Source organism: Vagococcus sp. CY53-2, from assembly GCF_022604695.1.
Taxonomy (GTDB): domain Bacteria; phylum Bacillota; class Bacilli; order Lactobacillales; family Vagococcaceae; genus Vagococcus.
This window is the reverse complement of record NZ_JALAHP010000001.1, coordinates 230,687-288,357: the sequence shown is the minus strand read 5'-3', so window position 1 is coordinate 288,357 and position 57,671 is coordinate 230,687. Positions and strand designations below refer to the sequence as shown.

Annotated in this window: 58 protein-coding genes and 5 pseudogenes (2 of these 63 running past the window's edge); 11 read left to right on the top strand and 52 right to left on the bottom strand. The window is 33.5% G+C overall.

Going from position 1 to position 57,671, the window contains the following annotated elements:
- From MN581_RS01450 to MN581_RS01440, 3 genes are all read right to left on the bottom strand, one after another.
- A protein-coding gene (locus tag MN581_RS01450) for a hypothetical protein (protein WP_241699019.1) crosses the window boundary here: on the bottom strand, window positions 1-55 show its 5' end (the start). The gene continues 1,148 nt to the left of window position 1, outside the view; only the first 55 of its 1,203 coding nucleotides appear in the window; it begins with the start codon at window positions 53-55; its stop codon lies beyond the left edge, outside the window.
- Between the two features lie 7 nt (window positions 56-62).
- Window positions 63-1,763: an NFACT RNA binding domain-containing protein gene (locus tag MN581_RS01445; RefSeq protein ID WP_241699018.1), complete on the bottom strand. Its 1,701-nt coding sequence runs from the start codon at window positions 1,761-1,763 to the stop codon at window positions 63-65.
- Window positions 1,764-1,831: 68 nt separating this feature from the next.
- The gene (locus MN581_RS01440; RefSeq protein WP_241699017.1) at window positions 1,832-3,382 is read right to left on the bottom strand and encodes a cell division site-positioning protein MapZ family protein; all 1,551 of its coding nucleotides are present in this window, start codon (window positions 3,380-3,382) and stop codon (window positions 1,832-1,834) included.
- 174 nt (window positions 3,383-3,556) lie between these two features.
- Between MN581_RS01440 and MN581_RS01435 the strand changes: the two genes are divergently transcribed.
- The 5 genes and pseudogenes from MN581_RS01435 to MN581_RS01415 form a co-directional block, all read left to right on the top strand.
- Window positions 3,557-4,222 carry a hypothetical protein gene (locus tag MN581_RS01435; protein ID WP_117972347.1) on the top strand — a complete coding sequence of 222 codons (666 nt, stop codon included), beginning with the start codon at window positions 3,557-3,559 and terminating at the stop codon, window positions 4,220-4,222.
- Window positions 4,223-4,545: 323 nt separating this feature from the next.
- Window positions 4,546-5,535, top strand: a complete 990-nt coding sequence (gene trpX / locus MN581_RS01430) for a tryptophan ABC transporter substrate-binding protein (RefSeq protein WP_117972346.1) — start codon at window positions 4,546-4,548, stop codon at window positions 5,533-5,535.
- Window positions 5,532-6,413: an ABC transporter permease gene (locus MN581_RS01425; RefSeq protein WP_241699016.1), complete on the top strand. Its 882-nt coding sequence runs from the start codon at window positions 5,532-5,534 to the stop codon at window positions 6,411-6,413. The genes trpX and MN581_RS01425 overlap by 4 nt, the downstream gene beginning before the upstream one ends.
- Entirely contained in the window at window positions 6,406-7,155 is a 750-nt protein-coding gene (locus MN581_RS01420) for an ATP-binding cassette domain-containing protein (protein WP_241699015.1), read from the top strand. The genes MN581_RS01425 and MN581_RS01420 overlap by 8 nt, the downstream gene beginning before the upstream one ends.
- A 58-nt stretch (window positions 7,156-7,213) precedes the next feature.
- A pseudogene (locus MN581_RS01415) lies at window positions 7,214-7,475 on the top strand (exonuclease domain-containing protein); the annotation flags it as partial.
- Window positions 7,476-7,500: 25 nt separating this feature from the next.
- Here the strand turns inward: MN581_RS01415 and MN581_RS01410 are convergent.
- Entirely contained in the window at window positions 7,501-7,938 is a 438-nt protein-coding gene (locus MN581_RS01410) for a hypothetical protein (protein ID WP_117972343.1), read from the bottom strand.
- 196 nt (window positions 7,939-8,134) lie between these two features.
- Here MN581_RS01410 and MN581_RS01405 point away from each other — a divergent pair, with 196 nt between their 5' ends.
- Both MN581_RS01405 and MN581_RS01400 read left to right on the top strand, forming a co-directional pair.
- Window positions 8,135-9,649, top strand: coding sequence for a UDP-N-acetylmuramoyl-L-alanyl-D-glutamate--L-lysine ligase (locus MN581_RS01405; RefSeq protein WP_241699014.1), 1,515 nt, complete (start codon window positions 8,135-8,137; stop codon window positions 9,647-9,649).
- A gap of 203 nt (window positions 9,650-9,852) precedes the next feature.
- The gene (locus MN581_RS01400) at window positions 9,853-11,442 is read left to right on the top strand and encodes a bifunctional aspartate transaminase/aspartate 4-decarboxylase (protein ID WP_241699013.1); all 1,590 of its coding nucleotides are present in this window, start codon (window positions 9,853-9,855) and stop codon (window positions 11,440-11,442) included.
- Between the two features lie 32 nt (window positions 11,443-11,474).
- Here the strand turns inward: MN581_RS01400 and MN581_RS01395 are convergent, their stop codons facing one another.
- The 17 genes and pseudogenes from MN581_RS01395 to MN581_RS01315 all read right to left on the bottom strand — a co-directional run bounded on the left by MN581_RS01395 (window position 11,475) and on the right by MN581_RS01315 (window position 26,906).
- On the bottom strand, window positions 11,475-12,650 hold the full coding sequence (locus MN581_RS01395) for a DUF998 domain-containing protein (RefSeq protein ID WP_117972340.1): 1,176 nt from the start codon (window positions 12,648-12,650) through the stop codon (window positions 11,475-11,477).
- Window positions 12,651-12,769: 119 nt separating this feature from the next.
- Window positions 12,770-13,849, bottom strand: a complete 1,080-nt coding sequence (xerS, locus tag MN581_RS01390; protein WP_117972339.1) for a tyrosine recombinase XerS — start codon at window positions 13,847-13,849, stop codon at window positions 12,770-12,772.
- Between the two features lie 885 nt (window positions 13,850-14,734).
- Window positions 14,735-15,094: an NAD(P)H-dependent oxidoreductase gene (locus MN581_RS01385; protein WP_241699012.1), complete on the bottom strand. Its 360-nt coding sequence runs from the start codon at window positions 15,092-15,094 to the stop codon at window positions 14,735-14,737.
- A 525-nt stretch (window positions 15,095-15,619) separates the two neighbouring features.
- On the bottom strand, window positions 15,620-15,865 hold the full coding sequence (locus MN581_RS01380) for a GlsB/YeaQ/YmgE family stress response membrane protein (protein WP_071456869.1): 246 nt from the start codon (window positions 15,863-15,865) through the stop codon (window positions 15,620-15,622).
- Between the two features lie 28 nt (window positions 15,866-15,893).
- Window positions 15,894-16,424, bottom strand: coding sequence for an Asp23/Gls24 family envelope stress response protein (locus MN581_RS01375; RefSeq protein WP_117972337.1), 531 nt, complete (start codon window positions 16,422-16,424; stop codon window positions 15,894-15,896).
- A 34-nt stretch (window positions 16,425-16,458) separates the two neighbouring features.
- Window positions 16,459-16,635: a DUF2273 domain-containing protein gene (locus MN581_RS01370; RefSeq protein ID WP_071456867.1), complete on the bottom strand. Its 177-nt coding sequence runs from the start codon at window positions 16,633-16,635 to the stop codon at window positions 16,459-16,461.
- A 13-nt stretch (window positions 16,636-16,648) separates the two neighbouring features.
- Window positions 16,649-17,209 (bottom strand): alkaline shock response membrane anchor protein AmaP, encoded by a 561-nt coding sequence (gene amaP, locus MN581_RS01365; protein ID WP_241699011.1) that lies wholly within the window; start codon window positions 17,207-17,209, stop codon window positions 16,649-16,651.
- A 280-nt stretch (window positions 17,210-17,489) separates the two neighbouring features.
- Window positions 17,490-18,084 (bottom strand): annotated as a pseudogene (locus MN581_RS01360) (ATP-binding cassette domain-containing protein).
- Window positions 18,085-18,089: 5 nt separating this feature from the next.
- On the bottom strand, window positions 18,090-18,917 hold the full coding sequence (pheA, locus tag MN581_RS01355; protein WP_241699010.1) for a prephenate dehydratase: 828 nt from the start codon (window positions 18,915-18,917) through the stop codon (window positions 18,090-18,092).
- Entirely contained in the window at window positions 18,918-19,421 is a 504-nt protein-coding gene (locus MN581_RS01350) for a shikimate kinase (protein WP_241699009.1), read from the bottom strand. It lies immediately after the preceding gene.
- Between the two features lies 1 nt (window position 19,422).
- A complete protein-coding gene (gene aroA, locus MN581_RS01345; protein WP_241699008.1) occupies window positions 19,423-20,706 on the bottom strand; it encodes a 3-phosphoshikimate 1-carboxyvinyltransferase in 1,284 nt (427 codons plus the stop codon).
- Between the two features lie 14 nt (window positions 20,707-20,720).
- Window positions 20,721-21,811: pseudogene (locus tag MN581_RS01340) on the bottom strand (prephenate dehydrogenase).
- Window positions 21,812-21,828: 17 nt separating this feature from the next.
- The gene (gene aroC / locus MN581_RS01335; RefSeq protein ID WP_117972331.1) at window positions 21,829-22,995 is read right to left on the bottom strand and encodes a chorismate synthase; all 1,167 of its coding nucleotides are present in this window, start codon (window positions 22,993-22,995) and stop codon (window positions 21,829-21,831) included.
- On the bottom strand, window positions 22,995-24,062 hold the full coding sequence (gene aroB, locus MN581_RS01330; protein ID WP_117972330.1) for a 3-dehydroquinate synthase: 1,068 nt from the start codon (window positions 24,060-24,062) through the stop codon (window positions 22,995-22,997). Before aroB ends, aroC begins: the two co-directional genes overlap by 1 nt.
- An 18-nt stretch (window positions 24,063-24,080) precedes the next feature.
- Window positions 24,081-25,100 carry a 3-deoxy-7-phosphoheptulonate synthase gene (aroF, locus tag MN581_RS01325; protein WP_117972329.1) on the bottom strand — a complete coding sequence of 340 codons (1,020 nt, stop codon included), beginning with the start codon at window positions 25,098-25,100 and terminating at the stop codon, window positions 24,081-24,083.
- Between the two features lie 17 nt (window positions 25,101-25,117).
- Window positions 25,118-25,984: a shikimate dehydrogenase gene (locus tag MN581_RS01320; RefSeq protein ID WP_241699007.1), complete on the bottom strand. Its 867-nt coding sequence runs from the start codon at window positions 25,982-25,984 to the stop codon at window positions 25,118-25,120.
- Window positions 25,985-26,381: 397 nt separating this feature from the next.
- Window positions 26,382-26,906: a GNAT family N-acetyltransferase gene (locus tag MN581_RS01315; RefSeq protein ID WP_158559356.1), complete on the bottom strand. Its 525-nt coding sequence runs from the start codon at window positions 26,904-26,906 to the stop codon at window positions 26,382-26,384.
- Window positions 26,907-27,168: 262 nt separating this feature from the next.
- Between MN581_RS01315 and MN581_RS01310 the strand changes: the two genes are divergently transcribed.
- Window positions 27,169-27,723, top strand: coding sequence for a tyrosine-type recombinase/integrase (locus MN581_RS01310; RefSeq protein ID WP_117972326.1), 555 nt, complete (start codon window positions 27,169-27,171; stop codon window positions 27,721-27,723).
- 58 nt (window positions 27,724-27,781) lie between these two features.
- Here MN581_RS01310 and MN581_RS01305 read toward each other — a convergent pair.
- The 5 genes and pseudogenes from MN581_RS01305 to MN581_RS01285 form a co-directional block, all read right to left on the bottom strand.
- A pseudogene (locus tag MN581_RS01305) lies at window positions 27,782-28,072 on the bottom strand (VOC family protein).
- Window positions 28,073-28,149: 77 nt separating this feature from the next.
- The gene (locus MN581_RS01300) at window positions 28,150-29,136 is read right to left on the bottom strand and encodes a choloylglycine hydrolase family protein (RefSeq protein WP_071456854.1); all 987 of its coding nucleotides are present in this window, start codon (window positions 29,134-29,136) and stop codon (window positions 28,150-28,152) included.
- Window positions 29,137-29,559: 423 nt separating this feature from the next.
- Window positions 29,560-29,712 (bottom strand): hypothetical protein, encoded by a 153-nt coding sequence (locus MN581_RS01295; RefSeq protein ID WP_157093635.1) that lies wholly within the window; start codon window positions 29,710-29,712, stop codon window positions 29,560-29,562.
- 164 nt (window positions 29,713-29,876) lie between these two features.
- On the bottom strand, window positions 29,877-31,910 hold the full coding sequence (locus MN581_RS01290; protein WP_241699218.1) for a heavy metal translocating P-type ATPase: 2,034 nt from the start codon (window positions 31,908-31,910) through the stop codon (window positions 29,877-29,879).
- Between the two features lie 373 nt (window positions 31,911-32,283).
- Window positions 32,284-32,703 carry a hypothetical protein gene (locus MN581_RS01285; RefSeq protein WP_241699006.1) on the bottom strand — a complete coding sequence of 140 codons (420 nt, stop codon included), beginning with the start codon at window positions 32,701-32,703 and terminating at the stop codon, window positions 32,284-32,286.
- Between the two features lie 649 nt (window positions 32,704-33,352).
- Between MN581_RS01285 and MN581_RS01280 the strand changes: the two genes are divergently transcribed.
- Window positions 33,353-33,874, top strand: a complete 522-nt coding sequence (locus MN581_RS01280) for a hypothetical protein (RefSeq protein WP_241699005.1) — start codon at window positions 33,353-33,355, stop codon at window positions 33,872-33,874.
- A gap of 57 nt (window positions 33,875-33,931) precedes the next feature.
- On the opposite strand, the gene MN581_RS01275 is transcribed toward MN581_RS01280, so the two are convergent.
- From MN581_RS01275 to lepA, 3 genes are all read right to left on the bottom strand, one after another.
- Window positions 33,932-34,135: a helix-turn-helix transcriptional regulator gene (locus tag MN581_RS01275; protein WP_071456850.1), complete on the bottom strand. Its 204-nt coding sequence runs from the start codon at window positions 34,133-34,135 to the stop codon at window positions 33,932-33,934.
- Between the two features lie 2 nt (window positions 34,136-34,137).
- Window positions 34,138-34,503 (bottom strand): DUF3796 domain-containing protein, encoded by a 366-nt coding sequence (locus MN581_RS01270; protein ID WP_241699004.1) that lies wholly within the window; start codon window positions 34,501-34,503, stop codon window positions 34,138-34,140.
- Between the two features lie 137 nt (window positions 34,504-34,640).
- On the bottom strand, window positions 34,641-36,479 hold the full coding sequence (gene lepA, locus MN581_RS01265; RefSeq protein WP_241699003.1) for a translation elongation factor 4: 1,839 nt from the start codon (window positions 36,477-36,479) through the stop codon (window positions 34,641-34,643).
- 121 nt (window positions 36,480-36,600) lie between these two features.
- On the opposite strand from lepA, the gene MN581_RS01260 reads away from it, so the two are divergent.
- On the top strand, window positions 36,601-37,824 hold the full coding sequence (locus MN581_RS01260) for a GNAT family N-acetyltransferase (RefSeq protein WP_241699002.1): 1,224 nt from the start codon (window positions 36,601-36,603) through the stop codon (window positions 37,822-37,824).
- Window positions 37,825-37,887: 63 nt separating this feature from the next.
- Here the strand turns inward: MN581_RS01260 and MN581_RS01255 are convergent, their stop codons facing one another.
- The 19 genes and pseudogenes from MN581_RS01255 to MN581_RS01175 form a co-directional block, all read right to left on the bottom strand.
- Window positions 37,888-38,283: a DUF805 domain-containing protein gene (locus MN581_RS01255; RefSeq protein WP_117972318.1), complete on the bottom strand. Its 396-nt coding sequence runs from the start codon at window positions 38,281-38,283 to the stop codon at window positions 37,888-37,890.
- 57 nt (window positions 38,284-38,340) lie between these two features.
- Entirely contained in the window at window positions 38,341-39,465 is a 1,125-nt protein-coding gene (locus tag MN581_RS01250) for a GTPase (RefSeq protein ID WP_241699001.1), read from the bottom strand.
- A 59-nt stretch (window positions 39,466-39,524) separates the two neighbouring features.
- A complete protein-coding gene (locus MN581_RS01245) occupies window positions 39,525-42,512 on the bottom strand; it encodes a type I restriction endonuclease subunit R (RefSeq protein WP_241699000.1) in 2,988 nt (995 codons plus the stop codon).
- A gap of 20 nt (window positions 42,513-42,532) precedes the next feature.
- The gene (locus MN581_RS01240; RefSeq protein ID WP_241698999.1) at window positions 42,533-43,804 is read right to left on the bottom strand and encodes a restriction endonuclease subunit S; all 1,272 of its coding nucleotides are present in this window, start codon (window positions 43,802-43,804) and stop codon (window positions 42,533-42,535) included.
- A complete protein-coding gene (locus tag MN581_RS01235) occupies window positions 43,794-45,431 on the bottom strand; it encodes a type I restriction-modification system subunit M (RefSeq protein ID WP_241698998.1) in 1,638 nt (545 codons plus the stop codon). Before MN581_RS01235 ends, MN581_RS01240 begins: the two co-directional genes overlap by 11 nt.
- Window positions 45,432-45,647: 216 nt before the next feature.
- Window positions 45,648-45,824 carry an LPXTG cell wall anchor domain-containing protein gene (locus tag MN581_RS10065; RefSeq protein WP_277756525.1) on the bottom strand — a complete coding sequence of 59 codons (177 nt, stop codon included), beginning with the start codon at window positions 45,822-45,824 and terminating at the stop codon, window positions 45,648-45,650.
- 3 nt (window positions 45,825-45,827) lie between these two features.
- A pseudogene (locus MN581_RS10060) lies at window positions 45,828-46,049 on the bottom strand (Cna B-type domain-containing protein); the annotation flags it as partial.
- Between the two features lie 12 nt (window positions 46,050-46,061).
- Window positions 46,062-46,541 (bottom strand): Cna B-type domain-containing protein, encoded by a 480-nt coding sequence (locus MN581_RS01225; RefSeq protein WP_241698997.1) that lies wholly within the window; start codon window positions 46,539-46,541, stop codon window positions 46,062-46,064.
- Entirely contained in the window at window positions 46,519-47,103 is a 585-nt protein-coding gene (locus tag MN581_RS01220) for a hypothetical protein (protein ID WP_241698996.1), read from the bottom strand. Before MN581_RS01220 ends, MN581_RS01225 begins: the two co-directional genes overlap by 23 nt.
- 176 nt (window positions 47,104-47,279) lie before the next feature.
- A complete protein-coding gene (locus MN581_RS10055) occupies window positions 47,280-47,405 on the bottom strand; it encodes a hypothetical protein (RefSeq protein WP_277756519.1) in 126 nt (41 codons plus the stop codon).
- A gap of 90 nt (window positions 47,406-47,495) precedes the next feature.
- The gene (locus MN581_RS01215; protein ID WP_347247397.1) at window positions 47,496-47,729 is read right to left on the bottom strand and encodes a hypothetical protein; all 234 of its coding nucleotides are present in this window, start codon (window positions 47,727-47,729) and stop codon (window positions 47,496-47,498) included.
- Window positions 47,730-48,510: 781 nt separating this feature from the next.
- Window positions 48,511-48,837 (bottom strand): type II toxin-antitoxin system PemK/MazF family toxin, encoded by a 327-nt coding sequence (locus tag MN581_RS01210; RefSeq protein ID WP_241698994.1) that lies wholly within the window; start codon window positions 48,835-48,837, stop codon window positions 48,511-48,513.
- Window positions 48,838-49,071 (bottom strand): antitoxin MazE, encoded by a 234-nt coding sequence (locus tag MN581_RS01205; protein WP_241698993.1) that lies wholly within the window; start codon window positions 49,069-49,071, stop codon window positions 48,838-48,840.
- 149 nt (window positions 49,072-49,220) lie between these two features.
- The gene (locus MN581_RS01200) at window positions 49,221-50,765 is read right to left on the bottom strand and encodes a bifunctional UDP-sugar hydrolase/5'-nucleotidase (RefSeq protein ID WP_241698992.1); all 1,545 of its coding nucleotides are present in this window, start codon (window positions 50,763-50,765) and stop codon (window positions 49,221-49,223) included.
- On the bottom strand, window positions 50,758-51,567 hold the full coding sequence (phnE, locus tag MN581_RS01195; RefSeq protein ID WP_118249641.1) for a phosphonate ABC transporter, permease protein PhnE: 810 nt from the start codon (window positions 51,565-51,567) through the stop codon (window positions 50,758-50,760). The genes MN581_RS01200 and phnE (MN581_RS01195) overlap by 8 nt, the downstream gene beginning before the upstream one ends.
- Window positions 51,568-51,582: 15 nt before the next feature.
- Entirely contained in the window at window positions 51,583-52,383 is an 801-nt protein-coding gene (gene phnE / locus MN581_RS01190; protein WP_117972309.1) for a phosphonate ABC transporter, permease protein PhnE, read from the bottom strand.
- Between the two features lie 2 nt (window positions 52,384-52,385).
- Entirely contained in the window at window positions 52,386-53,135 is a 750-nt protein-coding gene (gene phnC / locus MN581_RS01185; RefSeq protein ID WP_117972308.1) for a phosphonate ABC transporter ATP-binding protein, read from the bottom strand.
- Window positions 53,136-53,211: 76 nt separating this feature from the next.
- Entirely contained in the window at window positions 53,212-54,267 is a 1,056-nt protein-coding gene (locus MN581_RS01180) for a PhnD/SsuA/transferrin family substrate-binding protein (protein ID WP_118249643.1), read from the bottom strand.
- A 186-nt stretch (window positions 54,268-54,453) separates the two neighbouring features.
- Window positions 54,454-54,870 carry a CoA-binding protein gene (locus MN581_RS01175; protein WP_117972306.1) on the bottom strand — a complete coding sequence of 139 codons (417 nt, stop codon included), beginning with the start codon at window positions 54,868-54,870 and terminating at the stop codon, window positions 54,454-54,456.
- Window positions 54,871-55,001: 131 nt separating this feature from the next.
- On the opposite strand from MN581_RS01175, the gene plsY reads away from it, so the two are divergent.
- Window positions 55,002-55,634: a glycerol-3-phosphate 1-O-acyltransferase PlsY gene (plsY, locus tag MN581_RS01170; protein WP_117972305.1), complete on the top strand. Its 633-nt coding sequence runs from the start codon at window positions 55,002-55,004 to the stop codon at window positions 55,632-55,634.
- Window positions 55,635-55,680: 46 nt separating this feature from the next.
- Here the strand turns inward: plsY and rpmF are convergent, their stop codons facing one another.
- The 4 genes from rpmF to MN581_RS01150 all read right to left on the bottom strand — a co-directional run.
- Window positions 55,681-55,860 (bottom strand): 50S ribosomal protein L32, encoded by a 180-nt coding sequence (rpmF, locus tag MN581_RS01165; protein WP_071456833.1) that lies wholly within the window; start codon window positions 55,858-55,860, stop codon window positions 55,681-55,683.
- 58 nt (window positions 55,861-55,918) lie between these two features.
- Window positions 55,919-56,476, bottom strand: coding sequence for a YceD family protein (locus MN581_RS01160; RefSeq protein WP_241698991.1), 558 nt, complete (start codon window positions 56,474-56,476; stop codon window positions 55,919-55,921).
- 86 nt (window positions 56,477-56,562) lie between these two features.
- Complete coding sequence (dnaI, locus tag MN581_RS01155) at window positions 56,563-57,495, bottom strand: primosomal protein DnaI (protein WP_117972303.1); 933 nt, start codon at window positions 57,493-57,495, stop codon at window positions 56,563-56,565.
- On the bottom strand, window positions 57,492-57,671 hold the 3' end of the coding sequence (locus MN581_RS01150; protein WP_117972302.1) for a DnaD domain protein. It continues 1,227 nt past the right edge of the window; 180 of the gene's 1,407 nt are visible here — the last part of the coding sequence; the start codon falls outside the window, past its right edge; its stop codon occupies window positions 57,492-57,494. Before MN581_RS01150 ends, dnaI begins: the two co-directional genes overlap by 4 nt.

Here is a 57,671-nt window from a genome sequence, read left to right as displayed (position 1 = left end):
ATACAGCTAAACCTATTCCAACAACACCTAATAGAACTGTTCTAAAACGTAACATAAAATCATTAACACTCCTTTATTTTTTTAATTTCATTAATTTCTGGGGTAACAAATAATGTTTTTTGATTGTCATAAATAACAAAGCCAGGTTTAGCACCATTTGGTTTTTTCACATGTTTCACGGCAACATAATCAACAGGAACGGAAGCCGAAAGACGATATTTAGAATAGTAAGCTGCAAGCAAGGCAGCTTCTAAAAGCGTTTGATCACTAGGATTACTATTTTTAATAATGACATGAGAACCAGGAATATCTTTAGTATGTAACCAAATATCATTTTTATTAGCCGTTTTTAAAGTGAGTTGGTCATTTTGGATATTATTTTTTCCAACAAAAATGGTGTCCCCATCACTAGAAACAAATTGAAGAGGTTTCGGTGGTTTGTTTTTTTGTTTTTTCTTATCTTTTGTTTTATTTTTAATGTATTTTTCAGCAATCAACTCATCTCTGATTAATTGTACATCACTAGGTGAGGCAATATCTAATTGTGCTAAAACTGACTCTAAGTAGAGTAATTCATATTTTGTAATATTTAGCTGTTCTTTTACCACCGCCACACCATTTTTAAGCTTTTGATAACGTTGGAAGTACTTTTGTGCATTTTGGTTTGGTGTAAGAGCTTCATTTAAACTAATTTTAATTGGTTCATCATTATCATAATAATTTGGTAGCTCAACACTGGTAGCGCCACGTTTTACTTCATGTAAGAATGTCGTGAGAAGCTCTCCTTTGACACGGTAAATCTCTGCATTATCAGCATCCACAAGTTGTTTTTCTAGAATTTTGGTTTTCTTTTTTAATTTATTAATATCGTTTGTCACTTTTTTGATTAGCTCACCAGCTTGTTGTTTTACCCGGTCTTTCTCGACTTTGCCTTCATAAAAAGCATCTAGCATGTCACTAAGTGTATCAAACTGTGATAAATTTTCATCAAAAGTTTGATAGGGGATAGGGGCAAAACGTTCTTTTTGATTCACTAACCCAATTGTTGGATTTAAATGATTGGTCATTTCATTAAAAAAGTTTTTCCAAGTTGTCACTTTATCAGTGTCACTTTTTATTAAGCGATAAACTAGCTCATTGGCAGTATCTTTAGAGAATCCTTCAAATTGTTGCTGAATGGCTTGTGGCGTTAAATCAGCCATACTATTTAACTCTTTGAACAACTCTTCATTATTTACTGTCCAAGGATTTTGTGTGTTTTTTAGTGGTGGATTAATGTAGTCAGCTCCTGGTAAAAGTAAACGATAACTATTTTGACTTATTCCGACATGTTTGATCGTATCAATAATTTTTTGTGTATCTTTATTTAATAAGATAATGTTACTGTGTCTACCCATTAATTCTACAATTAAGACAATACTCTCCAAATCACCTAAATCATTCCGACTTTCAAAAGAAAAGGAAATAATTCGATCATTATTTGTTTGTTTAATTTCTTGTAAAATACTTCCCTCAAGATACTTTCTAAGTGTCATACAAAAGTTTGGAGGGGTAGTAGGATTTTTATACTTGATATTCGTTAGTTGAATACGAGCATAATTTGGATTTGCTGATAATAAAAGTGTGTGATTTTTGGAATGGTTTCTAAAAACCAACATCAATTCATTATCATAGGGTTGATGAACTTTTGATAGTCTTCCATTGGTTAATGTATCTGATAATTCGTTTACCATTAAATGAGTCAATATACCGTCAAATGACATGGTAAAACCTCCTTTTAAAAAATAAATAAGGAGAAACAACAGTTAATATGTTATTTCTCCTTTCACGTTTAATTTGGTCCGTTTCCTTTAAACCAACCAGTTTTATCATTAATTGTTACAACATATATAGGGAATTCTTCTGGTTTACTATTTGGAAATAGTTTTGAGTTCTTTGTAGCATATAAATCATAGAATCCAACACCATTTTCAATAAATTTAGGGACAAGTGTGTAACCACCATCCACAACATACCCTCGACTAATTACTTCAGAAATGACTTTTTCTTGTACACCAGCATTCCATGACCAAGCTGGATTTGATAAATCAATTGTAGAATCTTGTCTCGTTCCCCAACGGCCACCATTGGTTGATGGGGTAAATGAATTTCCATTTTGGGTGTTATTATTGTCGTTTGTTTGCGCTTGTTGATTATTTTTTTCAGCTTCTTCTTTAGCGGCTTCTGCTTGTTTTGCTTCTTCTTCTTGACGTTTTTCTTCAGCTTGTTTTTCTTGCTCGTCGATTACTTTACTGACTTTATCTAATGTAGCTTGATAGTTAGATTTTAAGCTAGGATCTTTGATATTAGCTAATTGTTTCACAGCTTCATTATACACTTGTTTACTTGGTTCACTAACTACTTTATCATCTCTGTATAGTTTTTCAAGTGTCGATTTAAATGTTTTAATGGCAGATTTTTGATCTGTCGCATCCTTAATGGCTTCATTATATAATTTGTCAAAACCATTTTTTTCAGGATCAATTGCTTCAAGCGTTAGTTTTGTATCATCTTTTACATAGGCATCAGTCAGTAATTGATTGCCTTCAATAATAGGTGTTTTAAAGGCATCATTAATGGCAGTTAAACGAGTGAATGTCTTAATAGCTTGCTGTAAGCGTTCATTTAATTTATCATATTGCTCATTACCCTTTATCTCGTTTACTTTATCTTCGGCATTTTTTATATCTGATTGGGTAATACCTTTTTTCAAAAAGATATCTCCTTGATTTTTCATGAATACATTATCTATAGCCTCTTCAGCACTAGTTGTCAACTTTAATGTTGTTTCTAATTCATGCTGTTTTTTTTGTGAGTTATAGACATACCCACCACCAAAGACAATGAGTAAAATGATAATTCCTACTAAAATTTTTGTTTTGTTATTCTTAGTAGGAGGAGTATGATTAGATTGTTTCGTATCAGATATTAGTGATGTAGACTTAGTTAATTCTTTTTCTTCTTTAGTATTATCTACTTCTTTATCTTCTTCCTCTTGGGGGCTGTGTATTACGGTCTTATTAATAGATTTGTCCATTTTTTCATCTGAGACAGTCTGTTTATCTTCTGTAATAGGGCTTTGTTTTGTCTCGTCTTCATCCATGACTTTCTCATCATTAGTTTGATTAGATAGTGTTCGATGTTTAAACGTTGGGACTGATTGGTTAAATGAGTCGTCAGTTGTCTTTTTGTTTAAGTCAGATTGACTCTCATTTTTTAGTGTATCTTTAGATATATTATGTTGCTTATCAATCGGAATAAATAAATCACAGTTAGGACAATAGGTTTCTCCTGCTTTAAATATATGACCACAATTTGGACATTTTTTTACTTCATTGGTCAAAAGAAATCGCTCCTTATTATTTTGAATAATTATATTAACCTATATATTATAAACCATTCAGTATAAAATTAGTAGTCAAAAAGAAGAATCCATTGCTAATCTTTCAATATCGACTATTCTCAAAGAAACTTTTTTACGTTATAATGTTCCTAGAATAAATAAGGTGGGGAGTTAATGACGGAATTTAAACGGCAAGTAAAAAAACTTTTTCATTCCCTAAAAAAAGTCAATTGGCTAGATATGATTAAGTCAAATAAACGTTTTGTTATCATTATTAGTTTAATAACACTTCTTTTTGTTGTTATGTCAGTATTTGTTTCGGCTGTTAGACCAACTATAAGGGAAAAACAACTTCATGCTATTTCGGAGTTACAATCTGATAACAAACAAGTTATTCCAACTAAAGAGACAGATATTCAGACTGTTTTATCAGATAAAGAGTCCCATATTGTTGCTGTAATTGATGCCAAAGGGAATCCAAGTTTATCGACAGTGGAAAAATTATTGACACAGAAAACGCCATTGGAGACAATCGATTGGAAAATAAATTATATCCAACCAATTTATAATTTTACAGATATTGCGAAACAATATAAATTAACAGCGAAAAATAATTTTATCGTCATAGAAGATGGCAAAGAAAAAGGAAGATATTCTTTTGATAAACTAACGGGAGGGCTTGAGGTCCTAGACGAAAAATTAATCGCCATTATTGAGCCAAAAATTGCTCGAAAAAAACCTAAACGCATAAAAGTAGCTAAAAAAGTGGATGATAGTTTAACTAATTCTACAACTGATAGCAGTGCTCGCAAGAAAACGAAAGAAATTATTTTTGAATAATTGATTGACAGGTGTCCGTTTTAGCGATATTATAATAACAAATTTAAAACGAAATGAGGAAATGGCCATGAAAAAACAAGATAATAGTCAAACATTCTTTTTACATAATATATCATGGCAAACTTGGCGTAGATAGTTGTATTTGTACGGGTGTATAGATACAGCTTTTAGAGATTTTCTAAAGAGGTATCTATGCTAAGGAATAATCAGACAGATCCTATCGCATAGAAATCATATCTATGCGGTTTTTTTGTGGGAAAAACAAAGACAATAAACCGTTTCATTCGGGTTTATTGTCTTTTTTATTTCGAGGAGGAAAAAATATGAAAAATAAACGATTAAAATATTCAGTCTATCTTTTAGTATTCATTTTAGTAGGGTCATTTGTAATGGGGATGAAAAAGCAAGAGACAAACACAGTGAAACCCATTCCTAAAGTTGGCGTCTTGCAATTTGTTAGTCATCCATCTCTTGATTTAATCTATAAAGGATTTGTTGAAGAACTTGAAAGACAAGGTTATAAAGACAAAGAAACGATTAATATCGATTTTCAAAATGGTCAAGCGGATCAAAGTAAATTATCAAGTATGAGTCAGCAGCTAATTGGTAAAAAACCCGATGTGTTAGTAGGAATTGCTACACCAGCTGCTCAAGCATTAGCTAATCAGACAAAAGATATCCCCATTATTTTAGGGGCAATTAGTGATCCAAAAGCGGCTGGATTAGTTGAAAGTAATAATAAACCTGGCGGCAACATAACAGGAGTCAGTGATCAATCACCTGTTGAGGCACAATTGAAATTAATGAAACAACTGATGCCTAATATCAAAACAGTTGGTGTTATTTATTCATCAGCTGAAGATAATTCTTTATCACAGGTTAATCGTTTTAAAGAGATAGCAGAAAAAGAGGGAATAGAGGTTAAAACGTATGCAGTTCCTTCTACCAACGAAATCTCTCAAATGACTCACGTTATGACAGGTGAGGTAGAGGCTATTTATACCCCAACAGACAATACAATTGCTAATGGGTTCCAAACAATTGTTTCAATCGCAGATGAAGCAAATATTCCGATATTCCCATCTGTGGATACAATGGTAGAAGAAGGCGGTGTCGCTACTATAGGCATTAATCAGTATGACTTAGGTGTTCAAACAGCTAAAATGGTGGTTGGTACTTTAACAGGAAAAATAATACCAAGTGATACACCTATTTATACCTTTAATACAGGCGACTTAGTTATTAACGAAGAAAAAGCACAAAAATTAGGGATAACTATTCCAAAAGAGTTAAAAGAGGAGGCTAAAAAATGATTGCATCAACAATAGGACAAGGAATATTATGGTCAGTACTGGGCCTAGGCATTTATTTAACATATAGAATATTGGATTTTCCAGATTTAACAACAGAAGGGAGTTTCCCTCTTGGAGGTGCTGTTTGTGTTACAGCTATTACCAATGGTGTATCACCTGTTATAGCCACATTGTTAGGAGTTATGGCAGGTATGTTAGCAGGCTTAACGACAGGATTACTCTATACTAAGGGAAAGATTCCAGTCATTCTTTCAGGAATACTAGTAATGAGTGCACTCAATTCAGTGATGTTGTTTGTCATGAAATCACCTAACTTGTCACTGCTTAATAAACCAAAAATCTTTTCATTACTAAACTTTGCCCATTTGCCGGCTAATTTTGATGTTATACTGATTGGGTTACTAGTTGTAATCATCGTGATATTTTGTTTATTGTCATTTTTAAATACCGATTTAGGACAAGCTTACATTGCAACTGGTGATAATGAAGTTATGGCAAAATCATTAGGGGTTCATACAGATAAAATGAAGATTTTGGGACTTATTGTGTCAAATGGGCTAATTGGATTATCAGGGGCTTTAATAGCACAAAGTGATGGTTATGCTGATATTAATAAAGGGATTGGTGTTATTGTCATTGGCTTAGCGTCTATCATTTTAGGAGAGCTATTATTTGGAGAACTGACCATGTTAGAACGATTCATTGCAATTGTAGTGGGAAGTATTATCTATCAATTATTGATACTGGCTGTAATTAAATTAAGTTTTGATACAACTTACTTGAAATTCTATTCTTCTGTTATTCTAGGTATTTGCTTAATTATTCCAGAATTAAGCAAGAAATTTAGTGAGAAAAAAGGGGGAAGTATCAATGAATAATGCATTAGATATTATCAATGGTGTTAAAACTATTTCAAGTGGACGTCATATTATGGATCGTTTAAATCTCTCAATACCTCATGGTGAATTTGTGACTATTTTGGGAGGAAATGGAGCAGGTAAGTCAACTCTATTTAATGTCATCTCTGGTCAGTTATTTTTAACCAGTGGTAGAGTAGAACTCAATGGTGAAGATGTGACGAATCAAAGTGAAGAAAATAGAGCAAAGTATATTGCGCGCGTTTTTCAAGACCCTAAATTAGGTACTGCCCCAAGAATGACTGTTTCAGAGAACTTATTATTGGCTCAACTCAGAGGAAAAAAAAGAGGGCTTAAAAAACGCCAATTAGCACAACAAAAAGAATTTTTCTTTGAACAATGCCAAAAAATAGGAAATGGGTTAGAACATCATTTAGATACACCAACTGGTAATCTATCAGGTGGTCAAAGGCAAGCACTTAGTTTATTGATGGCAACAATTCAAAAACCCGATTTATTATTATTGGATGAACATACAGCCGCTCTTGATCCTAAAACAAGTCGGCAATTAATGGATTTAACAGAAAAGACCATCTCAGAAAATAAATTAACGTGTCTAATGATTACACACCGTATGGAAGATGCATTGAAATACGGCAATCGATTAATTGTGTTAGATTCAGGGCAAGTTCAAAAAGACATAGATGAAACACAAAAAAAACAATTAGGATTAGCTGATTTACTAACTTTTTTCAACTTATAACCAAACTAAACCTCCTGGAAACTTGAATTGGGAGGTTTTATTTAATCTAACTTTTTTTATTTTAAAAGGATGTCTAGATTAGTATGGCTTAGATCAACCATCAACCATATTATGTGTCGTTATGTACAGTTCGAACAAGTAAAACACTATTTCCAGAATTTGAAAACCATAAATTAAATACTGTTAGTAAAAAGTTAGGCATCTCTTTAGACAATCACCATAACGCATTAGACGATAGTCTAGCTTGTGCGAATATTTTGTTATACCAAGCTAATCATTTTGGTTTAGAGTCACTAAAAAAGCTAGTTAAAGTCATTTAATCGATTAACTAGCTTTTCTTATTTATTATTGTTTAGGAATAAGTTTAATGATCATATCCGTATTATCAACGCTATCAGTTGGGGTTAAGATAATATCTTTTCCTTCATGAGACATTGTATAAATTCCTTTTATGTCTAGCTGAGTATTTTTAAAAGTGATCTTGTCTCCATCAATTGTGTATCGTGATTCGATTTCTGTATTGTTTGATAGTTCTTTGGCAAATTTTTTTGCAAGGTCATCTCCAACGTAATCTTTATCTTTTTTATTAAAAGATTTGCTATCAATTTTAGATAATAACTTATCATGATCAAATCTTACCAATAAAGGTGGGAATTGCTCTTCTGATTCTCTAATTAGGGTCCAATCATGATTGGTGAGTTCTTGTTTGTAATTAGAATTTGTACAGGCAGTTAATGAAAATGTTGCGATAATAAAGAATAGTAATGATTTGACATATTTCATAATAATCCCTCCAAAGTGTGATAAAAAAACAATTTTTATATTACTACTATAGCATAAAAGGTCGTGAAACTGGTAATAGTTCTTTCTTTTGATAAAATATTATTTTAATTTTTTTGTGTATAACATCTAATAAGGACGATTGTTAAAAGAGTATGATATAATATCAATAAATTATAATTAGTAAGGCGTGGTTTTTTTGACGATTTCATTGCACCAAGTAGAAGGATTATTAAAAGAAAATAAGTTATTAAAAGAATTTATATATAACAATGAGTGGCACTATAATCTTCCCGTTGAGGATAAAACCCTCACTCATTTATCATATGATTCAAGGGATGTATCAAGTGAGACGTTATTTTTTTGTAAAGGAGCTAGTTTTAAAGCAGAGTATTTAATGGCTGCTATGTCTCAAGGGTTATCTGTTTATGTATCAGAGATGCCTTTTGAGGTGAATGGTGGCTTAGGAATCATTGTGACAGACATTAGAAAAGCAATGGCTTTGATTAGTATGGCTTTTTATGATGACCCTCAAACGAAATTAAAAGTAGTCGCTTTTACAGGAACAAAAGGAAAAACAACTTCAGCATATTTTTTAAAATATATATTGGATGAATTTAACCAACATAAAACAGCAATGTTTTCTACGATGAATTCCACACTAGATGGAAAGACTTATTTTAAGTCTCATTTAACAACCCCCGAGTCAATGGATTTATATCGTATGATGGCACAAGCAGTTGATAATAAGATGACACATTTAGTAATGGAAGTATCTTCACAGGCATATAAGTTAAATCGTGTCTATAAACTGATGTTTGATGTTGGGATTTTCCTTAATATTTCGCCAGATCATATTAGCCCAATAGAGCACCCAACGTTTGATGATTATTATTATTGTAAGAGACAATTAATTCAACATTCAAAACATTTTATTGTAAACAAAGAAACAAAAGATGTGGCGTTAATTTTAGAAGAAGCACAAGATAGAAACATCCCAACCCTTACTTATAGTTCGCATGATAAATCTGCAACTTATTACTGGGAAAAGGGAGAAAATGCCTCAAGTTTTAGTGTTGAGGCACAGGAAGATGTGCTTGATTTGTGTGATCATTACGAATTAAGTTTAATGGGGGACTTTAATAAGGACAATGCTTTAGCTAGTTTGATGGCTGCTAGATTATTAGGAGTTGATATTGACAGTTGTAAAAAAGGGTTAGAACAAGCCATTGTGCCTGGTCGAATGGAAAAACTCATTCAAAAAAATGGCTCTACTGTTTATATTGATTATGCTCATAATAAAGTGAGTTTAACGAGTTTATTAGGATTTGCCAAAAATGAACATCAAGATGGGAAAATTATTACTGTGATTGGTAGTACGGGAGATAAGGCAACGTCTCGAAGAAAAGACTTTGGTGATGTGTTAAATGAGTATACTGATATTGTGTTTCTCACATCTGATGATCCTGGATACGAGGATCCTGTCATGATTATTAATGAAATTAGTCAATACATTACAAACAAAGATGTTATTCAACATATTGTAATAGATAGAGAAGAAGCGATTAAACAAGCATTAGATTTAGCTACGAGCCATGATACTGTTATATTAGCAGGGAAAGGTCGAGATTTATATCAAAAGATACAAGGAAGAGATGTCCCGTATTTGGGAGATTATACCATTGCTGAAAACCACATCTTAAAGAAACCATAATAATATTATGCGAACCAAAAGACTTAGAAATTTATCTAAGTCTTTTTTTATATTCAAAATCGATATGATAATTTTATGAAACATATGATATTTTATTGAATATGATACTTTATAAATGAAATTAATTCATTGAAATGTTATACTATAACACATTATTTAACAATAAAAACATTTGTTTTTAATTAGTGGAGGTTGATAACAAGATGAATACTTCTGATGAAGAAAAAATAGAGACACTGGGTGCCTTTGAAATTAGTGAAAAGATGGTTGAGTTAGCAAAGATTAATGCAAAAGGGAATCCTTATTTAAATGCTGGGCGTGGCAATCCCAATTGGATTAATAAGAAAGCACGTTTAGCATTCTCTAGATTAGTAGAATTTGGTATTGAAGAATCTGAGCGGACGATTTCCGATGGTGATTTAGTTGGTTACACAGAGTTAGAGGGACTATCTAAACGTTTAGTACAATTTTTATCCCCTCAAACTAATGAAACAGATCAATTCTTAGTCCTTTGTTTAGACTATTTGAAGAACAAATTAGGATTGACTCTTGATGATGTAGTGAAAGAATTTGTTGATGGTGTCTTGGGAAATTTATACCCGTCACCAAATCGTGTGTTAAAATATACTGAAATGATATTAAATCAATACTTGCAAAGTGTTTTATATAATGGAGTAGACTTAGCAAATGATACCACTCTTTTTCCTACAGAAGGAGGGAGTGCTGCCATTGTTTATACGTTTAATTCTTTAAAAGAAAACAAGTTAATCAAACCTGGTGATAAAATTGCAATTAATACCCCAATTTTTACTCCCTATTTACAAATTCCTGTGTTAAATGATTATGAACTAGTTGAGTTAGATTTAAGTTCTAAAGAGGAACATAATTGGGAAATAGATCCAGCGACTATTGATAAACTAAATGATCCAGAGCTAAAAGCTTTTTTCCTAGTTAATCCAAGTAATCCTGGATCAAAAGCACTAGATGATACAGCATTAAAAGAAATAAAAAAAGCAGTGATGAATAACCCTGATTTAATGATTATTACGGATGATGTCTATGGCACGTTTGTTAATGATTTTCAAACAGTCTATTCTGTTGTTCCTTTTAATACATTATTAGTGTACTCTTACTCAAAATTATTTGGTGCAACAGGATGGCGACTAGGTATCATTGGATTACATAAAGAAAATGTCTTTGATAAGTTAATTAAAGAGTTGCCTAAGGAAGAACAAGATAAATTAAATAAACGTTATCATCTTGTCGTATTAGATACTGAAGAAATGAGTTTTATTGATCGAATGGTAGCAGATAGCCGGTCGATTGGGTTATATCATATTGCAGGATTATCAACACCATCGCAAATTATGGAAGCTTTATTTAGTTTAACTCATTTAGTTGTATCAGACATAAGTGATGATTATATCGAGGCTTCAAAAAAATTAGTAAATGAACGTTACGAAAAATTACATGCTGCTTTAAATTATGCTAAAGATGACAGTTCCAAAAATGCTAAGTATTATTCAATGATTAATATTTATCATTTGGCAGAAGAAAAATATGGGGCTGAGTTTAGTCATTATTTAAAAACTCATTATGAACAAATTGATTTTTTAATTAATCTTGCGCAAAAAAATGGAATTGTTTTGATGGATGGCGTTGGATTTGGAGCTAATCCGGGTGACTTACGTGTATCTGAAGCAAATTTACCAACCAAAGACTATCAAACAATTGGACAACAGATGCTAGAATTATTAAATGAGTACTATCAAGCATTTAAAAAACAATCATAAAGAGATGTGAAGGTACCCCCCTTCACATCTCTTTATTTAGTAATCTCTTCTAATTTAACTAAAATCACATCATTTTCATAAGCACATAGTCGATTAATATGTTGTAATAATAATAAAATCCAACTAAAAGCTAATCCAAACGCAATAATTTCAAAAACAGTAAGTGATAAATAACCAATCGTTTCAAATAGAAAATTTGCTACTAATAAAATGATAGCTATTCCATAGGAGACAATCAAAAATTCTTTTGTGACTTTGGGTAAAAGCCATTTTATCCCTATAATAAGAAGGATGATAATAAATACTAAAAGGTTAGCAGCATGATTGTGTAATTCATGCCAGACGCCTTCATTATTAGGAAAGAAGCCAACACCACCTAATGAAAGAGAAAGTAATATCATCAAAATACGTAAAATAGTGATACCTCTTCCATGATAGCCATGATTTTTTAAGTTAACGAACAAATAATCAACTAAAGCAATCATTAGTAAAGAAGCTAAAATAAGCGTTAAATTAAATGGCCAACTCCTTATCGCTTCATTTGTTCCAAGGTAACTAAAGTTATGTTGCCACCACTTGCTTTGACTATTTGTTAACATAGCAAAAAAAACACCCCCAATAATCACTGCTATTAATAAAGACACAATCATTGATGAAGTAAATATGTTAGCAGAATAAATCATAAAATAATTAATAATACAGGCAAACATAAAAAAGATAGCTATTGCAGTAAATTCATCAAAGCTAGCTCCAACAAATAGTTTACTAATCATCCAAAAGAATGAAGACAACAAGAGGGCTAATGTCACAGTAAATGAAAAAATAATAGTAGGGACATTTCGCCAATAGATATCCAATGTTGATTTGTTTTTAGGATTTCGTTTTCCTTTAATAAAAAAGTAAGAAAAAGAACACATACCACTAATTAATCCTAAATAAATTAAATGGCTAGCAATAGAAAAATTACCAGTTAAAGGAATTTGTTCAAGAGATTTTTGGTAAATAGAATAACAAAATATTAGTGTCATCACAATAGATGGATAAATGAAATACTTAAGTGAAATTGCTTCATTATTTTTAACAATCATTGGTTTTTCAAGAATGAGACGATTATCTTCCTTTCTAACTTGTAAAACTTTATCGCTTTCTAACTTATTTTCATCAATAAACGAGGCTGGTATGTCAATTCGATATTTTTTTTGAGACATAATGCAACTCCTTAGTCATATTTCGATTTATAAAAATAATTATAACAAAAATACGTCATAATGATGAGACCATTTAATCATAATTTAGATACAAAAAGCCATTCAAAGAATGAATGACTTTAATTAGTCCATAAATCATTAATTGCTTCTCTTTTTTCTTCATCAACTAAATGAGTGTATAGAGCAGTAGCACTCGTTCCTGTCTGTCCTAGTTGGTGAGAGACGGTCAGTAAACTATTTGTTTTTTTATAGAGTTGTGTTCCTACCGTATGTCGTAATTTATGTGGTGTAATACGTGTTTTAAAAGCACTACTATATTTTGCCACTAATTTTTCAACAGTTGATTGATCGATTTGTTGTGCTTTTCCTCGATAGAGTGAAAGAAATAAACTTTTTTGAGTTCTTTCTGGATGATAGAGAGTGTGGCGTTCTTTAGCGTACTCACTAATGTATTCCATAAAAACAGAAGAAATCATTGTGGTGTCTTTAAATCCGCCTTTACGAATAACAGTCGCTTCCATATTAGAGATATCCAAATCTGACACATTCATATTGACTAATTCAGATAGACGAATTCCAGTACCTAAAAATAGAGCAATAATCGCCAAATCACGTGTTTTATTTCGTTTAAACGCATACTTTGCTTGATGACTAGTTAATAAATTTTCGTAAGACGTATCAATAAACTCAATAAATTCTAGAGATTCATCACCTATTAAAATTTTCTTTTCGATTGCTCGTGATCTATCTTGAAGTGTTCGTCCAGTTTTAACATTATCTATTTTTAACATAATATTTTGTTGTATATATGGTTTTCCATCTTGATTTTCTGTTTGAGTTGCTAAAAATTGAAATAATGATTTTAACGCTGTAATGGAGCGCTGAATACTTACATGACTTCTTAGCCTTCCGTCTGAGCTTGTTCCAAGACGTGGTGATGAAAGAAGGTAGCCTTTATATAATTCGACATCTTCATATGTTAAATGATTCATTTCTTCAAGTGTGATACTAGCAGTATCTGAAAAAATAAGAGACTCATGTTTTAACCAGTCAAAAAAGCGACGAAATTCTTTAGAATATTCATATAGAGTGGTGACAGAATAGGGAACAATGCTTTTTTTTTGTACATATTCATGAACAAAGAAGGGAAGAGTCTGTAATTCCAATTCTAATCGATTGATATTTTTTTCTTGAGACATAAGATAACCTCCAAACGTATGTTTGTATATATAATATCCTTTATTTTTAAATAAGTCAATGAAACTAATGATATATTGTTATTTTAAAATAATAATATATTTTACCTTTCTTGAAAGATGATACTTTCAAGAAAGGTAAAAAAGTATCTATGAATCTTTAAAATGTTTGATAGAGTTCTATTTACTTAGGTTAAATCAATATTATATAAGTTATTTAGCTGATTAATAAGAGTATTAATCAGCTTTATTATTATAGTAAATATATAAGATATTTGTTATTTAATAGTAATTAGATAACCAATTAAACTATATAAATAATCATGAATTATGAATACTTAATATTTTTAACTATCATATAATATAAATAAACTTCATCATGTAGTCATGTTAATATAATAATACTAGAAGTCATATTAAGTTATATAGGTTTTATTTAGTTAAATAAACTTATATATGGTTAATTAATTGAATGACTCATGCTGATGATGTGTTTTATGAATAACATGGTATATCTGGTAGATTTTAATCCCTAAAACAACTTCGTTTAATATATATTATGTAAACCAAATTGATAAAATAATTATTCATGAAAATTTAGTACCTAGTCTATTATTGTTGAATCTGATTTCATGTTGTTATGTTGATAATGAAAAAGCTCTCAGTTTTATAAGTTTCTGAGAGCTTTTTATAATTTTAAATTTTCTGGCTGTAAATTTAAAACTATATTATACCCAAACATTATTTGGCAGGATTAGATTCTGAAACATCTTCGAATCTATATCTACTTTTTTCTTAATATGGAATTAAATGTTCTAGACAAGTTAAAACGATTCCTATTCTTTTATTAAATAAAGAATAGAGTATTTTTTATATATTTTTTCATAATCAAATGCTTTTTTTCATTAGATTATCAAAGTAAGTAGATTGTGATTCATTTTCAATATATTCACCTAAACTGTTCCAAATGTAATTAACTTCAGAGTCTTTGACACCTGCATAATCTGCTATTCCTATATTAAGTTTATGTTCAATATTTAGGTCATATCCTCTTTTTTTATACTTCTTGCGAGTATTTCCAGCTATAGGAACCCATCTAATTTTATTGATCGGTAATTTATTGCCGTTTCCATATGAAAAACCATAATTGAATACTCTATCTATACATCCTTTTAACATAGCTAGTAAACTGTGCCAATAAATCGAAAATACAAATATTATGGTATCAACTTTTTTAATGCGCTCCATTTCTTCTAAAACTATTTCAAAATATCCTGGCTTTACATCAAATGATGTGGATGAGTACAATATAGTGATTTTAAGTATCAGAAGCCAATTGGTTTTCGTTGCTTATTTGTTTGTCTTTAAAATTTAGTTAAATTCTATATTTATAGTTTTGAAATTTTTATAGCTATAGCTATTCGGTTAATTAATTTTATATTATTAATAGAGCTCTCTAATAGGCCGCTAGATTAAGAGAATCTGAAGGTATTTTTTATTCTAGGTAGGTGTTTTTTTATGTTTTGACAGACGTAACAATTTGGTCGGAAATTAAATCATTACTTAACATTTGATAAATTTTATGCTAATGAGAGAGAAAAATATAAGAATAATTAAGATATGTGCTTATGTGTATCCAAAAAAATGTTCTCTTAAGCTAAATTTTACTTAAGAGAACATTTTTTATTTATGTAGTATAAAAATTGTAGGATATTTTAATTAGTTTTATTATTTATTTAATTTATCTTTTGCTTCATCTTTGTATTTATTTTGTTAGCTATTTTTACCAGTAAATAATGACACGACAGCCACAACAATAACTGCTCCAATGATTGATGGAATAATAGCCATTCCGGCTAAAGATGGTCCAAATGAACCAAATAAAGATTGGCCAACTGAAGAACCAATTAAACCAGCAATAATATTAGCAATCCATCCCATAGATTTTCCTTTACTTGTTATAGCACCTGCTATAGCTCCGATAACTCCACCTACTATTAATGACCAAATGAATCCCATATATATCACTCCTCATCTAAAAATATTATTATTCTACTCTGGGCTCAGTTGCTTCTTTTACTTTTGTTGCTCCTTTAGAAGACACTTTTTTGACTTTGTTAGTTTGATCAGAAACAAAGTCTGAAACTTCACTTGTAGCGTCACTCACCTTATCCTGAACAGTAACGCTATCTTCTTCGTATTGTTCTTTTGTTTTAATATCTACGACATTAACATTTACTTCTATAACTTCTAGACTCGTCATATGCTTTACTTCTTTTTCAATCACTCGTTTGATGTCTTCGTATATTTTTGAAATATCTACACCATATTCTGCAACGATATCTAAATCAACAGCAACTTCTTTTTTTCCTACTTCAACATCAATTCCTGAAGTTACATCATTATTATTAACAATCTTATCTGCTAAATTTGAAAAAAATCCACCATTAATTGTTAACAAACCAGGAATAGTTTCCAATGAAATACCAACAATTTTTTGAATAACTTTGTCTTCAAATGTTAATTCACCTTTTAACTCTGATTTTTTTACTTCTACTTGTGTTCCTTTGTTTTCCATGATTGATTCCTCCAATTTATTTATTGTTATTTTTTTATTTCTTCAAAAAATTATTTCTTTGAAGGTAATAACCGATACAAGCACCTAGTAACGTTAAAATAATAAGGATAATTGTTTTAAAAAATCCTAAACTAAAAAATGATATAGCTAAGCCTAGGCCAATGAGAGCTCCCAAAATAGGAAACCTATATTTTTTTATAAAATCTTCCATTTTCTTATCCTCCTTAAATAACACGTGGATTACTAGCTTTTTTATTTGAAACTTGTTTTATTTCAACTGAAACTTGTTTAGGATCATCGATCCCTAGAAAGATTGAAAATTCCTGTCTTATACGATGAGATAATTCACTTGTTTTATCAACTAGATTAGAGTTAATATTAGAACAGTTACATGATATAAAAATTTTAATCTTCTTCTTTTTCATTGTAACAGACACTCTAGGATTGTTTAACCAAGGCTCTTGAGTCAAAATAGTAGATACAAATTGTTCAACAGCATTTTTCTTAATAGAAAGACTGCCTTTAGATTTAGAAAAATAGACTTCTGTTTTGTTCCTAGGATATAAGAGAATAAAACAGAATAGAATGATTAAGAATATGATCACCAGAATGCTTCCCCAAAATAGATAAAATGGAATATAAGAACCCACAAAAGGATAATTTTCCATTTGAATAAGCTTAAAAGAAAGATTTGCTAAGTATTGATTTTGTATAACATTAGTAAATAAAAGTGGAATTAATAATAATATACTTATCAAAATAAACACTTTTTTGTAAATGTTCATATCAGAACTCCTTTCTAACTATTTATAGTAATATTGTATTTTATATACAATCTAAAGTCAAAAATAAAGCGTTATCTCAACTAAAAAATACATAAAAATAATATTAAATGTATCTGTGAACGTATAATTTTTTGATATATGCTATATATTTGTTTTATTTTAAATATATATCTTAGTTTAGTTTAATATATCTTATGTAAACCAAATCAAAATAATTTTTTATCGACAAGATAATACACCACTCTTCCTAATGACAACAAAATAAAAAGCTCTAAAGTAATTACTTAGAACTTTTTGGTATAATGGTTAGTCGATTATCTGGTAATTTAATAACTTCAACAGAATTGTCATAAAATCGTGTTAAAAAATCAGGCGTTAAGACGTCTGATTTTAATCCTTTTGCAAATATTTTTCCATCTTTAATTAATAATATATAATCAAAACTTACTGGAATTTCTTCTATATAATGAGTAACAAAGATTAATCCTTTCGGTTGTTTGTCTTGTGCGATGTGATCAATTTGTTCTAACATGAATTGTCTTGCAAACAAATCAAGTCCATTACAAGGTTCGTCAAATATCAGTAGCTCAGGTTTAGCCATCAACGCTCTTGCAATCAAAACAATCTGAGCTGACCCACCCTATTTTTTTCTTTAAATCAGGGATGGAAGTCTTTCCAAATGTTTCACCCAGAACGGTTAACTTTCCACTTGAAGGCCAATCATATCCTGTAATTAGTTTGAGTAGTGTTGTTTTACCTGAACCGTTTAACCCTAAAATTGCCCAATTTTCATGGTCATTCATTTGCCAGTTTATATGCTGTAATATTAGTTGCTTATCTCTTATAAACGACACGTTCTCGCAATTAATTAACACTCACTTCACTCCTTTATGACGATGGGATAATAACCTAACTGCTGATATTTAGCACCTAATAATGTGATTTCTTCAAGCGCATATTCAACTAGCTTGATATTGTCATGAATTGGTACATCTATAATAAAGTAATACTCACCTAACTCAGTTTTTAGTGGTCTAGATTCTATTTTACTTAAATCAATTTCACGCCAAGCAAACGCTGAAAGGACTTTGTGTAAGATTCCTGGCGCATTTTTAGGTAATGTCATAAATAGCGTCATTTTTTGCGGTTGGTACTCATCTTGATTAAACGGCTCTTTACCCAATAACCAAAAACGTGTTTGATTAAAGCGATTGTCCTGAATACCTGCTGACAAGATTTCTAAACCATATTCACTTGCTGCTTCTTTTGAGGCTATTGCTGCAACTGATTCAGACGGGTGTTCAGCCACGTATTCTGCAGCAAATGTGGTTGATGGCACCTGTTCTATCAATACATCTGGGTAATATGTTTCTAAAAATTGTTGTGATTGTGCGAGAGCTTGTGGATGTGACAAGATTTTTTTAGGAATGATCGTCAAATCATTCACTAATAAGTTTTGTTGTATTGGTAAAATGATTTCACGACAAACAGTGATATCTTTTTGTTGAAAGAGCCCATCCATACTTGTGTGAACAGACCCTTCCAATGAGTTTTCAATCGGCACAACAGCATAATCAACTTGATTCTTCTTCAAGGCATTTAAGCAATTTGTAATGCTTGCATAAGGTTGTAATGATGAATCATCAAAATAATATGATGCTGCTTTGTATGTAAACGAGTTTTTTGGTCCTAAATAACCAACTTCCATTTAATCACCTACTAATTCTAAAATAACATCAGCGATTTCTTCCGGTGTTTTATTCGTGGTATCAACAATATGATCAGCAATTTCTTCGTAAATGGGAATTCGAGGTAAAAAGATATCTTTCACCTCTTCTATTGTTTTATTATGCAACAACGGACGATAATTTGTCGTATCTTGTTCGATTCGACGTAATAATTCCTCTAAATCAGTTTGCAAATAAACGACTGTAGCCTGTTCTTTTAGTAACGCTTGATTTTCTTTTTTTAAAATTACCCCACCACCTGGCGATAAAATACCAGGTATGTTTAAAAAGTCCTTTAACATAGTAGTTTCAAGTTCTCTAAAGGCTTCTTCTCCATGCTCATCAAAATATTCAGATATCGGCATCCCAATTTTATCGACAATACACTGATCTAAATCAATTTGCTTGGTTGCTGTTTTATTTGCTAATACATTACCAACTGTGGTTTTGCCTGCTCCCATGAAGCCTATTAAAACGAGCGTCATTTTAATAATCACCTCTTGAAAGTCGTGTGACATCCTCAAAAAAGACTGGATAAGATACTGAAACAGCTTCTGATTTTTCCATCACAACGTCTTCATCAGTTAGTAACGCAGCGATTTGAAGCATCATCCCGATACGATGATCCCCTCGACTTGATACGTTTCCACCGTGCAATTGACATGGGCCATTGATGATTAACCCATCTTCTGTTGGCGTAATATCTGCACCAAGTTTTCTTAATTCTTCAGCTGTTGCGTCAATACGATTGGTTTCTTTTACTTTTAGTTCTTCAGCATTTTTAATGACTGTTTGACCATTTGCTTGTGTTGCAAGCAAAGCAATAATTGGAATTTCATCAATCAAACGAGGTATAATATCCCCACTAATTGTAGTAGAAGTTAAACTACTTGTTTTAACAGTGAGGGTGGCTGATTGATTCGCATGATCTTCTTCACTAATCACCACATCGGCATTCATCTCTTCTAAAACATCTAGAATCCCTGTTCTGGTTGGGTTAATTCCCACGTTTTTGAGCACGATTGCACTATTCGGGACAATAGCTCCGGCAACTAAAAAGAACGCCGCAGATGAAATGTCGCCAGGCACAGTAACATTTTGTCCAACTAATCGTTGTGGACCTGTCATACGAATGTTTTTTCCATCTGTTGTGATAGTCCCACCAAATTGTCGAATCATCTCTTCAGTATGATTTCTAGTGGGTTCTTTTTCGATAATGGTTGTCTCACCATCAGCTTGCAAGGCTGCAAACAAGATAGCAGATTTCACTTGAGCACTTGCTACTGGCATGTGATAAGTGATGGGTGTTAGTTGATTATTTGCTGAAATGTGAATAGGAGGATATTCACTATTATCATGCCCTGATAGATTAGCATTCATTTGATTAAGTGGTAAGATGACGCGATTCATTGGGCGTTTGTTTAGGTACTCATCACCAAATAAAACCGTGTCGAATGACTGCTTCGCCAAAATCCCCATCATTAAACGAATTGTGGTACCAGAATTACCTAAATCAAGTGCTGTAGCTGGTTTTTTTAGACCATCAAAGCCTACACCTGTTACACGAATGGTTTCGCCATCATCTGTGATTGGCACACCTAAACTTTTAAACGCGTTAAGTGTACTTAAACAATCTTCCCCTCGTAAGAAGTTTTTAATGGTTGTGGTACCTTCTGAAATCGCACCAAACATAATGCTTCGATGTGAAATAGATTTATCAGCAGGAACATGTATGGTTCCATTTAATGGACTAGCTGAGATTAATTTCATAGTGTCATTTCCTCCTATTGTATTCGACAGACATAATCCGTGTGTGTTGCAATGCACTCTTTTGCTTGCAATAAATCATGGTCATTTTTAAAACTAACCTGCAACACGCCGATAATATCTTCTCTTGTTTCTAATATTTTTAAGTTGATGATTGAGATATTGGCTTCTCCTAAAAGCCCCGTTACTTCAGCAATAATCCCGGGTTTGTCTGGCACGTCTACAAACAAATCATAAAATGCCGGGATTGCCCCTTTTTTGTGGATTGGAAGCTGATCACGGGTTTCTTTTGCCCGTTCAAAAAAATCATAAATAGCATCAGAGTCTTTACTTAATAACCACTGTTTAACTTGACTCATTTGCTTTTGCCAATCATCAAGCTCTTGTACAAGTGTGGTGCGATTACTCATTAAGATATCCGTCCACATTTCGGGTCAGATGAGGCAATCCTAGTAATATCACGAAATCCTCCAGCTGCTAATTGTTTGGCTCTTGGGTGTTCTTGATGAAAGGCATCGGATTGATTGACTAAACCTGATGCGATAATATGTGGCAAATGAGATAGCATTGCTGTAATCTCATCGTGCTCATCAGATGTTAGTTCCACGTATTTGGCATGAGTTCCGCTGTATAGTTGTGTTAACTCCTCTACACGGTTTATGTGTCGATCGTTCGTTATAATAAAATAAGCATTTTCAAATAAGTTCTCATCAGCGGCTGTGACACCAGACTTGTGTGAACCCGCCATTGGGTGAGCACCGATAAAGTCAAACGGCATCTCTTTAGCTTGTTGCATAATGTCTTTTTTGGTACTACCTGTGTCACTTACTAAGAGGTTTTCTTTTAATGAAAGTAAGGCTAGTTGATTTAAATAATCGATTGAAATTGACACAGGTGTGGCTAAAATAATGACATCTGATATTTCGGCACCCTCTTCAAATGAATGAGGAATCTCGTCTACAATGCCAATTTTTTTAGCAATTCGTTTTGTGCTATCAGAATAATCCCAGCCAATAATCTGAGCATTGGGATGGTCAATTTTTATACATTTAGCCAAGGAAGAACCGATTAGTCCTAGACCAACAATCATGATGGTTTTCCCAGTCATACGCATCCTCCTAGCAACTAAAAGTTTTTAGTGTACTCTCTATATTCTTTTACTGATTGAACGAGTTCTTCAAACGAATCACTCTCAAATTTTTCAAGAATGTCATTGGCTACAACAGTGGCTACGACGTTTTCAGCTACCACACTTGCTGCAGGTACTGCTGTACTATCAGAGCGTTCGATACTGGCTTTGTATGGCTCTTTTGTGTCGATATCAACACTTTGCAGAGGTTTATATAAAGTCGGAATAGGTTTCATAACCCCACGGACAACAATCGGCTCACCATTTGTCATACCGCCTTCAAAACCACCTAAGTTATTGCTTCGTCTTGTGTAACCATTTTTTTCATCCCAAAGAATTTCATCCATTACTTGAGAACCAGGTAAGACACCTGCTTCAAAGCCAACACCAAATTCAGCGCCTTTAAAGGCATTGATACTCACAACAGCTTGAGCAATTTTCGCATCTAGTTTTCGATCCCATTGGACATAACTTCCTAATCCTGCAGGAACTCCACCAACTAATACTTCAACGACACCACCAATTGTGTCACCTTTTTTCTTTGTTTCGTCGATTAGATCTCTTATCTCTTGCTCAACAGTAGCATCCACCACACGTACATCAGATTGTTCTGACATTTCACGAATTTCTGAGACAGTTAATCCATCTGGCACTGTTGCTTTAATACCACCAAGCATGGTGACGTGACCAGCAACGTCAATGTCTAATTCAGAAAGAATTTTTTTAGCAATTGCACCGATTGCCACTCGCATCGTTGTTTCACGTGCAGATGAGCGTTCTAACACGTTTCTTAAATCATTGAAGTGGTATTTCATGCCACCAACTAAATCAGCATGTCCTGGTCTAGGTCTAGCGACACGACGTATTTTCTTTTGCTTTTCAGGCACCTCTTCAATCCCCATAACTTTTGTCCAGTTCTTCCAGTCTTTGTTTTCAACGACTAGTGTAATAGGAGAACCTAATGTTTTTCCGTGACGTAAACCTGACGTGATTCTAACACGGTCTGTTTCAATAAGCATACGCCCACCACGACCGTATCCTGTTTGACGTCTAATTAATTCTTTGTTTATGTCATCTGCAGTTAAAGGTAATCCTGCAGGAAGTCCTTCAATAATTGCTGTTAGTTCAGGACCATGAGATTCACCAGCTGTAATATATCTCACTAAACTTCCTCCTCGATAATGTAATCTTTCATTTGTTCAATTGGTATATCTACGATTTTGGCTTTGCCAATTTGTTTTAATAATATTATTTTTAGTGTGTTCCCACGTGCTTTTTTATCATGCGTAATGGCTTCAAAAATTGTCTCACGATTTAACGCGATACGTGTTGGTAAATGAAATTTCGTCAACATGGTAATTAATTCTTTGGTAATGCCTCTAGGTGATTGGTTAAACGCTTCGGCACGAGTCGAAATCATGACCATACCTAAGCTAACCCCCTCACCATGACTAATGACGCCATAACCAGATGTTTTTTCAATCGCATGACCAATTGTATGTCCAAAGTTAAGCGTTAGTCGACTACCATGGTCAAATTCATCTTCTTCCACAACATGACGTTTTACCTCTAAAGAGGCATGAATGACTTCTTTTGCATGATTGAGTAAATCTTCTTCATTTTTTAGTGTTCCTAAGTAATCCCAAAGCTGTTTATCTGCAATGGCAGCTGATTTGATGATTTCCGCGATACCTTCTCTGACACGTCTCATTTCCAATGTCTTTAAAACATTTGGGTCAATTAAAACACCATCAGGTTGCGCAAACGTTCCGACAAGGTTTTTCGCTTTTTTTGTGTTAACTGCCGTTTTTCCACCAATACTTGAATCAACTTGTGCTAGTAAGGTCGTTGGAATTTGCAAGAAATGAATTCCTCTCATATAGGTTGAGGCAACAAATCCTGCTAAATCCCCAATGACACCTCCACCTAAGGCAATGACACCATCACTACGTGTAAAGCCGTTATCAGCTAGCGCATCATATAAAAGTGTCGCTTTTTCTAGTGATTTGCTTTCTTCGCCTGGTGGGACAACAAGCATGGTAACATCAAAGCCGTGGTCAACTAAATTATCAGCCACATCCTCACCATAAAGTTCTGCGACAGTTTCATCTGTGATAATCGCTACTCGTTGTGGTCGCCAAATATTTGCCACCCATTGCCCACAAGATTTTAAAAGACCTCGTTGAACCTCAATTTTATAATGGTGATTTGGTAAATTTACTTCAATCATGCAAAAGACTCCTTTAGTTTATAGTGATTTAATTTCTTCCATTGCTTTAACTAATACATTGACTTCGTCCATCATTCGTAAGTAAGTTTTTTCATTTAATGATTGTTGTCCGTCTGACCAAGCATTTGCTGGATCTGGGTGAATTTCAACGATCATGCCATCAGCTCCTGCAGCGACACTAGCTCTTGCCATTGGTGTCACTAAGTCCCATACACCAGTGCCATGACTAGGATCAGCAATAATAGGGAAGTGGCTTAATTTTTTAATAATAGGGATGGCACTTAAATCAAACGTGTTTCGTGTCGCTGTTTCGTAAGTACGGATACCACGCTCGATAAAGATAACATCACTTTTTCCAGCAACAGCAATGTACTCTGCAGCATTTAACCACTCATCAATCGTTCCAGCAATCCCACGTTTTAAGCCAATTGGTTTACCAGTCTGTCCCACAGCGCTAAGTAATTTGTAGTTTTGCATGTTTCTAGCACCAATTTGTAAAATATCAGAGTATTCAGCAACCATATCAATATGAGCTTCATCCATCACTTCTGTAATAACTTTCATATCAAACTCATCAGCTGCTTGTCTAATGTATTTTAATCCTTCTTCTTCCAAACCTTGGAAAGCGTATGGAGAAGTACGAGGTTTGAACGCGCCACCACGTAAGATAGATGCACCACCAGCTTTTGCGATACGAGCAGTTTCACGAATTTGGTCTAATCCTTCGATTGAACATGGACCAGCCATTGTAACGAAACTTCCATCACCAATTTTTAACCCATCAACATCAACTACTGTGTTATCTGGATGAAATTCACGAGAAGTTAGTTTATATGTGTTGGTAATACGAACAGTTTTATCTACCCCATCATAACTGTTGAACGCAATATCTTGAATATTTCGTGTATCACCTTTAATTCCTAAAATGACTTGTTCTTCACCAGTGTTGACTTGAACTTCTAAATCACTTTCTTCAATTCTTTTTACGACTTGATTAATTTGTTCACTTGTTGCACCTAATTTCATAATAACGATCATGAGATTTCCTTCTTTCTTTATGCTTTTTCTATTATGTGTTTTACTTTTTCAATAGGCATATCTTGGTTTGTCCATAGATTAAATGCCTTTGCTCCTTGATACAATAACATATCAAGCCCATTAATGGTTTGGCAGCCTTTTTTCTCTGCTTGTTTTAAGAGTTTGGTTTTTCTTGGGTTATAAATCACGTCATAGACAACCAAGTCTTTTCGTAATAGTGACTCATCCTCAATTAAGGACTCATCATTAATCATGCCAACACTGGTTGAGTTAACGAGTATATGTGATCTAGTAATGGCTTCTTTTAAAGTCTGTGAATCAAATAAATCCGTCAGCGTTATCTTACAGTCTACTATATTAGATAATTCCAGAATCTTTTTTTTCATTTCATCAAACCGATTACCCAGTCGACTAAAAATGTGAATGTCACTAAAACCATCGAGTGCTGCTTGGACTAAAATAGCTGTTGCTGCGCCACCTGCTCCTAAAATCGTCATCGTTTGATTTTTAATAGGAATTTGATTAACACGCAAACTTTCCATAAAACCAAATCCATCTGTATTATGTCCTATTAACTTACCACCTTTATGAACAATTGTATTAATCGCACCTATCAAAGTCGCTTCTTTAGACAATTCATCCATGAGTGGTAGAGCGTTAACTTTATGTGGCATTGATAAGTTAACTCCCATCATATTTAATGTACGAATCGAGTTAATTGCTGTGGTCAGTTGGTCTGGTTTAATATCAAATGCTAGATAAACAGCATTGATACCGAGTTCTTCAAATGATGTGGTATGCAATATTGGAGATAAACTATGCTTTGCGGGACTAGCGAAAAATCCTGCTAATCTAGTGTGCCCATTCACTTCAATACATGACATGTTTTTAAATTCCTCCTAATAAAAAAGATGCTCACGTAGACTTAAAAAATTCTACAGTGAACATCCTTATACTTAATATACAGTATATGTAAAACACCACCATAGATTTTTTAAGATCTATGTGGGTTTTGAAATCAATCTAAATTTCCTTAGCCATCATAGATACAAACTTGGGTTGTTTGTATCCACACCTTGATGAACACAAACCTATCTAAAATAGCTAAAGTAGTAATTATTCAGTTGTGGACTTTTTATTATATGAGTTGTTTTCATGATATTTCCACTCCAAACTGATGTAAGATTGAGTTAAGTATAGTAGTTAAATGAGAGGTTGTCAATAAAATAATTAACATAACATTTGATTTATGCTATCTTTTTTAAAAACACACTATTTGGTTTACATAATATAATTATTGTTATCCAAATGAATGAGATAGTGTTCTACTTTGGATTGGTTTATCACTATAGTGTATTGGTAGATACCTTGGTTGTTTTCAATCACTTTTTTAGATGCAATGTTAGTTTCTTTACAAGTTAGCAGTACTTTTTTTAATTCTAACATATGTGCCTTTTTTAGCGTTTCTTTAAGTAATAATGTTCCATAACCTTTTCCTTGATAAGCAGGTGAAATGCTATAACTAATGTGTCCACCTTCTTTTTGTAGATAAGGAGTTAGATGATGTTTGACATCAGAGATGCCAACCATTTCACCTAAGTGATTGATGAGTGCATAGTGTGTTGTTTGAACCGATTGTTTGTAATCTTTTGTTTTTAAAATTGCGACATCTCGTAACCATTGATTGATGTTTTTTGATCGTTGTAATTGATTGGCACCGTGTATAATGTTCTGGGTTTGATTGAATGACTCTTTAAAGTGTTTAATGGTTGGAATATCTATTTGTTCGATTGGTATTAACTTCATCATTTCCTCCTAATTCCCAAATAATGATTTTAAGCGTTTGTTTGGATAATTGTCCATCTTTAAAAATTTAAAGTGCTTAGAATCGTCCTGTGGTAAACACGAAAATTAATTAATTTTTATTTGAGTTCACTATATTATGTAAAATCATGAACTTAAGTATTGATTTATCAAGTGTTTAAAATTCTATATTATTAAGTTCATTATTATGTTATTATATAATAAAAATAGTGAACTGTAAATTTTAGAGAAAAGAGTGGTAAAAATGTCGTATAATGTTCAACCATTACGTAGTCAAACTGAGATAGATGATTTTTTATTTTGGCTTAGAAGAACAAACTATCCAGAACGCGATACCTTTCTATTTATTTTTGGGATTAACAATGGATTAAGGATGTCGGATATTGTGAAACTAAAAGTAAGAGATATCAAATATGAAAAGCGTCCGATCATTGTTGAAAGAAAAACTGGGAAACGAAAAGTATTGTATCTTGATAATTTACAAGATGCCATTGCAGAGTACATTAAAGGAAAAGACGATGATGAGTGGTTGTTTCCAAGTCGTCAACAAGGTGGACACTTGAAAGTAAACACGGTGTATAAACAGTATCAAAAAATCGCCGATAATTTAGGAAGAAAAGATATTGGCACTCACTCTCTTAGAAAAACATTTGGTTATCATTATTACCGAAAAACACGAGATATTGCAACATTAATGGAAATATTTAATCATAGTTCTGAAAAAGTGACGAAACGATATATTGGCATAACAACAGATGAGATTGGCAATACGTTAGCAGATTTCAGATTAGGAATATAAAAAAAGGCTGACCCAAAAGTGATTTTTTCTATTTTAGAACTTTTTAGTCAGCCTTTTTTTAACCTGTAATGTCAATTTGATTGTTTTCTGGATCTAAAATGACAGCCGTCCCCTGTTATTAGCGTACCGCTTAATACCTTGTATCCATTTGTGACGTTAAGATGTCTACTTTATCAGATCTTGTCATTACTTCTAATCATGCACCTGTTTCAAATAAGAGAAAATAAGTTGCTAATCCTGTCTTTGGGTTATGATATTTTTCGTTTGCTGTGGCATTAACATAGCTTTCATAGAACGCTTTCATTGTTTCTACATCATTAACATACCTTGCCGCATGCTCTAAATACATGGTTCATCTTCCTCCTCTTTCTTAATTGATTTCGTTGCATCATAAAAAGAGCGTTATTTTTAAACGCTCTTTCGTCTTTAGTTTAATTTTGTGATAGAAAAATCTTGTGATACTGAAAATACAGTAGCGTCATCTTTTGAGCACAAATCTTCCGTTAGTTCTACTGAAAATACTTCCTGTGTATAGTATGGATTAAAGTAATAAGTGGCACTATTTAAGTTAAATGCCGCACGATATTGCGTATAATCATAGTGACCATCGTCTTCAATGTTTACTCCTTTAGGAATGGTCACAGTGTTTAAAATGTGAAAGATGCTATTTAGAGCTTGAGATTCATTTTTTCCTTTTTCTGCGTATGTTTTCATATAAGTTGCACGCACAAACCGCTCTGGTGATGTTAACCCACCTGGTAAACCATATGTTCCTGATCCTTGTCCAAAAGGTTTAATGGTATAGTCTTCAAATTTTTTTGGTTGATAATTTGTTGGTTTGATAAATAAGTAATTATTTAAATTCGTTAAATGCCATTCAAGTGTTGGACTATTTGTCATGACTCCAACTGGATTATCTTTGATGGTTAGCGTCTCATTATTTGTTTCTATCACAACGCATTTTCCGGTTTTATCTGACACGATAAAATGTAGTGGTGACATAACAGATAATAAGGGGTTGCTTACTCCAATCATCTCTACTTGCTTTATGACTTCTTTTAATTCATCAATGCTTGCAACATGCCCAAGTACCCATGTTAAAAATTCGTCTTGAGTTAAATTAATTTTCCCTTCAACTGGACTGGTTTGATAAGATGCTTCATTAAGATAATAAAGCTCTGCAATAGCAAGTCCTTTTTCATTCACCCCATCAGCAAACATGTAATCACGACCGATTTTTTGCCCTGTCCCAACAAAAGCATAGGTTGTTTTTGAAGTACCTTCAAAATGAAAGGTTGATGCATAATTTCTTGGTATAACGATCGGTAATCCATTTAATTCAAATCCAAAATCCATGGTACGAGCCAAAAAGTTTATTTTATCTTCTGATTGTAATGTTATACTTGTGCACATTCTGTATTCCTCCTAGTATATTTCAATTCGTTTATAATAACTTAAAACATTTAATAATTTATGGTAATTATATGATGATTTTATTGATTAAACGTCATTTTTATATGATAATTACGATAAATTTAATGGGTAATGCAAGCGAATGAGTCATAACTAAGTACAACAATTTAATAAATGACGTTTATCATTGGTACTTCAGGCTATTTGGTGCAGATATGGACTTAAAAATATGGATTTCTTAGGGTTAAGCTAGCTAAATCATTGTGACAGTATCAGCTAAATTCAACAAACTTTAGGGCTAGTAATATGTAATATTGTAAAAATAAAACGTATGAGATTGTAAGTTTCTTCTTTTAAGGATAAATAATGAAGAAAGTGTAGCAGTAAGGATACCAAATTTTCCACCACTAGGTCCAATATCGATTACCCAATCACTTGTAAGTTGTGTTCAATCACAATCACAGTGTGACCATCTCTTACTAGTGATTTCAGTAAATCTATCAAAAAATCAACATCTGACATGTGAAGTCCATTAATTGGTTCATCTAAAACAATTAGATTATTTGATTTATTCAAAGTTGTTACTAGTTTTAATAATTTATCTAAAATAGCTGATGTTTCAAAAATTGGTTTACTAAAATTGCGAGATTTAATTGGTCAGACGTCGATGACTTGCGACTTCTGATACTATAATAAAAAAGATTGGGTTTCTGTTATTGAATACCCAATCTTTTTCTTAATTATTCTTTTCCAATCCGTAACGTTAAAGCATTGATAGCGACAATAACCGTACTCAATGACATCAAAATAGCACCGACAGCTGGGTTTAGTAAAATGCCTATTGGAGCAAGGACTCCAGCAGCTAATGGAATAGCCGCAATATTATAACCTGCTCCCCACCATAAATTTTGAATCATTTTACGTCGAGTGTACTTAGCCAAGTTAAGTAATTTTAATACGTCTTCAGGATTACTATTAGTTAAAACAATATCGGCTGAATCAATAGCTACGTCAGTTCCAGCACCAATAGCCACACCAACTGTTGCACTAATCAAACTAGGAGCATCATTCACTCCGTCGCCTACCATCATCACGTTATCACCTTTATTAACGTATTCTTTCACAATTTTTTCTTTATCACCTGGCAATAACTCACTATAATAATGATCAAGTCCAAGATATTTAGCAACTGTTTCAGCTGCTTGTTGATTATCACCAGTTAACATAACAGGTGTGATACCTTGCTCTTTTAATTTAGCAATAAACTCTTTAGATTCAGGCTTAATGGTATCACCAAGAGCAATCATGGCAATAAGTGAACCATCATATATTAGGAAACTCAATGTATTTCCTTGTTCTTGGTACTCTTTTTTTATTGAAGGATTAAATTGAGTAGACACATCTGTTAATCCTTTTTCATTTACTATTTTTGCTGTTTTTCCATTGACTACAGCTGTAACTCCAACACCAGAAATAGCTTGAGTATCTGATGAATCATAAGGCGTCAATTGTTTTTGATTAATATAATCCATGATACCTGTAGCGATAGGGTGGTTAGCATTTTTTTCTAGCGCCCCTATAATTTTTAATGCCTCGTTTTCAGATAGCTGATCAGAAATCATGTTAAAACCAGTTACAGCAAACTGCCCTTGAGTTAAGGTGCCTGTTTTATCTAAGAAAACATAGTCAATATGGTTAGTTGCTTCAAGTGCTTTTTTATTTTTTAATAATAAACCATTTTGAGCAGCAAGAGAAGTTGAACGAGCAATAACCAAAGGAATGGCTAAACCAAGTGCATGTGGGCAGGCAATAACTAAAACTGTTACCATACGCTCAAATGCTATCCCAACATCTTTACTAATGATAAGCCAAATGATAAAACTAATGATTCCACTACCTAATGCCACATAAAACAACCATTTAGCTACCTTATCTGATAAAGATTCTAGTGGAATTTTTTCGTTTTGAGCTTGTTGTACCATGTCCATTACTTTTGAAATATAGCCGGATTTTCCAGTGCCAGTCACTTTTATTTCAATTGTTCCATTTCCATTAATGGTCCCGCCGATTACTTTGTCATCGATGTTTTTTACAATACCTTGTGATTCACCTGTAATCATAAATTCGTTGACCATGGTATTCCCCTTAATAACCGTTCCATCTGCTGGAATTTTATCCCCACTGCGTACAATCAATTGGTCATTAATATGAACATCAGATAAAGAGACTTGTTCTTCTTTTCCTGATTGTGTGATTCTTGTGACATTATCTGGTAATAATGCCGCAATTTTTTTTAATGAGTTGCTGGCGTTACTTACTGCATTCATTTCAATCCAATGACCGAGTAGCATAACGACAATTAACGTCGCAAGCTCCCAGAAAAAGTTCATGACATGAGTAGTTGGATTAACAAGATTCATGATAAACCCATATAAACTATAAAAATAAGAAACCGATATCCCCATGGCGATGAGTGTCATCATTGCTGGTTGCTTTTGACTTAATTCCATACGTGCTCCACTTAAAAATGGTTGGCCACCGTAGAAAAATAAGATAGTTGATAAAACCATGACAATCCACTCAGAACCAGTAAAGCTAATTTGAATTGGAAGTGTCATTCCCATCATAGGTGATAATAATATAATAGGGATAGCTAAAATAAGAGAAACAAAAAATTTCTTTTTAAAATTTCCCATATGCATGGAGTGATCCATACCTGCCATTTGATGATCACTCATATCCATCTTAGAATGATCCATTGACATATGTGACATATCGTGATCAGTATGCTTCATAGAATCATGTCGCATATCATGCATATTATGATTATTATTTTGATTGTTAGACATGATAAAACCTCCTTTTGGTACTAGGATACCACTAAATGGTATTTTATGTTAATTAAAAAGGATTGATATGACTAAACTATTTTTTATGTTAATTTATATTAAACTAGTTAAAAATTAATTGAAACGATTTTTTACAATGAATGATAAATGATTTTTGCATCAGTTATATTAAATGGCTTCGTATCATAGTCACCATAATAACCCAATACAATTGCTGTCAACCCCATTAAGGTCATTAAGTATCTCATAACAGTCTATCTTGTTGGAGGATGACTTCCTATGGGACAAAGGATAAACTTTAATTTTTTGTTTGTCTATCTTTATATAGTGAAAATAGTTCACTAATCAATAATACCAATGCCCATGCTAAAGTAGCTAAGCTAAAAAGAAACAACAGAAAATAGGGATCAATTAAGAAATTTAGTAGCTTCACTTTCATAAGTCCATTGTAAGTTGCAACAAAAGTAGCGCCTCCAAGTACAAAATAAGTGAGAGACTGATAAAAAAGGAAGCTTGTTTTTCGTGATAAATACCTAATTAATTCTTTTGCCCCTAAAAGTAGTCCTCCCATAATGAAGACCATTCCTACTAGATAAAGCCACAGATACCAATTAGGTTGACCATCAACTGGTTTGACATGTAATGATTTTTCGAAAAAATTAGTAGACAAGACGGTTCCTGTAATCAACGTCACCATCACCCTTATTATTTTTTTCATTCTAACACCTCTTTTTTAGTTTGATTAAACGTATCATAACTTTATAAAATGAACAATAAAAATAGGCAATCACTCATGATGGAATTGCCTAAAAATAAAGTTATTTTAATTTTTTAATGCTTGCAATTTTTTGATGTATAAGCATTTGAATCTACTAGAATCCCTGTTTTATCTAATTGAAGAGTATGATGATATTCGTTCAATTTCATCATTAAAGAAAAAAGACACACCACGTTTTTTATTTATTTCAATCAATTCACTGACGAATTCCTGATCAAAATTTTTCAAAACTAATTCATCATGCTGCAACACGGTGACGTCGCATCCAAATGCTTTAGCAATTGTCGTAAAAGCAAAAGAGATAATCCCAGCACCAATAAATAACGCTTTTTTAGGTAACTCTTCTTGTATTAAAAAATCTGAACTATCAGATAAATATTCCTATCCCTTCACAAAGAAAGAGTTTAAATCGATGATTATAGAAAAAAATAAAACAATAAAACAATAAAACAATTCTCAATAATATTTACCTATAATTATTTAACATAATAAAATAGTTAATCTAATAAAAAACAGATAATGTAAACATTGACATCATACTTAATGATATAATGATAATCTAACTAGTCATATCATATTGGAGGATAACATGAAAGATAAACGAGATATTGTGATTGTCATTTTAGTGGTGATTATTTTTGCTGGTGGTGGGTATTTTTTAGGAACACAAAATAGAGAAAAAAGTGACACAACAAAGGAAAGGTCTTCTTTTTCGTCAACATTAAACAGTAGTACCCTTTCATCAATAAAGGAAACAGCTGTTAGTACCAACGTTTCTTCTATTACCTATGAGTCACAACACTCCGAGGACTCAATGAGTCAAAAAGATATTGCCTTAAACAAAATGATTTCTTTACAGGGTAAATGGGCAGTACCATCAACAGATAGTTTTCTAATGATTCATGAAGATGGTTCTTGGTCAGCAACAACCGCGGGGCTAAGTGAGCCAAGACAATTAGATGTGAAAATTGATTCCTATAATGCGATGAGTGATACTTTATATATCACAATCGGGGGTGAAGCTGCTCAGATACATGTCATCACAAATGAAAAAATGATAATTGACTATAATGATGGCACATCACCCAGAGAGTACCACTTAGTTAACTAAAAACACCTTCCCTTTTGACATAAGACCAAAAGGAAAGGTGTTTTTTGATAAAACTTTTTATCTGTCAAATTCAAATAATGTTTCGATTGGAACATCTAAGACTCTTGAAATATTAACAGCGAGTTCAAGAGATGGGTTGTACTTTGCTTGCTCTAGCCTTCCTATCGTTTCCCGGCGTATGCCAACAGCTGTTGCTAATTCATCTTGTGTCATGTCTTTTAATAAGCGGTATTTTTTCACATGTGACTCAAAAGATGCCATCATTAATCCTCCTTATCATACTTATAAGTTAGATAAGCCCAGCTATTTAGACCAATAGAAAAGGTAAATGAAAAGATTCCAAGAGTCCATCTATATAGAATTTCGTAATCAGTAAATAAAAAACTGATCGCTAAATTCGAAATTAACCCAAATATTAAAGCTATTTTTAGAGCAGTCCCTGCTGCTTTGTTTTTATTTTCAATCAGTCTTTCATCATACATTGTCCCTAACTTGTATAGCCAAATATATTGAAACCCTGAAAAAAATGAAAAGAACAGTAAAAAATTTGGTTCTCCTTTAACCCCTAATACACCTATACAGCCTAAAAAACCAATTAACCAACTTTTATTTGTTAGTTCTTTCTTCATTTAATTCTCCTCCTAAAGTGATATATTTATCTCTTAATGATACAAATATATCACTTTAGAGATAGTTTATCAATGGAAAAGAGTTTATATATAAAAAACCAAAAAGAATTTATATCTTTCTGGTTTTTTTAAATTTATTATTTCTTCTTCGGCTCGTCATCGTCCATTTTAAGAACGGCCATGAAGGCTTCTTGTGGGACTTCAACTGATCCGATTTGTTTCATCCGTTTTTTACCTTCTTTTTGTTTTTCCAGCAATTTACGTTTACGAGAGACGTCACCACCATAACATTTCGCCAATACGTTTTTACGTAAGGCTTTAATATCCGTACGAGAAACAATCTTCGCACCAATTGCGGCTTGGATAGGCACCTCAAATTGTTGTCTTGGAATTAATTTACGTAGTTTTTCAACGATGGCTTTCCCACGTTCGTACGCAAAGTCTTTATGCACGATAAAGCTCAAGGCATCAACTTTTTCAGCATTTAGTAAAATATCCATTTTAACTAAGTTACTTGTTCGATAACCAATCAATTCATAATCAAGTGAGGCATAGCCTTTTGTCCCTGATTTTAATTTGTCAAAGAAGTCAAAGACAATCTCAGATAATGGAATATTGTAGACGATATTTACACGGTAATCATCTAAATAATCCATCGTCACAAACTCACCACGTTTACGTTGAGAAATGTCCATGACAGCCCCAACATAATCATTTGGTACCATGATTTGTGCTTTAACATAAGGCTCTTCCACGCTATCAATTACACCTGGCTCTGGGAATTCTGCCGGGTTGTCAACGATGACTTGTGACCCGTCAGTTAGATTGACATGATAAATTACAGACGGTGCGGTTGTAATCAAGTCTAAATTAAATTCACGTTCTAAACGCTCTTGGATAACATCCATATGTAGTAGTCCTAAGAACCCACAACGGAAACCAAATCCTAATGCTTGAGATGTTTCCGGCTCAAAATCAAGAGCAGAGTCATTTAATTGCAAACGTTCAAGTGCTTCACGTAAGTCATTGTATTTTGATGTATCAATTGGGTATAATCCACAATACACCATTGGGTTCATTTTGCGGTAACCATCTAAAGGTTCGCTCGCCGGATTATCCGCTAATGTAATGGTATCCCCTACTTGTGTATCTTGAATATTTTTAATACTTGCTGTTAAGTAACCAACGTCTCCTACCATCAAGAAATCTCTTGGAACAGCTTTTGGAGAGAAAATGCCCACTTCACTAACTTCGTATTGAACACCGTTATTCATTAATTGAATCGTATCTCCTGGTTTTACGACACCATCAAAGACACGAATATTTAATACAACCCCACGATAAGAGTCGTACACAGAGTCAAAAATCAGTGCTTTTAGTGGTGCGTTCAAATCACCGTCAGGAGCTGGTACGTATTCAACGATTTGTTCTAAGATATCTTCAATCCCAATTCCAGCCTTTGCACTAGCTAGTACGGCTTCACTCGCGTCAATCCCAATCACGTCTTCGATTTCTTTTCTAACACGCTCAGGATCTGCTGCAGGTAAATCTATTTTATTAATAACTGGTAAAATTTCTAAATCATTATCAACGGCTAAATACACGTTGGCTAACGTTTGAGCTTCAATCCCTTGAGCTGCATCTACCACAAGAACAGCCCCCTCACAAGCGGCTAAACTGCGTGACACTTCATAAGTAAAATCGACATGCCCGGGTGTATCAATTAGGTGAAAAATATATTCTTTTCCATCTTTCGCATTATAAGTTAACTCAACGGCATTTAATTTGATTGTAATACCGCGTTCTCTTTCTAAGTCCATTGAATCAAGTAACTGCTCTTGCATTTCACGGTCAGAAACGGTTTCGGTCTGTTGTAAAATACGGTCAGCAAGCGTTGATTTTCCATGGTCAATATGTGCTATGATGGAGAAATTCCGAATAGATTCTTGTCTTTTTTTCATTTCATCAAAATTCATCGTTATCTCCTACTTTCTATTAATCAGCATTTTCAATTATACCAATCTTTTGAGTGTTTTTAAAGTATTTTCAATATATGTTTGATATAATAAACATTATCAAACAATAGGAGAAAGATAAATGGAATCAAAAGATGCACACGAGAATTTAACCTTAAAAAAGGTCGAACTAAAATATTTGAAACAATTTAATGAGTTACTTCGTTATGTCTTTCAAGTTACTGACTCTGATATTGAGGAGAGTGGCTATGAAGATGAGTCAGAAATCATTCGTGCCAAACGTCCTGTTTTAAGGGAAGCAGATGTTTATGGTTGGTTTACTCAAGATGATGAGTTAATTTCTCAATTAGCTATCTATCCTTGTGAAGTTAACATCCATGATACTGTCTATGAAATGGCTGGTTTAACTGGTGTTGGAACGTACCCAGAATACACCAACATGGGATTAATGAGTGAGTTGATTAAATTGGGTTTAGTTAAAATGCGTGATAATAAGCAATGGATTTCTTATCTCTACCCTTATAATATCCCTTACTACCGTCGTAAGGGCTGGGAAATTATGTCCGATAAAATATCATTTGAAATAAAAGACACACAACTTCCAAAACCAGTTGACGTGCCTGGATATGTTGAACGCGAGAATATTGACCATGAAGATGTTTACAAAGTCTATGACGCATTTGCTGAACAAAACCATGGGGCAATGATTCGTTCTGATTTAAACTGGGAAGAATATTGGCGTTGGGAAAATGAAGAAGAACGGACAGCTGCTATTTATTATAGCGCAGATGGTGATCCTTGTGGGGTTTGTTTTTATTGGATAGCTGAAGAAGTGTTTCATATCAAAGAGATGTTTTATTTAAACCAAGAAGCTAGAAAAGGGCTTTGGAATTTTGTGTCTGCCCATTTTTCAATGATTGACCGTGTTGTTGGTGCTACCTATAAAAATGAGCCAATTGCCTTTTTATTTGAAGACAGTGAAATAAAAGAATCCATTGAGCCTTACTTTATGGCACGCATTGTAGATGTTGAGCAATTCATCAAACAATACTCGTTTATCACTACGGGTAAACCATTCCACTTTGTTGTGACTGATCCTATTGCTGAGTGGAATAATAACCACTTTAGTTTAATGTGGGATGAGGATAATCATTTGACTGTAACAAATGAAGCTATTGGAAATCCTGTTTATGTTGATATTCAGACGCTCACTGCTCTTCTAATGAGTTATAAACGTCCGTCATATCTTTATCGTATTGAACGATTAAAAACGGATAAAGAAACACTTAGAACGCTTGAGAGAATCATTCCTGATCAAGAAGCATACTTTAGTGATTATTTCTGATAACGTGTTTGATTTCATAAAAAAGGACTTAGCAAGAATTCATGTCTTGTTAAGTCCTTTTTCCTATATATCAGATTGATTAACTGGCCATCTAGTTTGTTGTTTGCTTGGTAAAATTAATGTAATGAAGATAATAAAATTACCAATAACAGGTAAAAGATAAAATAAAATCCACCAGTTACTATGATCCCTGTCATGCAATCTTCTTGCACGAACAGTAAAATTTGCTAACCAAATTAAAATAGTTAGCACAACAAAAATAATCGTTACCGAATTCCACTCTTTAATGACCCTTGAACCGTCAGACATAAAATCAATATACTTGTAGGTCCCTGTCAGACTAGTGTAGAGAGCTAAAACAAAATAATTGATCACTTGTGGCCACCAATATTGAGCTCGTGTAGATGAAGCATTCATTACTGTCATATTATTCCAATATTCTCTATAAGCGTTTATCATATAATCACCTCCTATTTTTTCATTGTAAAACAACTTAACAATTAGTCAAACATTATATTATTTTGGTAAATAATTTGGTAACAGCTTTAATAATAAGTCTGTTAAAGCATCAGGTGTCATAGTACTTAAATCAACTTGTCCTTTAATAACGAGTTCCATTAATTCTATATAGGCATACCCCAATGCACCAGTAATAACCATTCCGACACCACCAGATATAAGGCCTCCACCAAGTGTTCCAACACCTGGTACTAGTTTAGCAATATTACCAGCTAATGATTTTCCTGATATCATTGCAGCATAGACCCCTAACATACTAGTTAAAGCTGTTTCTATTTTTTGCTTATCAACTTCAATTCCATAAATTGAGGTGATTTTGGTCATCATCGCTGTTTGTGATGTCATCATTATCGGAGCATCTGCCCCAGGGATGGGAGCAAATCCCGTTCCAAAATTAGCGGCCATAGTAGCGGTCACAACTTTAACAGCTTCATTATGTTTGACTTTGATAGAAGCTTCTTGTGAATGGATAAATGACGCTTGTAACCCTTCAGGTAACAGTTCAACAGTAGCATCGATTAATTCTTCAATCCCAAAGATGCCTTGATGTTCTGTTTGCTTTGCTAGTACTAGTATAATATCAAAGGAAGAGTCGATTAATTTTTCTATTTCATTTTTCAAAAGGGTGGCTTCTTTTATGTCAAAGCATTTTGTCAATACAATAATAACAGGTAAATTTTGATTAACTAGCCACTTGATAAATGATATTTCAGCCTCTTCAATTCTAGCACCTGATCCAGAAATAACATACCACACAACATGGACATCATCGTCTGTTGTTTCAGTTGCTTGAACTTTTTTTATTAGTTGTTGGATAGGGTTTCGTTTGAATGATTTGATCACGCTTTTTATATCAAACCCCATCTTACTAATTTCAAATCCTACAGTATCATAAATTCTAACAGGAAAATTTTTCTGTTCAATCAAATGAATATCCTCTGTAACAGGTTTACCAACGCCCGTTTTTACTAAATCTTCACCAAATACCGTATTAATCAGTGTGGATTTACCAACGCCACTTTTTCCTGCAATCAAGAGATTAACCTTTTTTAGCTCTTTATTTTCTTTCTTAACATTATTAAATGTTTCTTCAACATATTTTTTATAATTCGCTTGATCCATGTTCTTTTACCTCCTTTTATAAGAATCATTAACATGATAAAACATTATACCTGATTAAATTACAACGTATCAAAAAACTCTATTAATGACTCTTCAAACTCTGAAGCACCAAAAAATCCAATGTCTTCTTCCTCTTCAATCTCATGAACAATCTCCGCTAATCTAGGGTTATCTAGCAACGAATGACCAGGAAGATAGGTTTCATAAGCTTCCATGATACGATTACTATTAACGTCTTGATTGGCTGCCCATCGTCTGATTTCTAATTCTTGTTTTTCTGTCCGATATTTTTTTCGTGTGGTCGCCAATGTCTCAGTCGTAAAATGCTCTGTAATATCTCCTGATTCAATGTCTCCCACAATATCATGAATTTCTTGACGACTGTCTTCATCCATTGGAATAATGTGTTCCTCAATGGCTTGTTTATTAGTTTCGTCAGTCTTATCAATGTAGTTATTCAATAGCTCAACTAATTTATCGTAGTCAATGATTTCAGCAGAGTATTTTTCCAAAGCAACACGAATCTCGGTAATGTCAGGTCTTTTTTCTTGTGGTAATAACTCCACCACATCATTCAGGCGTGCTTGTAATGCTCCTAGCTCTTCGGTATTTTTGATGTCCAACATGACTTTTTTACCAGTTGGCTCATTATCTGCGTTAAATTCCTCAACCTCTGTACCCAAATCATACCCTTGTCTCATTAGACGTTGGATTTTATCTTGTGTTGATGCGGCTAATTTAGCAAATTCTTCGCGTTCCGTTTCAGAACGAGGAATTTGACTGAAATCTTCTCCTGCTAATTGTTTCAATCGACTGACAGACGGAGATAATTCCTCTATTTGACTACTTTGTGAGGTCGCAAAAATCCCATCATCTTCCAGTTCTTTTTTATCTTCTTTTTCACTTTCTTTTTTCGCTTCTTCTAGTGTATCATTGCCGCCTTTTGTATAGATGCGTAAGGCATTTTCAACAAAGGATTGCATCTCATCACCCTTACGATAAAAACGCACTTTTCCATAAGGTTTGCTGCTGCGGTCAAACGTACGATTGGTTCGTGACATTGCTTGAATCAACATACCTTCTTTCAGCATTTTATCCATGTAAATCATATTGATATACTTTGAATCAAATCCTGTTAATAACTGGTCTGATACAATCACTAAATCGAGTCTATCTTCATCAAGATTTCGATTGTAAGGTTTTTTTCGTGCCAAACGTTTGGTGATATCTGTAATATACGCACGCTCTGGATCTTTAGCATGTAAGATACTTGGTGTATTGTACCTTTCTGCATACTCACCAATCGCTTTTTTCAAACTTTCATTCAGTTCTTTTGTGCCTGTTTCATTGCTTTCATCTTTTGAAAAAGTCATCGCAACTCGCAAGTTTGGTGCTATCTCTTTAAACAGATTGTAATAAGACACAACCGCTTGTTTACCTGATACCGCAAGCATCGCTTGAAAGACGTTTTTCTCTTGTATCCCACCAATAACTTCCCCACCTGAGTTTTTATCCCAGTGACCTAGTATATCCTCAATCACTTGTTGTCTATATGGAATACTACTATAAATTTCTTTTTCATACTCTTTTTCAGTAAAGTCTTCTGACGGGTTAGTGATGGTATAATCTGGTCTATAATACGTCACGTCAAAGCCTAAAACATTGCCATCGCCAATCGCATCTTTAATCGTGTAGCTATGAAGTCTTTTACCAAAAATATCATGCGTTGAAATATCCCGTGTGGTATTCACATCATTTAGTGTATCACTGTAAAAGTTTGGTGTACCAGTAAAACCAAACCACGTTGTCTTACTGAAAGCTTTTTTAATTAATTTGACTGAGTCTCCACTTGCCGAGCGATGAGCTTCATCCATGATGATGACATTCCAATCATTGTTTGTCAGTCCATTTTTTACTGCTTTTGTTAACCCTTGTACTGAAATCAACAAGATTTTTGACGTCCCTTTATGATTCAACTCTTTTTTTAGTTGGCGACCGTTCACTTTTTTGATGCGATTTTTAAAGTGAGTATAGGCAAAATCTTTAAAGTTTTCTAGCGTTTGTTCGATTAAATCGACTCTATCCACGATAAATAAGACATTTTTCACTCGAGGAGCAGAGGCTAGTAATTGGGCGACTTTAAAAGAGGTCACTGTTTTACCAGAGCCTGTTGTGTGCCAAATATAGCCACCCTCTTTTTCAAACAATCCATTTTGCTCTACTTCTTTCATTCGTTGCAAAATGTTTCGTGTGGCTTGTATTTGATAACTACGCATGACCATTAGGTTATCACTTGATGCGTCAGGTATCATATTGACTGTGACTAAACGATGTAATGCCGGAATCCCCATTACTTGATGCGCAAACTCAAAAGCATCTGAAATATCTTGTCCCTTGTCATCTCGCCAACCAAACACAAATGTTTTATTATAATGCTCAAACGCATTGGGACGAGCCATATAATGAGCTGCATGTTGACTCATGATAAATTGCACTTGGACAAATGAAAACAGTCCTGTATACATGCCATCTCCGTGATAACCTTTTAATTGCTCAAACGCACTCCACTGATTTTGTAAATGCTCATCTTTTAACTCTACATGAGCAACTGGCAAACCATTAATCAGTAACATCAAATCAATGATTCTCTTGGTCGTCAAAGCAGTAGGAAGTTCAGTAAAATGAACTTGATTGACTATTTCATATCGTGATCTACCACCAGCTACATCATCTTCAAAGAAAATCTCGATTTCCAAGTTTGAGCCATCATCTCGTGTGATAGGAATCGAACCAACTCCCCCAGCACCAACAAGTAATAATTGGGCATCATATGGCGTTTTGATTCGTTGGAGCTCTTGCATAATTAACCCAAACTCAATATCTGATAGCGACACTCCATTTAGTTTTGGGGCATTGACTTCATTTAAAATATCACGCCAGTGTTCTTCTAATTTTTTAGTACTAACACCTGACAAATCTTTCCGGTACGTCCATCCTTCAGACTCCAACTTCTTTATCAGTGCTTTTTCAAATTTATCCTCCGCCATTGTATCCCTCCTTTACTACCTTAAACAAACATTTTTTGCAGATACCCTTTTTTCAATTCTTTCAATAAATCTAACTTACGCTGATGAAGTGCGATAGTGTCGTCTAGTTGCTTGAAGAAGTTTCCGATTTGGGATTGTTCTTCCATATTTTTGGGAAAGGATACGATTGTTTTTTGTAGGTTTCCTTTACTAATTGAGGATACTTTAGACCCTTGCATCAATCTTAAAAGCTGTCTATGATAAACATCAGAGTTAATATAATATCCTAAAAAGAATTCTGCCTTTTTTTCTTTTGATCTTGCAACAATAGTATGCAATCCTGCAACAAGATTTTCATCAGTAATACCACTAACTTCTACAGCTTTTCCTACAGTTTCATCTTCAGCTGCATCTGCAAAAATTAAGTCACCATTTTTTAGTAAATTGGAGTTATATTTTTCTAATTTACCATCAGTAATATATGGGATTTCATCTATCTTAATATTTAGAATAGTAGAATATTTGATTAATATATCACCATAGTGGACACTTTTAACATCACCCTCATCATAGTTTAACAATGCTCTAGACAGTGAGTTTGTGGATACAGGAAAATTAAAACAATCACTAAACTTACGCTGTTCCCAAGCGTCAGTAAATCCTTCAAAACGAATTTCAGGTACTACTTCATCTTTTTTAGGGAACATTTTTTGTAAAAATCCTTTTTTCTGTTCTTTCAATAAATCTAACTCACGCTGATGAAGTGCGATAGTGTCGTCAAGTTGTTTGAAGAAGTTACCGATTTTAGTTTGTTCTGTCATATTATTTGTGATTTTAACACTAATATTAGCTAAAGTTTTTGTTCCTAAATTAGGCGGGTCTGTACCAGCTAACTCATTATCTATTTTATCTACTGTACTTTGTTTTTGTATTAATTGATAAGTAAATTCTTTATCCAATTCAAATTCTAATTTTGCCACACGTTGATTTAATAAAGATTCCTTATCCACTCTACCAATTTTTAAAGTATTATTTAAAATCGGTCTTGTTAATGCCATCACATAATCACCTTTATATAGTTGATAGTTTGAATACTTGTCCCAGAATTCTAAAGGTAAAAAAGACTCAGTTGTCCAATCGACACCATTTTTATCTACATTTGCGATTTTCAACCATGGAATTCCATTTGTAACAGAGTCTTTGCTACTAAATGCATTTCCACCATTTAGTTTTATTACATCTGAAAGCTTACGCTGTTCCCAAGCATCAGTAAATCCATCGAAACGAATACTTGGTGTTAACTTATTTACCATCGTGAGTCGTCTCCTTTGCATTGCCCCATATCTTAGATAGTTTACTAGTACTGTTATCTAGTTGTTGTTTAGTATCATCATTTGTTGCAACAAGTTCTTGTAGCATGCTCATCAGACTAGCTTGGCTATCTTGTAACTCTGTTTCGATATCTAGTAACTCTGTTGCCACTTTATCAATGTCGATAGGTTCTTCTTCTTCAAAAGTATCAACATAACGGGGAATGTTTAAGTTGTAGTCATTTTCTTTGATTTCTTCAAGGGTTGCTAAGCTAGAGTATTTCTCAATTTCTTTTCTTTCTATGACTGTTGAAACAATTTTTTCAATATCTTCTGCTCGCAATTTATTTTGACTTTTTACTTTTTCAAACTCTTTACTTGCGTCAACAAATAAAATATCTGATTCTTGACGGTGTTTTTTCAAAATAATCACACTAACAGGGATAGATGTATTTAAAAATAGCTTGTCTGGAAAACCAATGACTGCCTCAATCTGATGCTTGTCAATCAACGCTTTACGAATACGTCCCTCTGCACCACCACGAAATAGAACGCCGTGTGGTAAAATAATCGCCATACGTCCACTATCGTCCAAATGATACAAACAATGTAGCAAGAACGCATAATCGGCTTTTGTTTTCGGTGCGACACCATATTCGCGCCAACGCGGGTCATCTTCTCGCTCTTTGTTATCCCAATGAGCTGAATAGGGTGGATTTGCCATGACAGCGTTGAACATTCTTGGGCTATCTTTTCCATCCACAACCCCATCTGGCCAATCACTTTCTAGTGTGTCAGCATGCTTGATATTAATATCATTGTACTCCACACCATGCATCATCAAGTTCATACGAGCCAAACGATACGGCGTTGCATCACGTTCTTGACCAAAATATTTAATCACTCCACGTTTATCAGAGTGTTTCATGTAACTCGCCGTTGTTAAAAGGAGTGACGCTGATCCAACAGTTGGATCATAAATTGAAAAGCTTTCTTTATCTTCATGGCCATGAGTTAAAATACGTGCCATCACGTTTGATATTTCTTTTGGCGTATAGTATTGTCCCATATCAGACGCTAATACTGTCGCAAATTGAGCAACCAAATACTCATAGATATCCGAAATCGTATCCCCATCACCAGATAAATCAAATTCAGGAGCGGACAATAACTCTATCATTGACATCATGACACTTGAACGAGATTGTGCATTCGACCCTAAGTCAGCACTATCAAAACGCATACCATCAAAAATCCCTTCAAAATCTGCTTTCGCTTCAAAAGCAATTTGTTGGTTAAATCGTCCAAATGTATCACTCATCATACTAATATTAAAACGGTCTTCATCGATCGCTTGCTGCCAATCACTAAAAAAGTCTCCTGGCTGAATGGCATAACCTAAATTTTGTTTCATATAGTCCATTGCTCTTTGGCTATCTTCTGTAAAAACGCTTTCCCACGTTTCGTCGCCACGAAGAACTTTTTCTAACCACTTTGTACTTTTTTCAGATAAATATTTATAAAATAAGATGCCAAATATGTAATCTTTATAAGCTGTTAGACCGATTTGTCCTCTAGTTTGATTAAGCATATCCCACATTTTTGTTTTCTGTTCGCTTGATAAAGCCATTATTTTTAACCTCTTTCTCGTTTCTTTAATAAAAAATAATCTACCTATATATTACTATACAGGTAGCTAATTTAATAGATTATTATCAGAAATCGTTATTTCTTCTTTTATACGTACTCATGATGTTTTTGGGTATTAATCGTTTCAAAAACAAAAACACCAATCTATGACGAGATTTCCACTCATCATAAATTGATGTTTTTATAAAAATAAATTTTAGTGTTTTCTTCTAATATAAAAAGCACCCATTGACATTAATAATATGCCTGCTCCATGGAAAATAGGGCTCATCGAATGATCTTCACCTGTACTTGGTAAATTCGGTTTATTATTATTTGTTGTACCATTTCCATTAGTTCCAGGTACTTTTGATACATTGTGAGAGTTTGTCAAAGTAATATGTCCTTTACCATTATCTGTGACAGTAGCAGTATAACCTTCTGGTACATCCACTTCTTTTACTATATACTCAATGGTTTTACCATTTTTCTTTTCATCTAACTCTTTCCAAGTATATTGCCACTTGTTACCTTCGTTTAGTGTCACGGGTTTACCTGATTCTTTGCCATTGGCGTAAAGTTGAACACTAATATCTTGTGGACGAATACCATCTTGATTGTTTGAATCATCTCAAACTTTTTCTCCTTCAATAGTTACTTTTTCTGGTGTATGTTCATTTTTTAAATATAAATCTTTACCACCATCGGTCGTTTGAATACTTAAATTGTAGTCTTTAGAATCAAATTCTTCCATAACGGTATAATAGGCAGTTTGACCATTTTCATTTTTTAATGGTAGATTTTTCCAAATATATTCCCAATCATTTGCTTCATCTAGATATTTAATGTCTCCAAATTTTGTCTCTTTTCCAGTGGTAATACTTTCAGATTGGTCAAAACTGTAAGGTTGGTCACTTTGATATAGCTGTACTGCTAAGTTCTGAGGTCTTAAACCATCTTGATTATCTCGATCGTCCCAATGCTTTAATACTGAAAATGACGTTTCAGCACTATCAAAATCAATACTAGCAAGAGTAACTAATCTTTTTTCTATTGGTTGTAAAGGCCCAATTGGCTGTAGAATCGGTTTAGCATACATAGTAGACAACATAATAAGATTCTTTACTTCTAATAAGAGCATCAATATTACAATATAATTCTGAATCAGATGCTTTATTTTCATCAATAATTTTTTTAGGAATGCTTATTTTTATTGTTCTCCTTGCAAAATCTGGCTGGATTGAGACCTCATTTGTGATATCCGTTACTTTTCCATCATTAAGTAATTGAACTTCAATATTGGTATCTTTATCATCAATTTCAACTAGTTTTTCTGTTTCAGCATCCATATTGTCTTCAAAGATCATATTGTAGTAATAATTGTCTTTATCTTCCCCGTTTGGAACAATCTCTTTAACGTTTATTTCTATATTATCTATTTTATTGATAATTTCTTGATAACTATCATTATCATCTGTTTTTTCTTTTGCTTCTTCATATAATTGTTGAATTAAAGGATTTGATTCAATCACAATGTTATTAAAATTTGCTCCGGTTAATTTCCATATAGCGATTTGTGTAGCAGTATACCTCGTTAAATGATTCGCTTGTTGATAATCAGGTACATTATTTACAGGACTATCTTTATCAATATTTGTATAATAATTTTGCATCAATCATAGAACTGGACCAGATAGTTTTTTACTTGTATCTAACGTATAATCAACATTATTAGGATAGTATCTACCTTCATCTAAACAAAAATAAATATGTTGATCATCATCTGTTAAGGTATATAATCTTGAAGGCATCAAATTTAAATTATTTAAATGAACATCCGGATTATCTTTCAAATTAATATCAAGTCTAACCTTTTTTTTGGCTCATCTGGTAATTTACTTGCTTCAGCTTGAATATTAGACGTTGAAAAAATAATTCCTACTACTAAAAATAAGAAAATCGATATTTTTTTCATATTTATTCCTATTTTATTTATAAATTTAATTATATTGTAATATAAAACACAAGGTATACCTTATCATCCTATGATATTTTTTATTCTATGTTACGATAAATTCTTTTTGTTATTTTCACTTGCTATATCTTTTTGTAAATCCTTGATAAAATCCTTTGTATCAATCATACTTGCCCTATTTTCAATCGTTGCACCTTTATTTATACCACCTAATCCTGTATTAACCATCTTTCCCCATCCTTTTAATGGGTCTTTTCCTTTTGCTCGTAATTTATCATTTTTTAAACGTAGTTTCTCTGATTTTAATAATTTTTTATCTGACATGGGCATAACCTCATTTCGTTTTAATCGTTATATCATAATTAAATATACCAATCTTTGTTTATTAAAGTCCATGATAGGACATCTCTATACATTTTGACTATCTCTAACAACCATTTTTCCCTCTACGCTTTCAATTATCCAGATATCTTTAAATGATACAGTCTGAATTTCACCACCCGGTAGCACGCCGTTTTCTTCAAAATAGTCTATCAACATTTCCTCAAACAATCCTTTTTTAAAGCATTATGTTGTGTGGCACGAGTTACTTTTACCTTATCTATCTGAATATTTGTGACGATATTTTGTTTATTTAACCGTTTATATTCTGCTAGTTTTTGCTGAAAATCTTCATATAATGTGACATCTCTTTGATCGTTTCCTTATGTCATATCGCCATAAGACCAAGCAAGTTGAATAGCTCTAAATAGTGATTTGTATTTCCATCATTCTAAGTCGTCTACATCTATATAAGTATTTTCCTTTAAAGATGAGCTGCTAATAATGTATCAAACGTACTATCCTCAAATGATTCCCACGAAGCATGATTAATGTTAACCGTTAGTTGAACGAGTCCTTCTCCGTTTATCTCAATCCTCTCAAATCCTGGTCTATTTCTATTATGTCATGATGCAATGTTCCAATATAAGTTGACTGTTTCCCCTTACCAAATAAAAGGGTGATACCTTTTGCAATAGGTGGATGACGCACCTTCCAATGACGTTACTTAACACCTAATTTAAAAAAAGAAAAACCTACCTATAAAGATAAGTTTTCTTAGATGTTATATAAACATATCTATGACCTCGACAACCTCTAACCAGGTCAATATGTCACATTGCTCGATTTTTTCCAAATGACGTTTGGTAAAATCAATCGATCTCAACTGATGAGTCACAATCTCACCTTCTACTTGTTGTGGTTGCTTAATCGTCACATAGGTAGAAAAGTCTCTATTTGTTGACGTGATGGGGCACACCAAACAAAAACCCGTATGCTGATTAAACTCATCGCGACTCACAACTAAAGCTGGTCGACGTTTTTTAATTTCTTTACCTTTTGATGGATCAAAGTCCATCCAAACAATATCTTTCTGTTTTGGCGTATCCATTTAGTGTTCGTTCCCTTTAGACATCATAATATCCCACTCGGCATCTTCTTGTACCACAGAATCTCTAAATCCTGCCCAATCATCTGCATGTTTAAAAATGTCTTCTTTTTTAGGTTTTAAAATATAGGCCTCTCCAACTTTAGTAATAGTAAACGTATCTCCTACTTCTGGAGAAATATCTTTAGGAAAAATAGCACCAACAGAATTGCCAATTTTTCGAGCGACTGTTTCCATGATTTTCATCTCCTAATGGTTTGTTAAACTAAGTATAACTAAATTTAACAATCGTGTCAAAGATAAGTCATTAACACAAAAATACCGACTAGTGTTAGCTAGTCGGTAAAGATGTATCATTAAAATTTTAAGAATGATAAGGTTAAGTTTTATTTTTCTACTTTAAAATCAAATTCTGTTTTTGCTTGATAAGTTGGATGTGTTTGTAAAAAGTTGGAAATAAGCTCGGTCATATCAACTGTCACTTCTTTGATGATTTTTGACGCATCAAACATTGCGTAATTTCCGCCACCTACTGCACGATATTGATTAATGACAATATCTAGTGAATCATCCATCTTGATTGGTTTGCCTTTGTAACTCAGTTCAACAACACGTTTACCAACCGGATTTGATACGATAACTTTATACCCAACACCACTATACATATCATAGTTGTAATGCTCGGTTTTAGGATATAAAAATTTGTCACTCACGACAATTTCGTCATCCTCATTAAGAGCAAAATACTCAGCACTTTGTTCAAGGGCATCTTTCAAATCTTGCCCTGAAACAGTAAGCACAGCTAAAGTATTTGGATAAATATAGTTTGTCACAATATCACGCATGGTCACATCAGACTGGAATCCTTTACTGTCATTATCAAACAGTGCTGTTCCAGAGATATCAACGCCAGTCGCATCCATCTGCACGTCTTGAATGAATTCAATGTAGGCATGCCCATTGATTCGAACACTCATCGGATCAGTAATCGTCATATCTCCATCTATGTGTCCAAGTGGTTGATCCAACCAATCTTCGACAGTATCTAAGACTGGCTTAAATGTATCGGCAATGTCTTTATCGGCATCATAGTCAGACATTGATAATAACTCAGCTGCTGAGTCAGTCACTTGTTTATGATCATCTAATATCAAGGTCATTTTTCCAACATGCTTGGCTTTGTCCCCTGGTTGGGTAACAGGTGTGTCGTTGACTTTTTCTGCCATCACTCGGTGTTGATGACCAGTAACAAACGCATCAATTCCCTCAACTTGGGTCACGATATCATAGCCTTCGTTTTCCCCTGTTAAGTTTTCAGTTGCTTCACCAGTCTGCAAATCTTTTTCAAACCCACCATGATAACTCACAATGACAATATCAGCTTCTCCTTTAAGTTTCGGAACATATTTTTTTGCTGTTTCAAGTGCCGATAAAAAAGTTAAGCCTTTAATTGTTTCAGGTTGTTCCCAATTTGGAATATAGGGTGTTGTCAGTCCTAACACCGCAATTTTCAACCCATCTTTTTCAAGAATCACATAGGCCTGCCCTGTTAGTGGCTCATTTTTATCATTTAAAATATTCGCACAAACGATTGGGTAGTTCAGTTGACTCACTGTATCAAGTAAGTACTCAACCCCATAATTAAACTCATGGTTACCAAGAACACCCACATCATAGCCAACTGAATTCATGATATCAGCGACTTGTTTACTATTCTTTTGTTTCGACAGATAGTAACTCATCGGTGAGCCTTGTAAAAAGTCGCCATTGTCGATTAATACAACAGTCCCATCTTGTTTAGCCTGTTCATCTTTAATGGCTGTAACAGCTTTTGATAACCCAAATGACAAATCTTGATTGACTGCTCTAAAATCTGTCGGGTATAAATAACCATGTGTATCACTGGTAGAAAGAATTGTTATCTTATCCATTGACTAATTTTCCTCTCAAATAATTTGATACGACTTCAACAATTAAGATTAACACGATTAATCCAATTAAAATTGAGCCAACTTGATTCCAACGATATGAGTTCATCGCAAAAATAAGCGGCGCTCCAATACCTCCAGCTCCTACTAAACCAAGAATAGTTGCATCACGTAAGTTCATATCAAAACGATAGATAGTAATTGAGGTAAAGTTAGCAATTAATTGTGGGATAATCCCAAAACGAATTTTTTCAAATGTTGTACAGCCAAATGAGTCCATTGATTCTAAAATACCTGTATCAATTTCTTCAATAACATCTACATATAATTTTGATACCATTCCAATCGAGGTAAGAGACATAGTCATCACACCGGCAAATGGACCAGGTCCAGTCACACGGATAAACATTAACCCATAGACTAATGCTGGAATCGTTCTAATGACAACTACAAAAGCTCTCATGAATAGATAAACTGGTTTTGGCATAATACTTGGTGCCATTAAAAAAGCGATAGGAATCGATAAAATCGCCCCAAAAATCGTTCCTAAAAAGGCAATACAAATTGTTTCAAATAGCAAGTAAGGGACACCTTGTTTTGTGCCGTTAAATAATAGATTGGTATCTGGTTGAACAATCCCTTTAAGGATGTTTGCAGCGATTTTGCCGCCACCTTCGTCCATCGCGTTAAAATTTAACGCTGACAATGACCAGATAAACGCCCCAAGCAAGACAGCTACTAAAATAACGTATTGCTTTGTCTTATTTGGTTCTTTGTTTAATTCAGTTAAAATACGTTGATTCATATATGTCTTCCTTTTCTATTGTAATTTTTTGCGGAAATATTCACTGATTGTTTCGATGATGCCAACAGTGATAACTAAGACCACTAAAATCGTCCCAACATTTCCATAATCACGCCAACCCAATTGTTCATTCAACAAGATACCTAACCCACCGGCTCCAACATACCCTAAAATGGAGGCATATCGTAAGTTTCCTTCGAAGTTAAATAAAGATGTCGATAGATAAGATGGTAAAATAGCTGGAATCACACTATAACGAAAGGCTTGCAAACGTGTTAGCCCCATTGATTCTAGTGCTTCAAATGTCGACATATCCAGTGATTCGATTTGTTCGTACGTTAATTTACCAACATAAGAGATAGTAAAAATAAAAATAGCAACAGTTCCTGCCATTGTTCCTAAACCAAATACAAAGGTTGCGATTAATGCAATAACAATCGTTGGTAATGTTCGTAAGAAACTTAAAATCAATTTGAATAATGACGAAACAAAGCGGTTTTTTACAATATTATTAGAAGCCAATATAGCAAATGGAACAGCTAATAATGCCCCAATAAGTGACCCTAAGAGTGACATTTTAATCGTGTCAAACAGTGGTGTCCAAACTTTACTTAAAAAGTCCATTTTAGGTGGAAACATAGCTTTTAGCATCACAAAAAACTGATCGCCACGAGTTAGTAATTGCGTGAAGTTAAATTGTGTTACTTGTATAGAGATGTACATGAAAATAAGAACCAATAACACAATGAGCGGAGTGTAAGATGCTTTTTGAACGACTTGTTTTCCATTCGGCAAAGTGATCGTTTTTTTACGCATGGTTACTCTCCTTTCTTATCCCCATCATAAATGGTTGATAACACATCTTCTGTCACGTCTTTTGATGGACCATCATACACGATTTGTCCTTGTCTAATTCCAATCACTCGATCAGCATATTCTAATGCCAAATCAACATGGTGAATATTAATTAATACGGAAATATTTAAATCTTTGTTAATGCGTTTAAAATCATCCATGACCGTTTTTGCTGTGACAGGATCAAGAGCGGCAACTGGCTCATCGGCTAATATCACTTCAGGATGACTGGCGAGTGTTCTAGCTAAGGCCACACGTTGTTGTTGCCCACCAGATAGTTGATCCACTCTGACAAACGCTTTGTCTAAAATTCCAACGTTATCAAGAGACTCTAAAGCTGTCACTTTGACGTCTTCTGGAAAAATACCAAACACACGTCTCCACCAAGGAAGTTCTGGAACAGACGAAATCATGACATTTTTTAATACAGTTGCACGAGTAATCAAATTAAATGATTGGAAAATCATTCCAATTTGACGACGAAACGCTCTAATTTCTTTTCCTTTAATTTTGCCAACGTTTGTCTCATTAACCATCAATGTTCCTTCTGTAATGTCATGCATACGGTTGACGCAACGAATTAAGGTTGATTTACCTGCTCCTGATAGTCCGATGATTGCAACAAACTCACCTTGTTCAATTTCTAAATCAATATCTTTTAATCCCACATAACCATTTGGATAAACCATTTGGACATTATCAAACTTTATCATCTTAAAATCCTTTCTAAAAACAAACTGCCATCATCAAAAGAGATGATCGCAGTTTGACGTGTCGTTTTTCTTAAATTTATTTAGCGTCTTGAACTAATTTTTGTGCTTTTCGTTCATTATCATAGTCTTTAGGATTTGCTTCGACATAGCCTTCATGACTGTAGATACCGATAACTTTTTTACCTTCATCTGTTTTAGCGATGTTGATAAATGATTTTTGTAACGCTTTTTTCAAATCATCTGTCATTGTTTTTGAGTTTTTACTTACTGAGATAGTATCGTTATAAATCGCTGGTGTTACACCAATAACGTTTGTTTCATCCCAGATAGATTTGTCGCGGCCAAACTCTTTTTTCCAGTTTTCTTCATTGTCACGACGAGCATCAGCATAAGTTAATACCACATCAACTTGACCTGAAGCTAAACGAGCAAAGGCACTACCGTAAGAATCTGATTGAACGATATTTTTTAAATCAGTGATTTTTTTGTCGTAGTTTTCGTTTAACCATAGACTTGGGTAAATATATCCAGCTGGAGAAGATGAACTCATCACACTCCATGAAAGGTTATTTAAATCATCCCATGATACTTTTTCACCTTTATTTACTTTATCAGCAACTGCTTGGCCTTTTGAAGATGGTCCAGCAATCATTAACGCACGGTAAGAATCAACTTGCTTGTCAGTTGGCTCAGTTGGTTTATTTTCATTCCAAACTTTTGCTTCGTCTGAGTCGATTGACAATCCAGAACGTGTTGCAGTTAAGATAGGTTCTGCCCCTTGATCATATAATACATATGTACCACCTGGAATAAATCCAATGTCAAGTGTACCTGAATCTAGTGACTCACCAACAGCTTCAAAGTTAGTTCCAACAGTGATATCGATTTTTTTAACATCGTATCCTTGTTCTTTTAACTCTTTTTGCATTAATTCTTTCAGAGGTTCTGTTGCTGAAACAATTTCCTCTGGATCTCTTGATGGGACAAAACCAACTGATAATGTTTCAATGGTTTTGTCATCCTTACCTTTACTTGATTCGCTACCTTTATCTTTAGCAGAATCGCTACCACATGCGCCTAAAGTTGCTACCAATGCAACTAGACCTGTATACTTCACAACTTTTTTAAACAACACTCGTTCCTCCTTTTAATCGTCTGTATTCACATACTTGAACACTCTTAAATTATAGCATTTAACAATATAAAAGCAATTACATTTACAAAAAAATGTCTTAAAAACGAATATTTTACCTTACTTTTACATTAAATTAACGGTAAAGGAAGATTAAAAAAACAAGTGCAAAAATGCACTTGTTTTTTATTTTTGTAATTCGATTTTAATACAGCGATTCATGATAACATCTGTTATCCCGCTATCATATAAAAGGTCAGCTGCTTCATCATTTTCTATTCCTAGTTGTGCCCAAAAAACGGGTGCACCTGATTTTAAGAAATCTTTCGCCACATCAACTAATGCTGAACTTGGTCTAAAGACATCGACAATATCAATTGGTTGATCAACTGATTCAATAGAAGGATAGACTTTTTCACCTAAAATCGTTTTCCCTTCTTTCATTGGATTAACTGGAATAATCTTATATCCAGCATTTTGCATGACTTCTGCTACACGGTAACTTGTTTTTTCAGGATTATCACTTAGACCAACAACTGCGATAGTCTTTGCATTAGTTAAAATCTCTTTTACTTTTTTGTCGCCTAAATCTTTATATGCCATATTAATGACCTCCCTATTTTATAGGTCAATTATAACAAAATTTACCATTTACTTCCTTTAAAGTGCCTCTCTCAATTGTTCACCCGTATATTTCATGGTAAAATAATGACTGACCTTAAGGAGGATACAACGTGAAAACTATTTCGTTATTTATATTAGCCTACTTGTTAGGCTCGATACAATCAGGGGTTTGGATTGGCAAGATTTTTTATCATAAAGATATTAGAGAATTTGGTAGTGGTAATACTGGGACAACCAATACTTTCCGTGTATTAGGAAAACGAGCTGGAACAGCCGTATTATTTATGGATATCCTAAAAGGAACGGTAGCAACTTGTTTACCAATGTGGTTTGGTTTATCAATTGATCCATTGTGGTTTGGTGTCGCCGCGATATTGGGACATACTTTTCCAATATTTGGACACTTTAAAGGTGGTAAAGCTGTGGCGACAAGCGCTGGGATGTTACTAGCCTATTCACCGACTTTTTTCATCTATTCAGCTAGTTTGTTTATCATCTTTTTATTTTTAACTAGTACAGTTAGTTTATCAAGCATGATTAGTGCGATTATTATTACCATTTCTACTATAGTATTACCAATTTACGCACCATTTATTTTAGCTAAACAAAACTGGTTATTAACCACACTTGCTGTGGCGATTACATTATTTATTATTATTCGTCACCGCGATAATATCAAGCGAATCAAAGCAGGGACAGAAAGCAAAGTAAATTTTGGTTTAAGAAAAACAAAAAACCGTTAGACTCCATGGTTAGTCTAACGGTTTTACATTTTCTATAAAAATGTAATTATGCTTCTTTAGTCATAACGTCTTTTCCATCATAATGACCACATGAAGGGCACACATGATGAGATTTTCTCATTTCACCACAGTTACTGCAAGCTGTTAAACCTGGTGCAGACAATTTGTAATGAGTACGACGTCTATTTTTACGAGCTTTTGACGTTTTTCTTTTTGGTACTGCCATTTAGATACACCTCCCTACTAACTTAAATACGTGACAAGTCACATATATTCCAATCCTACTACTCATCTTCCTTGAAAAAGTCAGATAATTTAGCAAGACGAGGATCAATGGTTGATGCTGCTTCAGTTTCGTGTTCTACCTTAATATCATCTTCTGAAACAACTTGCCAAAAGTCACCTTTTGGTAATTCTGTTGATTGCTTTTCTTCTTCTGTTAAGACTTGTAATGGTAAATTTAATAGGATAAAATCTTCAATTGCTTCTGTTAAATCAATCAAATCTTTTTCCAAAATAATTATCAAGTTTTTATCATCTTCTGGTACATCTTTCAATGCATCATACTGTTTTGGTGTCATGTATTCTTCATCAATCAGAAGATTTAATGGCAATTCCACAGGTTCTAACGAACGAGATGATGGAACAGTAAGAATGGTTTCCATCGTCATATGAGCATAATAACCTATCTCATCGACTTCTAAAAACCCATTGACTTTAATTGGAGAAATATCAATAATAGATGGTTCTCTTTTCTTTAAAGAGGCTGATAAATCAATTGTTTCTAAGAAATCAACTTGACTTCCTCTAAACTTATTTAATTCGGACAATGCCCACTTCATTCTATCACTCCTTAAGCAACAAAAATAATTATACTAGTCTGTAATTCCTTTGTCAATCAGTTTTTAATAACATCATAGGGTTTACTTTAATTATCCAATCGGCGGTTTTCACCAATCATGGTGATTTGCTTTGAAAGATACTTAATTCGCTCCATAATACGTTTTGCTTTCAATGGTTCATCGTCTCCCTTTTGTGAAAAACGAAGGTGTTCTTCCTCTAACTGTTTCATATCTAAGTTAGAAGAAAAAAAGGTTGGTAGTTTTTCTTGCATACGGTATTGTAAAATAACTCCCAATACATCATCTCGTATCCAGGCACTCATAGAATCAGCCCCGATATCATCCAGCATCAGGATGGGTGTTTTTTTTACGGTATCAATTTTTGATGCGACGCTGTCATCTTTAATGGATTGCTTCATCTCCACACAAAAGGTTGGAAAATGGATAATGGTCGTTCGAATCCCTTTTGTTGCTAATCCATTTGCAATAGCTCCTAACAAATAAGTCTTTCCTACGCCAAATGTACCATACAAGTATAGTCCTTGATGAAATTCTTTGGGGTTTTCATAGTAATCATTCATAAACATTATGGCTTCACTCAATGCTTCTTTTCTCTCAGCCGTAATATTAAACTGATCTAATGAGGCGTCTTTTATGTCTTTTGGCATAGAAATGGCTTGTACGCGATTGCGAATGGTCTCATACTCTTTTTTCTTCAATAGTTCTTCAGTCGGAACATAGGTAACATCAATAAAATGATGATTTAAAAATAGTTTTGGCTCGTATCCTGGGGCAATCATACTGGCGTCATTGGTAAGAAATTTTTCTTTTTCTTTGACAAACTCATATAGTTTAGCTGAACTTTTTAAAATATCATCATCGGTCAACTGATCACGATGCTCTGCAATAAACGTTTGAACATCTTGATCTTTTTGCACAATTTCCATTAGTTTAACTAGACGGTCTTGGATATTTTGGTTATTAACGGTTCGATTCAGTTGTTGATTAATATGTTTCATGATGACTCACCACCTTGATTAAATTTCTTTAATTGTTGCTCTAACAGAGATAATTCTTCTCCTGAAAGAGGCGTTTCTTTTCGACTGTCATCTGTCGCCCAGTCTGGTAATGTTTCTTTTCTCGTTGGTTTTGTCGAGTAGTTTCGACGATAATTCTTGCTTGTTGCTTTCTTAGT

Coding starts and splice junctions, on each gene's coding strand:
- xerS (WP_117972339.1), bottom strand. CDS start 13,849: ATGTCTCAAGAAAAAAATATCAATCGATTAGAATTGGAATTACAGACT.
- MN581_RS01395 (WP_117972340.1), bottom strand. CDS start 12,650: ATGTCTCAAAAAAAATATCGAATTGACATACCAGCCTCGTTTATTGAT.
- pheA (WP_241699010.1), bottom strand. CDS start 18,917: ATGGAAGTTGGTTATTTAGGACCAAAAAACTCGTTTACATACAAAGCA.
- MN581_RS01375 (WP_117972337.1), bottom strand. CDS start 16,424: ATGGAAAACAAAGGAACACAAGTAGAAGTAAAAAAATCAGAGTTAAAA.
- MN581_RS01200 (WP_241698992.1), bottom strand. CDS start 50,765: ATGGATAAGATAACAATTCTTTCTACCAGTGATACACATGGTTATTTA.
- MN581_RS01250 (WP_241699001.1), bottom strand. CDS start 39,465: ATGGATCAAGCGAATTATAAAAAATATGTTGAAGAAACATTTAATAAT.
- MN581_RS01380 (WP_071456869.1), bottom strand. CDS start 15,865: ATGGGATTCATTTGGTCATTAATAGTAGGTGGAGTTATCGGAGCTATA.
- MN581_RS01300 (WP_071456854.1), bottom strand. CDS start 29,136: ATGTGCACAAGTATAACATTACAATCAGAAGATAAAATAAACTTTTTG.
- MN581_RS01420 (WP_241699015.1), top strand. CDS start 6,406: ATGAATAATGCATTAGATATTATCAATGGTGTTAAAACTATTTCAAGT.
- MN581_RS01320 (WP_241699007.1), bottom strand. CDS start 25,984: ATGTCATGTATTGAAGTGAATGGGCACACTAGATTAGCAGGATTTTTC.
- MN581_RS01400 (WP_241699013.1), top strand. CDS start 9,853: ATGAATACTTCTGATGAAGAAAAAATAGAGACACTGGGTGCCTTTGAA.
- MN581_RS01215 (WP_347247397.1), bottom strand. CDS start 47,729: ATGTCAGATAAAAAATTATTAAAATCAGAGAAACTACGTTTAAAAAAT.
- MN581_RS01240 (WP_241698999.1), bottom strand. CDS start 43,804: ATGGTAAATAAGTTAACACCAAGTATTCGTTTCGATGGATTTACTGAT.
- amaP (WP_241699011.1), bottom strand. CDS start 17,209: ATGAACATTTACAAAAAAGTGTTTATTTTGATAAGTATATTATTATTA.
- dnaI (WP_117972303.1), bottom strand. CDS start 57,495: ATGAAACATATTAATCAACAACTGAATCGAACCGTTAATAACCAAAAT.
- MN581_RS01260 (WP_241699002.1), top strand. CDS start 36,601: ATGGAATCAAAAGATGCACACGAGAATTTAACCTTAAAAAAGGTCGAA.
- MN581_RS01235 (WP_241698998.1), bottom strand. CDS start 45,431: ATGGCTTTATCAAGCGAACAGAAAACAAAAATGTGGGATATGCTTAAT.
- MN581_RS01175 (WP_117972306.1), bottom strand. CDS start 54,870: ATGGCATATAAAGATTTAGGCGACAAAAAAGTAAAAGAGATTTTAACT.
- MN581_RS01385 (WP_241699012.1), bottom strand. CDS start 15,094: ATGGAGCGCATTAAAAAAGTTGATACCATAATATTTGTATTTTCGATT.
- aroB (WP_117972330.1), bottom strand. CDS start 24,062: ATGATTGAAGTAAATTTACCAAATCACCATTATAAAATTGAGGTTCAA.
- MN581_RS01410 (WP_117972343.1), bottom strand. CDS start 7,938: ATGAAATATGTCAAATCATTACTATTCTTTATTATCGCAACATTTTCA.
- rpmF (WP_071456833.1), bottom strand. CDS start 55,860: ATGGCAGTACCAAAAAGAAAAACGTCAAAAGCTCGTAAAAATAGACGT.
- phnE (WP_118249641.1), bottom strand. CDS start 51,567: ATGAATCAACGTATTTTAACTGAATTAAACAAAGAACCAAATAAGACA.
- MN581_RS01425 (WP_241699016.1), top strand. CDS start 5,532: ATGATTGCATCAACAATAGGACAAGGAATATTATGGTCAGTACTGGGC.
- MN581_RS01280 (WP_241699005.1), top strand. CDS start 33,353: ATGAAAGATAAACGAGATATTGTGATTGTCATTTTAGTGGTGATTATT.
- MN581_RS01290 (WP_241699218.1), bottom strand. CDS start 31,910: ATGTCACATATGTCAATGGATCATTCTAAGATGGATATGAGTGATCAT.
- MN581_RS10055 (WP_277756519.1), bottom strand. CDS start 47,405: ATGAAAAAAATATCGATTTTCTTATTTTTAGTAGTAGGAATTATTTTT.
- MN581_RS01350 (WP_241699009.1), bottom strand. CDS start 19,421: ATGACGCTCGTTTTAATAGGCTTCATGGGAGCAGGCAAAACCACAGTT.
- MN581_RS01435 (WP_117972347.1), top strand. CDS start 3,557: ATGACGGAATTTAAACGGCAAGTAAAAAAACTTTTTCATTCCCTAAAA.
- trpX (WP_117972346.1), top strand. CDS start 4,546: ATGAAAAATAAACGATTAAAATATTCAGTCTATCTTTTAGTATTCATT.
- phnC (WP_117972308.1), bottom strand. CDS start 53,135: ATGATAAAGTTTGATAATGTCCAAATGGTTTATCCAAATGGTTATGTG.
- MN581_RS01275 (WP_071456850.1), bottom strand. CDS start 34,135: ATGGCATCTTTTGAGTCACATGTGAAAAAATACCGCTTATTAAAAGAC.
- MN581_RS01310 (WP_117972326.1), top strand. CDS start 27,169: ATGTCGTATAATGTTCAACCATTACGTAGTCAAACTGAGATAGATGAT.
- MN581_RS01160 (WP_241698991.1), bottom strand. CDS start 56,476: ATGAAGTGGGCATTGTCCGAATTAAATAAGTTTAGAGGAAGTCAAGTT.
- MN581_RS01210 (WP_241698994.1), bottom strand. CDS start 48,837: ATGGATACGCCAAAACAGAAAGATATTGTTTGGATGGACTTTGATCCA.
- MN581_RS01315 (WP_158559356.1), bottom strand. CDS start 26,906: ATGAAGTTAATACCAATCGAACAAATAGATATTCCAACCATTAAACAC.
- MN581_RS01370 (WP_071456867.1), bottom strand. CDS start 16,635: ATGGAAGATTTTATAAAAAAATATAGGTTTCCTATTTTGGGAGCTCTC.
- MN581_RS01270 (WP_241699004.1), bottom strand. CDS start 34,503: ATGAAGAAAGAACTAACAAATAAAAGTTGGTTAATTGGTTTTTTAGGC.
- MN581_RS01285 (WP_241699006.1), bottom strand. CDS start 32,703: ATGAAAAAAATAATAAGGGTGATGGTGACGTTGATTACAGGAACCGTC.
- MN581_RS01245 (WP_241699000.1), bottom strand. CDS start 42,512: ATGGCGGAGGATAAATTTGAAAAAGCACTGATAAAGAAGTTGGAGTCT.
- aroA (WP_241699008.1), bottom strand. CDS start 20,706: ATGAAATTAATCTCAGCTAGTCCATTAAATGGAACCATACATGTTCCT.
- MN581_RS01255 (WP_117972318.1), bottom strand. CDS start 38,283: ATGATAAACGCTTATAGAGAATATTGGAATAATATGACAGTAATGAAT.
- MN581_RS01225 (WP_241698997.1), bottom strand. CDS start 46,541: ATGTTGTCTACTATGTATGCTAAACCGATTCTACAGCCAATTGGGCCT.
- MN581_RS01445 (WP_241699018.1), bottom strand. CDS start 1,763: ATGTCATTTGACGGTATATTGACTCATTTAATGGTAAACGAATTATCA.
- MN581_RS01220 (WP_241698996.1), bottom strand. CDS start 47,103: ATGCAAAATTATTATACAAATATTGATAAAGATAGTCCTGTAAATAAT.
- MN581_RS01205 (WP_241698993.1), bottom strand. CDS start 49,071: ATGGAAACAGTCGCTCGAAAAATTGGCAATTCTGTTGGTGCTATTTTT.
- aroF (WP_117972329.1), bottom strand. CDS start 25,100: ATGATCGTTATTATGAAATTAGGTGCAACAAGTGAACAAATTAATCAA.
- lepA (WP_241699003.1), bottom strand. CDS start 36,479: ATGAATTTTGATGAAATGAAAAAAAGACAAGAATCTATTCGGAATTTC.
- phnE (WP_117972309.1), bottom strand. CDS start 52,383: ATGCGTAAAAAAACGATCACTTTGCCGAATGGAAAACAAGTCGTTCAA.